The sequence below is a fragment of the Nocardioides islandensis genome, assembly GCF_015352455.1.
Classification (GTDB): domain Bacteria; phylum Actinomycetota; class Actinomycetes; order Propionibacteriales; family Nocardioidaceae; genus Nocardioides; species Nocardioides islandensis.
Genome location: NZ_JADKPN010000013.1, coordinates 1 through 57,671, shown reverse-complemented (window position 1 = coordinate 57,671; position 57,671 = coordinate 1). Strand labels below are relative to the sequence as shown.

The window sequence follows — 57,671 nt, the reverse complement described above, 5'->3', positions numbered from 1 at the left end:
GCCGGGGCCCCCGGGGTGGTGGCGTCCATCGCTCAGCACTCGATGGCACGCCAGGTCGCCTGGTCGATCACACCGCTGTTCGGCAGGCCCTGGCTCTTCTGGAAGATCCTGACGGCGGTGGCCATGCGCGCGGTGAACCTGCCGTCCACCGGACCGCGGTAGCCGTGCGTGCGCAGGCAGCTCTGGGCTGTGCGCACGTGCTGGCCGCTGTCCCCCTGGCGGACCACCGGGCGCGCGGTCGCGGCCGGCCCCGATCGCGCGGCGCGGTCGTCTCCCCAGCCGCCGCCGTCGTCCTGACCGCCGTCGCCGCCGTCGCCGTCGCCGCCGTCCCAGCCGCCGTCGTCCTGACCGCCGCCGCCGTCGCCGCCGTCGCCGCCGTCCCAGCCGCCGTCGTCCTGACCGCCGCCGCCGTCGCCGCCGTCGCCGCCGTCCCAGCCGCCGTCGTCCTGACCGCCGCCGCCGTCGCCGCCGCCGTCGCCGCCGTCCCAGCCGCCGTCGTCCTGACCGCCGCCGCCGTCGCCGCCGCCGTCCCAGCCGCCGTCCCAGCCGCCGTCGTCCTGACCGCCGCCACCACCGTCACCGCCGTCACCGCCGCCGCCGTCCCAGCCGCCGCCGTCCTGACCGCCGCCACCGCCGTCCCAGCCGCCGTCGTCCTGACCGCCGCCGGTGTCCCACGTACCGCTGGTCCCCACGTCCGGCGGGGAGGCCTCGAGGGCCCGCCAGGTGACGGGACCGACGATCCCGTCGGCGGTGATGCCCTTGGTCGTCTGGAACGTCCGCACCGCCTGGGCGGTCGCGGCCCCGAAGATGCCGTCCGCACCGAGTGGGTATCCGTGCACGGCCAGCCGTTGCTGCAGATAGACCACGTCCGGGCCACGGGATCCCTGCTGCAGCTGCGGCCTCGTGGCGCCGGTCGGTCCTGACGAGCCACTCGAGCTCGCGTCGAGTGAGAAGGGCCGTTGCGTCTGGTACGTCGACACGTCTCCGAGGGTGTAGAAGTTCGGCGTCTGATCGGCCGGCATCCGGGCCTGGATCGCGGTGTGGAAGGAGCGGTAGTCACCGGAGAACCGTCCCTGGTTCCACACCTGGAGCAGTGCCGTCGTGAAGGCGCCGTTGACGGTGCCGTCGAAGGACGTCTGGTTGTCCTGGCACCCGGACAGCAGGATCAGCGATGCCGCCAGGTCGGGATTCTTCGAGTTGCGGGTGAGCGTCTGGACCAGGCTGTAGACGCTCTTCTTCCGATCCGCGTCCAGCTTGGCGATCGAGTAGGGCATGAAGCGGGGCTTGGCCTCCTCGACCGTCACGCCGACCGGCCACAGGTCCTTGCCGACCTGGTTGGTGGCGACCGCGTGACGGGTGGCGAGGTTGATCACCTGACGGGCGACGGTGCCGCTGTGGCAGCTGTCACTGACCACCAGGATCCGGACCCCCGCCGCGAACTGCGAGTACACCTGGTTCAGCTCGTCGTCCGCGACCTGCCGGTCGTAGAGCACCCATGTCTCGTCCTGGCCGTCGTCCTCGTCGCCGTTGGTGTCGGGCACCTGGCCACCGTGGCCGGAGTAGCTGATGAGCGCGATGTCCCCGGGCTGGCAGGTGCGGCCGAGGTTGCCGATCGCGCTGAGCACCGCGTTGGACGTGGCCTCGCCGTCGATCATCCGCCGGGTCCGGAAGCCCGCGGTCGAGGCGAGCTGCATCATGGAGTTCGCGTCGTTGATGCAGCCACTGAGCGTCGAGTCCCAGCCGGGGTAGGCGTTGGGGTCGCAGTGGTTCAGGCCGATGTGCAGCGAGTAACCGGACATCACGGTCTCCTTCGAGGTTGTTGGCTGGGACGTTGTGCGCTCGTCACGCGTCGGGCGACGGGACGGTCACGGGGATCACCGCTCCTTGCCTGCGCAGGGCCCACTCGAGAGGAGCGCCTGAGGTGCGGGTGCCGTCGGCGGCGACGGCGGTGCTCACGAGCTGGAGGGTGGGGTCGGCGACGTACGCCGTGAGCGGCAGGAGGAAACGACGCGACTCCTGCTTGTGGGTCGCGGTGAGGACGACCGGATCCGTCTCGGAGTGGCCCTGGAACGTGGTGGCCACCTCCAACGCAACAGCGCTCCCGAGGTTGCCCGCCAGCACGACGACGATCTCGACCTCGAGGTCCTCCACGTACACCCGGACCTCGTCGAGGGTGTCGTGGCCGGCCTCGACGACGCTGACCACGTCGTACTCGCCATGGTCCGGGCGGGCCGCCGACACGGACACCGACTCCCCCGTTGCCAGGACCTTCCCGACCGCGATCTCGCTTCCGCCCGCGGCCCGGAGCGAGGTCACCGAGACCCGGGACCCGATCCGGTTGGTGAGCTCGACCCGGCCGTTGTCGCGGGTGAGAGACACCGGCCCACCGTCGTAGGGCCCGGTCACGTGCCGCAGGCTCAGCTCGAGCGTGCTGGACACCGTGACCCTGTCGGGCAGCGTCAACACCGCACCACCGATGAGCCCCGCCGTCTCCAGCATCGCCTTGACGACGAGGAAGTCGGAGACGTCGAGCGTCAGCATGATCGTGAAGCCCGTCGGCGTCGGCACGCACTGGACGTCACCGTGTCCCGGGACGGCCAGGCTCACCTGCTGGGTCAGTCCGGCCGCCCACGGCAGGTCGAGCGTCACCTCGGGGCTGCGAGCGTGCAGCTCGTCCACGATCGCCGTGCGCACGGCCGGCGGTACGTCGGCCTCCAGCGTCGCCGCCAGCACCGCCCGGAGTGCGGCTGTCTCGTCGTCCAGCACGGACGTCAGCAGCAGCTGTGGGTCGTACGCGCGGCCGCCGTCACCGCTCCCGAACCGCCCGGCGAGGTAGCGGTCCGGGACCAGTACGTAGTGCCCCGGCCGCGTCAGTGACCGCAGCACCTTGCCGTACCCTCGCGCCGCCGCCACCGTGATCGGCTCGTGCGTGCGGAACTCCGCCTGCCCGAGCTTGAGGACGTCCTGGCAGCCGACGCCAACGGGCTCCTCCCCCGCCACCACGCGGCGGTACAGGTTCCCGTGGTCGGCGCACGGCACCAATGCGGGCACCGAGCTGGCGGCGTTGAACCTGGTCCACTCGTACCGGCCCCTGTTCCAGGCCGCGATCAGGGCGACGTTGGCGTTGAGCCGGGGCTCGACCGTGATGCCGGCCTTGGCCAGCGCACCCACCTGCGAGGCGGCGATGCCGACGTTCCAACGGGGCTGCGGTTCGTTCGTGCCCGGCTCGCCCGGTGCCGCGCGGAGCGCCGGCGGCCTGAGCGCGGCCAGGACCTGCGCCTCGGGCTTCAGGACCACGGCGATCTTGTCCGGTTGGACGACGGGGAAGAACCCGCCCTTGTGGACCCAGCCGTGGTAGCCCGCGGTCACCACGACTCGCGCCGGTTCGGCCTGGAAACCGGGGGTCGACATGGCTCCGTAGGCCATCCGCGCCCACTGGTCTGCCAGCCGGAAGACGGCGACGAGTCGACCCGTGTCGGTGCCGTAGTCCGCGCTCGGGGACGCACTTTCGGCCAGGTGGAACTGGATCTGCGCGGTCCCGTTCTGGTCGCGGAACGGCACCCCGAGCTGGACCGTGAGGTCCTCGCTCGCCACCGGCTTCACCGTCGGGCTTCCCGCGGCCTCCCAGGCCGCTCGCACGTCGTCGGGCATCCGGGTCCCGATGGTCAGGGTGACCGTCGCCTCGAGACCCGCGCTGCCGTCCAGGCCGTGACCGGTGGGGGTCACGTCGAACAGGAACGGCGAGTCCGCCGGTGCCTGGTTCGCCTGGGGGGCGAGAAACGTCAGCTCGGGGACGTACCAGAAGGAGCCATCGACCCGGTCGGGCCAGTACGCCGGGTGCTCGGCCCCGACGACCGGGCCCGGCTGCTGCTGCTCGTCGGGCGTGAACACGGCCAGCGGCAGCGAGTTCGCGATGGCCACGTGCACATCTGGCCGCAGCGCGCTCGCCACCACGGGACGGTCCTGGCTCCCGCCCGCGGCAAGCACGAGGGGTTGGAGCCGACCGGCGGCCTGGACCATCAGGAGTCGGTCCGACGGACCGGCGCGGGCCGACAACCGGCGACTCGGGACGAGTCCGGTGAGCCGCCCCCCGGCCGTGGTGACCAGGCTGACGAACGACGCCGGGTCCGCGCCGGCCTCGGCCACGAGGTCGCCGAGCGTCTTCTCGGACACCAGCACTGCTCCCGGACCACCTGGCACCGTGACCATGGCCGTGATGCTCATGTCGCCAGGAGGCCGGTCCGTCAGGCGGTAGGTCTCCTCGCCGGGCGGAGGTGGCACGAGGCTCTCCTGGGGAACGAGCACGCCGACGGCCCGACGTACGACGACGTCCACGACGGCGGCGCGAGCGGCCTGCGACGTCGGCGTCTCCACGAGCCCGACGGCCCCGCTCTCCACCAGGTCGCCGAGGTGTCGCTCCAGCTCGACGCGGCGCACCTGCCGACTGTCCCCGAGTCGGTCGGACAGGAGCTCCCAGAGCCGGCCGAGCTGGATGCTGACCCTGCGGGTCACTCCTGGTCCGGGCGCGGTCATCGCCTCCATCCGCAGGGTGGGTCCGCCGCTGCGCTCGACCAGGCAGCGCAACAGCTCGCCGGCCTCGTCGTCCTGCCCCGTGAACGACAGGGACACCTGCCCGAACGGGCCCGTTGCAACGGCGCGGGCCGGACCGTTCGCCAGCAGGGCCGTGGCACGCGTGCGCGCCAGGACGATGTCCTGGGCCGTGGCCACCAGGTCGAGTGCCACGGTGGCATGCGTGACCAGGCTGCTGAGCCTGTCCGGGGGGGACGGCGCCCGGGCCAGGACGAACGACGCCGACACGACAGCACGGCCCGCTCCGTCCTTCCCGATCCCGAAGTCCAGGGACACGACGTACTCCGCTCAGAGCTGGTGGCCGAGGAAGGTGGCCGGCTGCGCCTCGCGCGCCCGGGGCCGTGCTCCCGACGACGCGGAAGGTCCCGACCGACTGCCGCCGGACGGACCGGCACCGGCCGTGCTGGGCGGCAGGGCCCGCAGACGAGCCACGCGTGGCTCCGGGATCGACCTGGACCGCGTCACGACGCCTTCGCCGTCCGGACGCGGAACCGTGATCACCAGCGGGCCGTTCCCCTGGGTCGCGGTCCAGGGCCCTTCCCATGCCCGCCCGGGCTCGAACAACGTGCCCTTGACGGTGACCATCACCTTGTAGCGGTAGTACGGCTTGAAGTTCGGGTCCCCGGTGAAGATGGTCCAGATCCGGTCCCGGTCGTAGTCGCCCTGGTTCCAGCGGAACCGCACCTGCGGGATCCCGAGTGACGTCCCGTCCTCCTTGGTCGCCTCGAAGATCGCCTCGACGACCTGGGTGTTGTCGGTCAGCACCACCCCGAGCTGCACGGGTCCGACGGCCAACTTCCCGGCCGCGTCGGCGCGGACCTCCAGGATCGTGTCGTTGAGCAAGGAGCCGTTGGGCTCGGCGTCGAGCTCGATGACGTTCTTCTGGATCTGCACGCGGCGGTAGGGGTCGACGACCTCGCTGGCCGGCTCGGCGAGGTGCACCTTGCGCTTGATGAAGGTCTGGTCGGGCTTCCACCCCTGGGGCGGGTTGGTGACCTCTCCCTCGGTCTTCTGCACGGCCGAGTACCTGTAGGTGCCGTCGTTGCCCTCGTCGCCGGCAAAGCTGTGGCCCTGCCAGTTCACGGAGCCATCCGTGCCCGGGTAGCCGATCTCGACCGACATGAACTGGACGTCGCCGTCCTCCCACGCCGCCACCGGACGCACGACCCGGTTCAGCTTCCGTGGCCAGTCGTCCAGGTTGACGGTGAGGAAGTACTTCTTCTCGGCCTCCGGATCGGCCTTGATCTCGTCGTACATGCCGGCGAGCGAGCTGGAGACCGTGTGGTCCTGCAGATACGCGAACTGCTGCGTCTCCTCGTAGTGCAGGTCGAGGTGCGTCTCGTCGCGGCGGTACTTCAGCGCCACGCCGACGCCCCAGAGCCCCCATCCGCTCGTGTCGGCCTTCGCCGCCTCCACCTGGGGCTGCGGCGGGTCGAAGATCATCTTCTGCGCCTGTTCCATGAACTTGTTGAAGACCAGGTCCGACTTCTGCTGGAGCCGCTGGGCGATGGCGTCCGCGCCGGGCAGCGTGGTGTCGACCTTGACGTCGGTGGTGATGGTGCCGTTGGTGCGCATGTTGTTGAACTCGGCCTGCAGGTCGACCTTGGCCCACAGGTAGCGACCGGACGCAGCCGCGGAGAAGTGCTCGAAGATCCGGTCCCAGTGCCCGTCGATGGTGATCTTGACGACCGGCGACCACACCTTGAGCTTGTAGTTCTGGATCACGACCAGCGGCGATGCCGTGCCGTGGAAGGCAGCCCAGAGGATCGACGCCGGGTAGACGCCGATGAGGGCGGAGAACGCGTGGGTCCCGGTCGGGTCGATGGAGCCTGCGCCCTGCCCTTGCATGTCCCAGTACCACGGGTCGAGGTTGGAGCTGGCCTGGGGAGCGGGTGCTCCTCCCGCCCCGGGGACGGCGGTGTCGCGCAGCACGCGAGGCGACCGGGCACCGCTGCGCGCGCTGGGGATCCCGAAGTACGCGGTCCTCGTGCCCATGCTCCGCGTTGCCGGCCGCATGACGGGAAAGCCGCGCGGCGTCGGAGAGACGTTCGAGACCGCGGTGTTGGACGCGGCGATGATCGCCGGCCGGAACATCGGGGTCTTGCGGGCGCCGCGGATCCCCCAGAAGACGTCGTCACTGTCGGCGAACTGCGCCGTGATCGACGACTCTGCCTGTTGACGAGTCGACTCGGGCAGGGCGCCGGTGGTCGAGAACGTCACCACGCCTCCGGCGACGTCGCCCCCTCCGCCGACGACGCCCTCGCCACCGGTGCCGGCGAAACGCACCAGGTTGAAGAGGTAGTCGCCCTTGTCCGGTCCTTCCTTGCGCGCCATCCGGACCTGGTTGGGCACGTAGTAGAAGACCGGAGCCTCGCCCTGGGCGATCAGCTCACGGTTGTTGACGTCGGGCAGGTACAGCACGGCGTACCCGTCCTTGACGATGGGTTGAGTCCCACCCGCATATGTCGGTCCCATTGCGTTGGCAGCCATCCGCTGACCTCCCCGTGTGCATGGCTCACGTCACCTGTGCACGACCATCGGAGCCAGCCCGCCGAGTGGCAATGGAGCCTCAGGGACCGACTTCGGACCACGGAGGACCAGACGCGGGCCAGGTCGTCGGTGCTGTTTCACCTGGATCCGGGTCGGTCGCGCAGCAGATGGGTCGCCGGTGACAGGGCGGCAGCGGGGGCGTACGTTCGACCCTGAAGGCGAGTCAGTCCGAGTTGGCACGGTGGTTCGTCAACTCGTTGCGCAACTCGTGTATCAACTCGGACCCTCGCTGACTCTCTCCGGAACAGGGAGGGTCCGGTGAGTCACGAACGGGGACAGGGCGACATGCCCGGATCGCAGCGCGCTCCGGGGACGACGCGTGTCTTCGTGGTGTCCCCGGTACGGATCTACCGCGAAGGCCTCACCCAGGTGCTGGCCACCCGGAGCGACCTGACGATCGTCGGATCCGCAGACTCCGTCGAGGACGCCCTTCCCACCGTCCGCCGTCGTGAGGTGGACGTCGTGCTGTACGACCTGCGCTGCCCCTCCGGCCTGGTGGGAATTCGTCGGCTGGCCGGATCACCCGAGGTCAGCGTCATTGCGCTCGGAGTGGAGGAGAGCCCCGACTGGGTGATCGCCTGCGCCGAGGCCGGCATCGCCGGCTATGTCACCGACAGCACCTCGCTCGACGGGTTGGTCGCCAGGATGGCCGATGCGGTCCACGGCGACTTCGACTGTCCCCCCAACATCGCGGCCGGCTTGCTCCGTCGCCTGGCCGTCATCGGCCCAGCTTCGCGTACGCCCACGGTCCAGTCGCGACTCACGACGCGTGAGCTCGAGGTCGCCACGCTGCTGCAGCAGGGCCTGTCCAACAAGCAGATCGCCCGTCGACTGACCATCCAGCTGCCTACGGTGAAGAACCACGTCCACAGCATCCTGCGCAAGCTCGATGCGCCCACGCGGCGCGAGGCGGCCGAGGTGCTGCGGACCGGCGGCGGAGGGCGTGAGCTGGGCGACCCTCGACCAAGCAGCAACGGCCATCCGCGTCTCTGATCCCCTGGGTCCACGTCGGATCTGGTCCTGGTCTCCCGAGACTGGTCCTCCACGTAGTCGTTCGTCGTCATCGGACTGCTCCGCCCCCAGGCCGGCATCCCGTGGACCTTGTCAGTGGCGGGCCGGGTTCGGACGATGAGCGGCGTGACGAGGGAGCCCGCGCCCGCGAAGGGGGTCGTACGGGTGCTGCTGGCCGACCTGCCGGACCTGCAGGCCGACGTGCTCGCCGCGCTCGTCGGCCAAGAGCCCGACATGGTGGTGGTGGGGCGCGTGGTGCGCAAGGACGGTCATCGCAGGTTCACGACCAGCCTGAGGAAGCTGGCACCGGACGTCGTCGTCCTGCCGCGGGCCGACGGCCCGGTCGCTGCCGACGTGATGGCCGGCCTGGCCGTCTCGCCAGAGGTCGGTGTGATCACCCTCGACGAGCGTTCGGGCATGATCGCCCGCGTCACGTTCTTGCCGGACGGGGACAGCTGGCCTGCTGGCGTGATCGACACGATCAGGACGGCCGCTCCTCCCTAGTCACGGGGCCGCTGCCGCGTGGGGTCGCGGCCGGTACGTCAGTGCCCGGTGACGCCCTACGCTTCCGCAGGTGGCGACGAGAGTGGATCCGGCCCGGGTGGCGGCGCTGAAGGAGCGCGAGGACGCTGCCTTCGTCGCGGCCCGACCGCGGAGCGCGGCGCTCTGGGCCGCGGGCCGGGGCGTGATGCCGAACGGCGTGCCCATGAGCTGGCTGCGCACGTCCTACGACCACCCGCCCCTCTTCATCGAGTCGGCGGCCGGGTCACGCCTGCGTGACGTCGACGGTCACGAGTACGCCGACTTCAACATCGCCGACATGTCCATGTTCACCGGCTACGGGCCGGCCCCGGTGGTGGAGGCAGTCAGCCGGCAGGTCGCCCTGGGATCGCAGTACCTGCTGCCGACCGACGACTCCATCTGGGTCGCCGGGGAGCTCGCGCGGCGCTACGGACTGCCGCTGTGGCAGTTCACCCTGGCGGCGACGAGCGCCAACACCGAGGTCATCCGGATCGCCCGGTCCGCGACCGGCCGCGAGAAGGTGCTGTTCTTCGACGGCAAGTACCACGGGCACTTCGACGACGTCCTGGTCCAGCTGGAGGACGGCCGCCTCGTGCCCGAGGAGGACGGTCTGCCGCGTGACGTCACCGCGCGAACGGTCATCGTGCCGTTCAACGACCTCGACGCCCTGGAGCGCGCGCTGGCGAGCCACGAGGTGGCGCTGGTGATCACCGAGCCGGCGCTCACCAACAACGTCGGCCTCCTGATGCCGGACGACCGGTTCCACGCAGGACTGCGCGAGGTGACCAGGCGGACGGGCACGCTGCTGGCCTACGACGAGACGCACACGCAGGTCGTGGGCCCCGGAGGACTCACCAGCAGGTGGGGGCTCGACCCGGACCTCGTCACGGTCGGCAAGTCGATCGCCGCCGGCATCCCGCTGGGCGCATACGGGATGACCCCGGACGTGGCGGCCGTGCTGGAGCGCCCGGCCGGTCGCGACGACGACAAGCCGCAGGTCGCGGTCGGCGGCACCCTGTTCGGCAACCCGCTCTCCATGGCCGCGGCTCGCGCAGCGATGGGCGAGGTGCTGACCGACGAGGCGTACGCCCACACCCGACGACTGGGAACGCGGCTGGCCGACGGGCTCGAGGAGGTCGTGGCCGCGGCCGGGCTGGCGTGGACCACGCACCGGTTCTGGCCCCGCAGCGGCTTGTCGTTCAGCCCGGCCCTCCCCCGCACCGCGACGGAGGCGATGGCGACCCTCGACGTGCCGCTGCGCCGGCTGGTGCGCGTGTACCTGGCCAACCGGGGCGTCTGGGACGCCATCGTCGGCGCGGGGCCCACCTGCTCGGTCGCCGCCACCGACGAGGACGTCGACAGGTACCTCGCAGCGTTCGGCGACCTGGTCGGCGAGCTGGTGTGACCGCTGCTGTCGTCCACCCGGCTGTCGTGCTCGTCCTAGGCTGACGCGGTGAGCGACGTGCTGGACGAGGGGCCGTTCTTCCACGGCACGAAGGCCGACCTGCGGGTCGGCGACCTCCTCACCGCGGGCTTCCGGTCGAACTACCGGCCCGAGATCGTGATGAACCACATCTACTTCACCGCGCTGCGCGACGGTGCCGGGCTGGCCGCGGAGCTCGCGGCGGGCGACGGTGCACCCCGTGTGTACGTCGTCGAGCCGGCCGGTGCGTTCGAGGACGACCCGAACGTGACCGACAAGAAGTTCCCGGGCAACCCCACGCGGTCCTACCGCAGCACGCAACCGCTCAGGGTCGTCGGCGAGGTGACCGACTGGACCCGGCTGACGCCCGAGGCGCTCCAGACCTGGCGGGACCGGCTGGCGGAGCTGCTCGCCGACGAGCGCGGCGAGATCATCAACTAGGAAGGGATGCCGAGGTCCGGCGAGGGACCTGGCAGACGCTGCCGTCCGATTGTCGGGCTGACAGGATTTGAACCTGCGACCCCTTGACCCCCAGTCAAGTGCGCTACCAAACTGCGCCACAGCCCGATGCCCACCAGCATCGCTGGCGGGCCTGGTGAACCCTACCGGACCGGTTCGGGGCTCCCGGAATCGGCACGGGCCGCCGGACGGCCCTACGGTGAGGGCATGACCGACGGTTCCGAGGCGGCCGAGGTCGAGGTCACGTTCGCCGACCTCGGACTCGACGCGCGCGTGCTCCAGGCGGTGCAGGACGTCGGGTACGAGACGCCGTCGCCCATCCAGGCCGCCACCATCCCCACGCTCCTCGAGGGCCGCGACGTGGTCGGGCTCGCGCAGACCGGCACCGGCAAGACCGCGGCGTTCGCGCTGCCGATCCTGTCCCGGCTCGACCTGAAGCAGAAGACGCCGCAGGCCCTGGTGCTGGCGCCGACCCGCGAGCTCGCACTCCAGGTGTGCGAGGCGTTCGAGCGGTACGCCACGCACGTCCCGGGTGTGCACGTGCTTCCCGTGTACGGCGGGCAGGGGTACGGCGTGCAGCTGAGCGCGCTGCGCCGCGGCGTGCACGTCGTGGTCGGCACGCCCGGCCGGATCATGGACCACCTCGCCCGCGGCACCCTGGACCTGAGCGAGCTCCGGTTCCTGGTGCTCGACGAGGCCGACGAGATGCTCAACATGGGCTTCGCCGAGGACGTCGAGACGATCCTGGCCGACACCCCTGTCGAGAAGAACGTCGCGCTGTTCTCGGCGACGATGCCGCCGCAGATCCGGCGGATCTCCAAGAAGTACCTGCGCGACCCGGTCGAGATCACGGTCAAGAACAAGACGGCGACGTCGGCGAACATCACCCAGCGCTACCTCATGGTGTCCTACCCGCAGAAGGTCGACGCACTGACGCGCATCCTGGAGGTCGAGAACTTCGAGGGGATGATCGTCTTCGTCCGCACCAAGAACGAGACCGAGACGCTGGCGGAGAAGCTGCGGGCCCGCGGTTTCTCCGCGACGGCCATCAACGGGGACATCGTCCAGGCCCAGCGCGAGCGGACCATCGGCGAGCTGCGGGACGGCAAGCTCGACATCCTCGTCGCCACCGACGTCGCCGCACGCGGCCTCGACGTCGACCGCATCAGCCACGTCGTCAACTACGACATCCCCACCGACCCCGAGTCCTACGTGCACCGCACCGGCCGTACGGGGCGCGCGGGGCGCAGCGGCGACGCCATCTCCTTCGTCACCCCGCGCGAACGGCACCTGCTCCGCTCGATCGAGCGCACGACCCGGCAGCCGCTCACCCAGATGGACCTGCCGAGCGTGGACGACGTCAACACCACGCGGCTCGCGCGCTTCGACGGCGCGATCACCGAGGCGCTGTCCAGTGAGCGGGTCGAGTTCTTCCGCGACGTGGTCTCCCACTACGTCCGCGAGCACAACGTCCCCGAGGTCGACGTGGCCGCGGCGCTGGCCGTCGTGCTCCAGGGTGACACTCCCCTGCTGCTCGAGCCGGAGCCGCAGCGGCCCGCACGGGGCGAGCGACCGCAACGGGCCGAGCGGGCAGACCGCACCGGCGAGCGGCCGGAGCCACGGACCTCCCGCCGGTACGACGAGGCGCCGCTGGCGACGTACCGCATCGCCGTCGGCAAGCGTCACAAGGTCGAGCCGCGCCAGATCGTCGGCGCACTCGCCAACGAGGGTGGCCTGAACCGCCGCGACTTCGGGCACATCAGCATCCGGCCGGACTTCTCGCTCGTGGAGCTGCCCGCCGAGCTGCCGCCGGGCACCGAGGAGCGACTGGCCGGCACGCGCATCTCCGGAAAGCTCATCGCGCTGCAGCGCGACAGCGGACCGCCCTCGGCGGCGCGGACGAAGAAGCCGCGCCACAAGGGCTGACGTCCCTCTTCCCAAGGACGCCGCCCGAGGAGCAGTCTGGACCGGTCGCCCCGTCAAGGGAGGAAGTCCATGACGTCAACCGTCAGCCGCTTCGAGGCCCGGCTCGCTCCCTGTGGCGCCACCCGCGACGGCGAGTCCTTCGTCAGCGAGGACCAGCAGGGCCTCGTGACCGAGGAGCTGCTCTTCGCGTGCGGCTGCCGCATCGCGAAGGAGGAGTTCCACGACGGGAGCGTCCACCGCATGGTGGTGAGCCATCAGGGAAAGGTGCTCACCGACGAGGAGCTGCGGGGTGAGTGAGGGCGCGACCACCGCCGCCCACGACGTACTCCTGGTGGGCGGCGGCGCAGCCGGACTCCGTGCGGCCATCGCGATCGCGGAGACCCGTCCCGACCTCGACGTGGCCGTCGTGTCCAAGGTCTACCCGATGCGCAGCCACACGGTGTCCGCCGAGGGCGGCGCGGCCGGCGTGATGGCCGACGACGACAGCATCGAGGAGCACATCTACGACACCATCTCGGGCAGCGACTGGTTGGGCGACCAGGACGCCATCGAGGCGTTCGTGAACGAGGCACCCCGCGAGCTGCTGCAGCTCGAGCACTGGGGCTGCCCGTGGAGCCGCCAGGACGACGGGCGCATCGCGGTGCGGGCCTTCGGCGGCATGAAGAAGATGCGCACCTGGTTCGCCGCCGACAAGACCGGGTTCCACATGCTGCACGCCCTGTTCCAGACCTCGCTCAAGTACCGCGCCGTCAAGCGGTACGACGAGTCGTTCGTGACGCGGCTCCTGGTCGACGAGGGCCGGGTCTACGGCGTCGTCTCCGTCGAGCTGGCCACCGGCCGGATCCGGGCGATCACCGCCAAGGCCGTCGTGCTCGCGACGGGCGGCTGCGGCAAGGTCTTCCCCTTCACGACCAACGCCAACATCAACACCGGCGACGGCATGGCGCTCGCCTACCGGGCGGGTGCGCCGCTCAAGGACATGGAGTTCGTCCAGTACCACCCGACCGGCCTGCCGTTCACCGGGATCCTGATCACGGAGGCCACGCGCGCCGAGGGCGGCTGGCTGCTCAACAAGGACGGCTACCGCTACCTGCAGGACTACGACCTCGGGACGCCCACGGACAAGCCGACGCTGCGCAGCATGGAGCTGGGCCCCCGTGATCGGCTGTCCCAGGCCTTCGTGCACGAGGTCGAGAAGGGGCGGACGACCGACTCGCCGTGGGGCCCGATCGTGCACCTCGACCTGCGTCACCTCGGCGCCAAGCTCATCGACACCAAGCTGCCGATGGTGCGCGAGCTCTGCCTCCAGTACGAACGGATCGACCCGGTCACCGACCTCATCCCCGTGCGACCGGTCGTCCACTACATGATGGGCGGGGTCCACACCGACATCGACGGGAGGGCCGGCCTGGACGGCCTGTACGCCGCCGGCGAGACGGCCTGCGTCAGCATCAACGGCGCCAACCGCCTGGGCTCCAACTCGCTCCCCGAGTGTCTGGTCTTCGGGGCCCGCGCGGGGCGAGCCGCCGCCGAGGACGCCGCCGCCGCTCCCGCGCCGCCCGCGGCCATCGCCGCCCAGGTGTCCGACGAGACGCGTCGCCTGGAGCACCTGCTCGCCCGCGACACCCCGCTCGACGACGGCGTGGCCAGGATCCGTGAGGAGCTGCAGACCACGATGGAGGACGCGGCCGGCATCTACCGGACCGGTCCGTCGCTGGAGAAGGGTGCCGACACGTTCCAGGCGCTCAGGGAGCGGGTGGGCGCCGTCGGGGTCCGGGACACCAGCCCGTCCTTCAACACCGAGCTGGTGGCCGCCCTCGAGCTCGAGAACCTCATCGACATCGGCGAGTGCATCCTGCGTTCCGGCCTGGCGCGTGAGGAGTCGCGCGGCGCGCACCAGCGCACCGACTTCCCCAAGCGCGACGACGAGCGGTTCCTCGTCCACCACACGGTCCGGCGCGACCACGACGGGAACCCGAGCGTCGACCGGCTGCCGGTGACCATCACCCGTTGGCCACCCGGCGAGCGGACCTACGGAAGGTAGAGATGGACGACTCGATCGCCATGCAGGTGACTCGCTACCGGCCCGACAAGAACAGCCAGCCGGTGCCGGTGGACTACGAGGTGCCGCTGCGCACGGAGTGGACCGTCCTCGACGGGCTCAACCACATCAAGGCCGAGCAGGACGAGACGCTGTCGTTCCGCTGGTCGTGCCGGATGGGGATCTGCGGCAGCTGCGGGATGAACGTCAACGGCGAGCCCCGGCTGACCTGCGCCACCTTCCTCTCCGACTACGCGCCCGGCCCGGTGCGCGTGGAGCCGCTGGCGAACTTCCCCGTCGTCAAGGACCTGATCGTCGACATCACCGACTTCATGGAGAAGCTGCCGCGGGTCAAGCCCTGGATCATCCGCGACGACGACGTCACCGAGATCGACGGCGAGTACATCCAGACGCCGGAGGAGCTCGAGGCCTACCAGCAGTTCAGCATGTGCATCAACTGCATGCTCTGCTACGCCGCGTGCCCGGTCTACGGCCTCGACCCCGACTTCGTCGGTCCGGCCGCGATCGCCCTGGCCGAGCGGTACGACCTGGACTCGCGGGACCGCGGCTCCCGCGAGCGGCTCGACGTGCTGATCGAGAAGGAAGGCGTGTGGGGCTGCACCTTCGTCGGGGAGTGCACGAGCGTGTGTCCCAAGCACGTCGACCCCGCGGGTGCGATCCAGCGCTACAAGCTCAAGGCCGCCCAGGAGAGCGTGAAGGCCTTCCTGCTCCCGAAGGCGCTCAGGCGATGAGCGCTCCCGTCACCCGCGTCCCGTCGTACCAGCGCCGGATCGGCGTCTTCTGGTGGGTGCACAAGCGGTCGTACTTCCTGTTCGTCATGCGCGAGCTGAGCAGCATCTTCGTCGCCTGGTTCGTGGTGTACCTGCTGATGTTCGTCGCCGCGGTGGCCGGCGGTCAGCAGCGGTACGACGAGTTCCTCGACCGTGCCACCAGCCCGCTGCTGCTGGTCGTGAACGCCGTGGGGCTCGCCTTCCTGGTGCTGCACACGGTCACCTGGTTCGCACTGACTCCGAAGGCGATGGTGCTGCGCCTGGGTGGGCGGCGGGTGCCTGGCACGGCGATGCTCGCGGCGCAGTACGTCGCGCTCGCCGTGGTCTCGGCCTTCATCTACTGGCTGGTGGTCAAGGCATGAAGTTCCGGGTGCTGCCGTTCGTGTGGCTGACCTTCAGCGGCGGCGGGGTGGTCGCCGCGGTGTTCCTGCCGGTCCTCGTGGTGCTGCTCGCGTTCGCCCTGCCGCTCGGCTGGGTGGACCCGAGCCACGCGCACCTCGAAGGTCTCGTCCAGTCCTGGTTCACGCGGATCGCCCTTTTCGCGCTGATCGTGCCGATGCTCGTCCACGCCGCGCACCGGTTCCGCTACACCGTCTACGACGGCCTGCAGGTCAAGCACAAGGTCCTCGTCGCGCTCGCCTGCTACGGAGGTGCCATGGTCCTCGCGATGGCGGCGTTCCTCGTGCTCACCACCGTGTAGCCGGACGGTCCTACCCGACCTCCCCGGAGTCCGGGTCGACCATCAGCGACGAGGTGTCGACGGCCTCGAACGCCGAGGCCGGGATCCGCTTGAGGTCCTCGACGAACGCCGAGGGCCAGTTCTTGTTCTGCTCGCCCTGGAAGTACCACGGCGACCCGTTGTCGGCGAGCACCAGGCCGTACTTCTTCATGGCCCGCAGCACGACCTTCGCCTTCGCCGAGAAACCCGTCAGCGGGAACGACGCCGCCAGCCGGAACCGCGCACCCATCGGCGGGTAGGCCTTCGACGACGTCGAGCCGGCGTCGTGGCGGGCGGGCCACAGGTGCCAGCTGCTCGTCGTGTCGGTCGTGAAGCGGATGGCGTGGTCGACGTTGCCGTTCTTGACCTCCTTCCAGCGCAGCAGGCCCGGCAGGATCGGCAGGCCGGCCGCGTCCGCGGAGGTCCACGAGTCGGGACGCAGGGCGTTCGAGGTCAGCTTCCAGACCGCGCCGGAGCCGGCGGTCCAGGTCGAGCCGGAGACGCGCGTGTTCCAGGTCTCGTAGAGCGTGCACGTCGAGCGGTCGACCACGATCGCGTGCATGTCGCCGCCGGAGTTGCGCCCGCCCTCGATGCGGGTGTCGTCGCCGAGCGGGTAGCGCACCTTGTCGCTCTCCGAGGCGTAGTCGAAGCGCACCTTCACCTTCGGGTGCGAGCCGTCGACGACGGTGACCGGGATGCCGTAGTTGGGGCCGTCGCCGTACGACGGCCCGAAGTCCGGGTGCAGGTCCCGGTCGGTCGACATGTGCGAGAGCCACTGGGCCGAGCGCGCATGCACGGGCAGGTGCGACACGTCGGCGTGCCACCAGTTGTCGGCCGGGAAGTCCGGGCAGTGGCCCACGCTGGTCGAGTCCCCGTTGGTCGAGGAGGGCGCCCTGGCGCCCGTCGCGAGACCAACCGCAGACGACGGGACCGCCGTGAGTAGCACGAACGCCAGCAGGACGCGGGTCGATCTCTGGGGGGCGCGCATCCCGTGAAGTTACCGCTTGCGCTTCTCCCGCGGACGCTGGTTGATCAGGATCGGCGTGCCGACGAAGCCGAACTGCTCGCGCAGCCGGCGCTCGATGTACCGCTCGTACGACGCGTCCAGCTTACCGCTGGTGAACAGGACGAACGTCGGCGGCGCGACCGACGACTGGGTGCCGAACAGGATCTTCGGCTGCTTGCCGCCGCGCACGGGGTGCGGGTGCTCGGAGACCAGCCGGCCGAGGAAGGTGTTGAGCGCGCCGGTCGGGATGCGCGTCTCCCAGCCCTCCAGGGCCTTGTCGAGGGCCGGCACCAGCCGGTCGACGTGCCAGCCGGTGCGCGCGGTCACGTTGATCCGCGGCGCCCACTGCACCTGCACCAGGTCGCGCTCGATCTCACGGTCGAGGTAGTAGCGGCGCTCCTCGTCGACGAGGTCCCACTTGTTGAAGGTGATCACCAGGGCCCGCCCGGCGTCCCGGATGGTCTGGATGATCCGCATGTCCTGCTCGGAGATCGACTGGCTGCCGTCGAGCACGAGGACGGCGACCTCCGCACGGTCGATCGCGGTCGACGTACGGAGGGAGGCGTAGTACTCGTGCCCCGACGCCTCCTTGACCCGCTTGCGGATGCCGGCGGTGTCGATGAACCGCCAGGTGCGCCCGTCGAGCTCGACCAGCTCGTCGACCGGGTCGACGGTGGTGCCGGCGACGTTGTCGACGACCGACCGCTCCTCCCCCGCGAGCTTGTTGAGCAGCGAGGACTTGCCGACGTTCGGCTTGCCCACGATGGCGATCCGGCGCGGCCCGGCCTCCTGCTCGAAGGTGTCCTCCGGCGCCTCGGGCAGCGCCTCGAGCACCGCGTCGAGCAGGTCGCCCGAACCGCGGCCGTGCAGCGCCGAGACGACGTGCGGCTCGCCGAGCCCGAGGTTCCACAGACCGAACGCCTCGGCCTCGGCGCGGGCGTCGTCGACCTTGTTGGCGGCCAGCACGACCGGCTTCCCCGCGCGGCGCAGCACGCGGACGACGGCCTCGTCGGCGTCGGTGATGCCGATGGTCGCGTCCACCACGAACAGCACCGCGTCGGCCAGGGTGACCGCGATCTCCGCCTGGGCCCGGATCCGCTCGGCGATCCCCTTGGCGTCCGGGTCCCAGCCGCCGGTGTCCACGACGGTGAACGTGCGGCCGTTCCAGACCGCGTCGTAGGAGATGCGGTCGCGGGTCACGCCCGGGACGTCCTCCACGACCGCCTCGCGGCGGCCGATGATGCGGTTGACGAGCGTGGACTTGCCGACGTTCGGGCGGCCGACGACGGCCAGGACCGGCCCCATCGAGATCTCGGTCATGACGTACCTCCGGCTGGTGGGACCGGCCCGGGCAGCTGCCGGCCGGTCAGGGAACGGGCCGCGTCGAGAGCGACCAGCATGTGCACGCGCAGGTCGAGCGCGGTGGCCTCGACCTGCTTCTTGGTCCGCGGCCAGGCGAGGGCCGCGGTGCGGTAGGGCGTGCCGTAGACCAGGTCGAGCCGCCCGCGGCGTGGCTGGTGGGCACCCAGGAACGTCAGTGGCACGACGGGCGCGCCGGAGACGAGGGCGAGGTACGCCGCGCCGCGCTGGTGCTCGGGGTACAGGCCGAGGACATGGCCGTCGGCGAGGACGCGCAGGCAGGTCTTCATCACCCCAGGGGCGGCAGAACCGTCGTCGGGCCCCACCGCGAGGACCGGGCGCGGCCCGAACAGTGCCACGAGCGGTCGGTCGTCGAGCTCGGCGTTGTTGGCCAGCACGATGACCGGGCCGTCGACGGGGACGTTGGCGGCGCCGTGCTCGCGTACCTCGACCCGGCGGCGTACGACGAACCGGCCGAACCAGCGACGGGGGTGGAGCTGCCACGTGGGCGGGTGCGGCACCCCCGAGATGTCGGGGAGCGCAGTCACGAAACGGTCTCCCGCGCTTCCACCAGGGAGACGACGAGGTCGATGACCTCGTCGAGGGTGTACGCCGTCCCGTCGATGTGCACGGCACCCTCGGCCATCACGAGCGGCGACGCGGCGCGGCTGGAGTCGATGCGGTCGCGGGCCAGGAGCGAGTCGCGGGTGGCCTCGACGTCGCGCGCGCCCGCTTCGGCGGCGCGGCGCTCCGCACGTGCGGCGGCGTCGGCGGTGAGGTAGACCTTCACGTCGGCGTCCGGGGCGACGACCGAGCCGATGTCGCGGCCCTCGACGACGATGCCGCCGTCCCCGATCGCCTCGCGCTGGAGCTCCACGAGGCGCGCGCGCACCTCGGGCACCGCGCTGACCGGGGAGACCGCGGCGTTGACCTCGTCGGATCGGATGGCCAGACCCACGTCGATGCCGTCGACCATGATCGTCGGGCCGAGCGGGTCGGTGCCGGACAGGATCTCGGGGCCGTCGACGCGGGCGGCGACGGCCGCGGCATCGTGGACGTCGACACCCTGGCGCAGCAGCCACCAGGTCATGGCGCGGTACATCGCGCCGGTGTCCAGGTACCTCAGCCCGAGACGGGCCGCGACCCCCCGCGACGTACTGGACTTGCCGGAGCCGGAGGGGCCGTCGATGGCGATGACCGGGCTCCTGCTCACCGGGCGAAGCCTACCGGTGGGTCACCCAACCCCGGGATTCGAGAGACGTCAGCAGGTGCTCCTCCATGTCGGGTGCGACGAGGAGCTCGACGAGTCCGGTGGGCCGTCCGGGGTCGTGGTCGATGCGGACGTCCTCGATGTTCACGCCGCTCGCCCCCGCGTCCGCGAACAGGCGCGCCAGCTCCCCGGGGTGGTCGGGCACGGACACGAACACCGACGCGGTCTGCCGGGCCGGGCCGCCGTGCTTGCCGGGGATGGCCGTCGTACCCGCGACGCCCTGCTCGAGGATCGCGGTCAGCTCCTTGCGCTTGCCCTTCGAGACCGCGGCGATCAGCTCGTCGAGCTGGTCACGTACCTCGCCCAGCAGGTGCACCACGGCCGGAGCGTTGCCGGTGACGATCTGCTGCCAGAGGTCAGGGTCGCCGGCCGCGACGCGCGTGACGTCGCGGACGCCCTGGCCGGAGAGCGCGAGGTGGCCGGGCGGCGCGTCCACGAGGCGGCCGGCGACCAGGCTGGCGAGGAGGTGCGGGAGGTGGGAGGTACGGGCGACCGCGCGGTCGTGCTCGTCGGGGCTCATCCGCACCGGTGTCGCGCCCGTCATCCGCACCAGCTCCAGCACCAGCTCGACGGCGTCGGCGGAGGAGTCCTGGTGCGGGGTGACGGCCCACGGCCGCCCGTCGAACAGCGCCGCGCTGGCCGCCAGCGGCCCGGAGCGCTCGCTGCCCGCCATCGGGTGCCCCCCGACGTACCGCGCCAGTCCTTGGCTCCCCCGTGCTCGCAGCTGTTCGAGCGGGCCGGTCTTGATGCTCCCGACATCGGTGACGACGGCCTGGGGGTGGTGGGTGAGCGCCCAGCGCAGCGTCTCGCCGATGACGTCGGGAGGTACGGCGACGACGACCAGCTGCGGCGGCGGCGCGATGTCCGGCGCGATCTGGCCCGCGCCGAGCCCGAGGGCCGTGCGCAGGTGCTCCGAGGACGTGTCGCGCAGCCAGACCGGGACGCCGAGCTTGGTGAGGGTGAGGCCGAGGGACGTGCCGAGCAGGCCGGCGCCGACCACCAGCACCGGGCCCTGGAGCCGCCCCTCAGCCACCGGTCTTCTCCTCGTCGGGGACCTCGCGGGTGCGGGTCAGGTCCTTGCGCAGGGCAGCCGCCCCGTGCAGGTAGACGTGGGTGACGTCGGCGCGCGGCAGGTCGGACTCGACGTGCGCCATCATCCGGACGACGCGCGGCATCGAGCCGGCGATCTCGAGCTCGCGGGCACACAGGAGCGGTACGTCGCCGAAGCCGAGCCGGCGGGCGGCGTACGCCGGGAACTCCGCCACCAGGTCCGACGTCGCGGTGAAGATGACCGAGATGAAGTCGTCGACGACGAGCCCGTTGGACGCCATGACGTCGAGGACCATCTCGGCGACCCGCTCCAGCATGTGGTCGCGGTCGTCGACCTCGAGCTGCGTGGCTCCGCGCACCGCTCGGACGGCCACCGGCGCACACTCCTCCCCACGACCACGAGGGGACGGTCGCTGGGGAAACGGTATCTGCCGTCCTCGTCGCCGCGCTCGGGAACCCGGAGCGTGGGCAGCCGGTGGGCGGTGGGTGAGTGTCGGTCTGGGCCGGTCGGCGGTGCGTGAGTGTCGGTTTCGGCGGGTGGGCGGTGCGTGAGTGTCGGTTTCGGGAACGCAGACCGACACTCACGCACCGCTCCCTGGCGTGACCGAGCGGGCAAGAGGTTTTCGGGATAGTCCGACGACGACGACCTCAGAGCGACGCGGAGTCGAGCAGGGTGCCGAGCTCGTCGCGGGTCAGGGCGCGCAGCTCGCCGGTACCGAGGCCGGTGAGGGCCACGGGGCCGATGGCGGTCCGGGTCAGCCGGCGTACCGGGTGGCCGACGTGGTCCAGCAGCCGCCGGACGATCCGGTTGCGGCCCTCGTGGATGACCAGCTCCACGATCGACCGCTCCCCCTGCACCGAGACCAGCCGCGCCGACGACACCGTGACCGGGCCGTCGTCGAGGGTGACCCCGTCGGTCAGCTGCCGGAGGGTGCCGCGTGTGACCCGGCCGTCGACCTCGGCGACGTACGTCTTGTCCACCTCGTACGACGGGTGGGCCAGGCGCTGGGCGAAGTCGCCGTCGTTGGTGAGCAGGATCAGCCCGTCGGTGTCGGTGTCCAGCCGGCCGACGTGGAAGAGCCGCTCGGGCCGGTCGGCGACCAGGTCCTGCAACGTCCGGCGGCCCTCGGGGTCCGACATCGTCGAGACCACGCCCCGCGGCTTGTTGAGCGCGAGGTAGACCTTCTCCGAGACCGGCGGCAGCCGCTTCCCGTCCACCCGGATCACCGCGGTCCGCGGGTCGACCTTGGTGCCGAGCCGGGTGACCACCTCGCCGTCCACGACGACCGAGCCGGCGAGCATCAGCTCCTCGCACTTGCGTCGCGAGGCGACGCCGGACTGGGCCAGCAGCTTCTGCAGCCGGATCAGGCCCTCGTCGTCGGTCTCGAAGGCCGTCGGACTGTCGGGGCCGCTCACCCGGCCATCATGCCGTGGCCGACTCCTCCATCAGCGAATCGGAGAGCTCGTCCACCAGGTCGTCCATCTCGGGGAGGTACGGCGCCAGCTCGGGCAGCTCGTCGAGCGAGGTCACGCCGATGCGCTCCAGGAAGTACCCGGTCGTCCGGTACAGGTGCGCGCCCGACGCGTGGTCGTGCCCGGCCTCCTCGACCAGGCCGCGGGTGACCAGCGTGCGCATCACGCCGTCGACGTTGACGCCGCGGATGGCCGAGACCCTGGCCCGGGACACGGGCTGCTTGTAGGCGACCACGGCCAGCGTCTCCAGGGCGGCCTGGGTGAGCCGCGCCTGCTGGCCGTCGAGGACGAAGCCCTCGACCACGGCCGCGTGCTCGTCGCGCGTGTAGTAGCGCCAGCCGCCGGCCACGTTGCGCAGCTCGAAGCCGCGGCCCTGCTCGTCGTACTCGGCCGCGAGCTGTCCCAGCGCCTCGGTGACGGCGTCGACGGGGTGCCCGACCGCGCTGGCCAGGGTCATCGGGTCCAGCGGCTGGTCGGCGATCATCAGCAGCGCCTCCAGCGACGGCTTCAGGTCGCCGACGGCCACCTCGAGGCGGTCCTGCTCGTCACTCATCGGTGGATGTCTCCTCGGGTACGTCGGGTGGCGGCTCGGGCGCGCCCTCGAACTCGTCGATGTGCAGGTCCTCGGTGTCCGTCGACTCGCCGGTCCACCGGACGGTCAGCTCGCCGAGCGGGGTGACCTGGTCGAAGGCGACCGCGCCCTCGCGGAACAGCTCCAGCAGCGCCAGGAACCGCGCCACGGTCGTCAGGGTGTCGGGCGAGTCGCCGCACAGTGCCCGGAAGGTCATCGTGCCGGTGCGCCGCAGCCGGTCCACCACGATGGCAGCCTGCTCGCGCACCGAGACCCGCGCGGCGTGGATGTGCTGCAGCGACAGCTCGGGCACCGGCTTCGGCTCGAGGGCCCTGGCGGCCAGCGCCGCGAACTGGTCGAGCCCGATGCCGATGAGCACCTCGGGCAGCAGCGTGGCGAACCGGTCCTCCAGGCCGACCGCCCGCGGGTGCCGGCGCGACTCCCCCGCCAGCCGCTTCTCCAGCACGCCGGCCACCTGCTTGAAGGCCTTGTACTGGAGCAGCCGCGCGAACAGCAGGTCCCGTGCCTCGAGCAGCGCGAGGTCCTCCTCGTCCTCGACGTCGCCCTGCGGCAGCAGCCGCGCGGCCTTGAGGTCGAGCAGCGTCGCCGCGACGAGCAGGAACGACGTCGTCTGCTCCAGGTCCCAGACGGGGCCGCCCGCCTTGACGTGGGCGATGAACTCGTCGGTCACCCGGGACAGCGACACCTCGGTGATGTCGAGCTTGTGCTTGGCGATCAGGCTCAGCAGCAGGTCGAACGGCCCCTCGAAGTTGTCCAGCGACACCTCGAACGCCGGAGCCGCCGTCTCGCCTGCCCCGGCCTCGACAGGCTCCACGAGAGCGGTCACGCGGCTATCGCTCCGTCAGGCGCTGCACGAGCATGCTGTCGAGGCCGTTCTCCTCGAGGTCGGCCAGCACCATCGCGACCGCCTCACGCACGATCCGGCCGCGGTCGACCGCGAGGCCGTGGTCGCGGCGCAGCGCCAGCCGGGCGTGCTCGAGGTCGAGCAGCTCGTCGGCCGAGACGTAGACCGTGATCTTCTCGTCGTGCCGGACCCGGCCGCTCGGCCGGCGCCGGGCACCTGGGTCCCCATCGGCGTCGGGCGCATCGGGGACGACCCGGACGTGCGCCTCCTCGGCCAGCTCCTCGGTGGTCGGATCGGTCGGCCGGAACAGGTCGTCCGCGGCCGGCAGGCTCACGCGTCGTGGCGAGGTTCGGGCCACCGAACGAGCACCTCCTTGGCGAGCTGCCGGTAGGCCTCGGCACCCGTGGAGGCCGAGGCGTACGACGTGATCGGCTCGCCGGCGACCGTCGAGTCGGAGAACTTCACGGTGCGGCGGATGACGGTGTGGAAGACCCGCTCGCCCCAGGCCTGGACCAGCCGGTCCATCACCTCGCGGCTGTGCAGGGTCCGTCCGTCGAACATGGTGCCGAGGACCCCGTCGATCTCCAGGCGGGGGTTCAGCCGCTCGCGGACCTTGTCGATCGTGGTCTTGAGCAGCGCGACGCCCCGCAGGGCGAAGTACTCGCACTCCAGCGGCACGATCACGCCGTGGGAGGCCGTCAGCGCGTTCACGGTGAGCAGGCCGAGCGACGGCTGGCAGTCGATGAGGATGACGTCGTACTTCTCCAGCGCCGGCGCCAGCACCCGCTGCAGGGTCTGCTCCCGGGCCACCTCGTGGACCAGCTGCACCTCCGCGGCGGACAGATCGATGTTCGACGGCAGCAGGTCCATCCCCGCGACGTTGGTGGGCACGACGACCTCGTCGAGCCGCACGTCCTTCTCCATCAGGAGGTTGTAGACGGTGAGCTCCATCTCGTGCGGGTTCAGACCCAGACCGACCGACAGCGAGCCCTGCGGGTCGAAGTCGACCAGCAGCACCTTCCGGCCGTACTCCGCCAGCGCCGCGCCCAGGTTGATCGTCGTCGTGGTCTTGCCGACGCCGCCCTTCTGGTTGGTCATCGACACCACGCGCGCCGGGCCGTGCTTCGTCAGCGGCTGCGGCTCCGGGAAGACCGGCATCGGCCGGCCGGTCGGGCCGATCTCGACCGGCGCGGCGGCCTCGACGGGCTCCTCCTCGAGGACCACAGCAGCGGCGGCGGCGGCCTCTTCTTCGCGGCGGGCGCGCTCGAACTGCTCCACCAGCGACTCGGTGGCCGGGTCGAGCTCGGTACGCGCGGGCGCGGCCTGCTCCTCCGGCGGCACAGGACGCTGGAAGGGCAGCGGGTCGGGCACGCTCTCGGACACAGGTCCTCCTGAGGGCATCGGGGGTATGGCCGGCGGCATCTCCGGAGCGCTGCTCCCCGACTGCTCTGCTCGGGGGTACCAGCCCCCAGGACCGCCTGCACTCACTCTGCGCTCCTCCTCCGGCCAGGGGTCAGCGACGCGCCGAGGACCCCGGAGATTTGTCGACACACCGACTTGTGCGTCGTACGACGGGCGCGACTCTAGGAGTGCCGGCGAGGCCCCACAACACGATCCGGGGTTACCCCCAGGGGCAGTCTGAATCTGTTGAGAGGCTGTGCAGAGAGCCCCGGTCAGGTGCACAGGTAGCGCGCCCCTGTGGAGGACGCGTGTGGACAACGCTCACCACCGGGTCCGCGGACAGGCGAGCTCCGCCGCCCATAGAACAGGGTCGGTCACGCCGGGGATGCGGTCCGGCGTGACCGACCCGTTCCGGTCGGTGGTGCGGCGTCAGCGGGCCGAGACGGCCTGCCGGGTGAGCGTCTCCAGGGCGAACTCGGTGACCCGCACCAGCGCCGCCTTGGCGGACTGCCGGTCGCGGGCGTCCACGGTCATGATCGGCACCTCGTGGGGCAGGGCGAGCGCCTCGCGGATCTCCTCCACGGGATACTTCTGGGTGCCCTCGAACTCGTTGACGCACACGATGAACGGGATGCCCTTGGCCTCGAAGTAGTCCAGCGGCGAGAACGCCTCGTTGAGGCGCTGGGTGTCGACCAGCACGATGGCGCCGATGGCGCCGCGGCACAGGTCGTCCCACATGAACCAGAACCGGCGCTGCCCGGGGGTGCCGAACAGGTAGAGCACCAGGTCCTCGGCCAGCGTGATGCGGCCGAAGTCCATCGCGACCGTCGTGGTCGCCTTGGTGGGGACGGCGTCGAGGTCGTCGACGCCTTCCGACTCGTTGGTGACGAGGGCCTCGGTGCGCAGCGGCTTGATCTCCGATACCGAACCCACCAGGGTCGTCTTGCCGACTCCGAAACCACCGGCCACGACGATCTTCGTCGAGGCTGTGGCGCGGCCGCCGGCGCTAGAACGCGCGAAGTCCACGGAGGGTCCTTTCGATCAGATCCAGTCGCTCGTCGTGCGACGAGCTGTCGTTCAAGGTGGCCTGTACCCCCACGTGGCCCTGCTCCACGAGGTCGCCCAGCAGCACGCGGACGACGCCGATCGGCATCTTCACGGCCGCCGAGACCTCCGCGACCGACTTGTTGTCGCAGACCTCGACGATGCGACCCTGCAGGTCGCTCCCCCACTCCCGCTCACGAGCGGACGGCTGCAGCCGCAGTGTCGCCTCCATCGGGAGCTCCACGGTGCTCTTCGTCCGCCCGGCCGTGATGGTGTACGGCCGGACGATGCGAGCCGCGGGCTCCTCGTCGGAGTACCGGCCCCACGGGTCCGGTTCGGTCAGGGACATGGCGTTGTGCCTCTCAGACGCCTGTGAGGTTCCGGGCCTGGGCCTGGATCATCCGGCCGACGCGCTCGACCAGAAGGGCCATCTCGTAGCCCACCTGCCCGATGTCAGCGCTGTCCTGGGTCAGCACGGCCAGGTGCGAGCCGTCGCCGACGCTCATCAGCAGCAGGAAGCCGCGCTCCATCTCGATGACGGTCTGCATGACCGAACCGCCCTCGAAGAGGCGGGCGGCGCCGACCGCGAGGCTGGCCAGCCCGGACGCCACGGCGGCGACCTGCTCGGCACGCTCACCGGGAAGGCGGGCGCTGGCGGCCATCAAGAGGCCGTCGGCCGACACCAGCACCGCGTGGGCGGCGCCGGGGGCGTCGTCGACGAACTTGGTGACCACCCAGTCGAGCTCGCGCTCGTCGTCGTTGGGCACGGGGGCTCCGAACCGGAGGCTCTCGGTCATGCGGGATCCACTTCCTGTGTGGTTGGGTTCGGCAGCGTCTCGCTGGTGGCCGCGGTACGGCGGCCGCGCGAGACACCGGCGGCGTGCGCCGCCAGGCGGGCCCGGATGGCTTCCGGGTCCCTCACGGTGTGCGTGGGCTGGGCGGACAGGCCACCGGGGATGAGCCGGTTGCCCGGGCGCCGCATGGGCAGTCCGGTCTCGGTACGACGCGTCGGCGGCGTGGCCTCGACACGGTCGGCGGCGTCCCAGCCGGCGTCGACCTCGGAGTCGGCCCACGGCCGCTCCCCGGTGTCGGCGGACAGCCAGTTGGACCGCAGGGACCGGAAGATCGGCGTCTCGTCGTCCTCCATCGAGGCCGGCGTCGGGGCGCCGCGGTCCAGGCCGGCGCCGTTGGCCAACCCCTGCGCGAGCAGCCCGGCCAGGGCGTTGCCCTCGTCGGGGACGGTGACGTGGCCGTTGCCGTTGCCGTTCCCATGGGCGCTGGCGAACTCGGCGACCTCCGGCGACTCGAACGGCACCGTCGGGTTCAGCGGCAGCGTCGCCAGCACCGGCGCGAGCTCGTCCTCGACGGGCTCGTCGGCGACGGGCTCGTCCGTCACGGGCTCCTCGGCCACCGGCTCCTCGACAACCTCGGCGGCCGGCTCCTCCACCGGCTCCTCGGCGGGCGCGTCGATGGGCTCCACCTCGGCGACCTGCTCGGTCTCGACGGGCTCCTCGACGGGCTCCTCGACGACCTCCTCGACGACCTCGGCCACCTGCTCCTCGACGGGCTCGTCCTCGGCCACCGGCTCGTCGACGGGCTCCTCGACGGGCACCTCGGCGACCTCAGCCACCTGCTCCTCGACGGGCTCCTCGACGGGCTCCTCGACGGGCTCCTCGACAGGCTCCTCGACAGGCTCCTCGACAGGGTCGGACGGGCCGAGGGCGATCGGCGCGCGCACCTCCTCCTCGTGCGCGTCGTCGCCCACCACGGTGAGCGTCGGCACCTCGGACCCGTCCGTCACAGCCGCGTGCTCGTCCTCGGCCAGCACCGCGTCGACGACGTCGTCGCCGTCCACGTGCATCTCGGCGACCGGCGACTCGATGGCGGGCACCTCGGCGTCCGGCTCGACCCGGTCGAAGAAGCCGCCGCCCATCGACTGCGGGGACCCCGCGCTGCCGGCGCCGGAGGCGCCGGGACGGCGCTGCGGCAGGCCGTAGGCGTTGATGGCCGCGGTGATCGGGTCGTACTCCTCGGGCTCCGGCTCGGGCTCCGGGGGCACGTCCGCGGTGGCCGGCTCGCCGAACGCGTAGACCTCGGCAGGCTCGCGGTCCTCGACGTCGGCGTACGACGGAGCGGCACCCAGCTCGATGACCTGCGCCCCACCGGTGGAACCGGCCTCGAGGCGCGCGGTGTCGCTGAGCACGCTGGTCGGCAGGAAGACCGTGGCCGTGATGCCCATCCGGTCGTTCTGGTCCAGGGAGACCTGGAGGCCGTGCCGCAGCGCGAGGCGGCTGACCACGAACAGGCCCATGCGACGTGCGGTGTCGGGCGTGACCTCGCCACCGGAGCGCAGCTTCTCGTTGAGCTCGCCGAGCGCGTCGTCGGCGATGCCCAGGCCGGCGTCGGTGACCTGCACGATCACGCCGCCACGGGTGAACGACGACGTCACGAGGACCGTCGAGCTCGGCGGGGAGTACGACAGGGCGTTGTCGACCAGCTCGGCGAGCAGGTGGACGACGTCCGCGGCGGCCTCGCCGGTGACCCGCTGCGCGGGCGCGGCGTCGAGCTGCACCCGGCGGTAGTCCTGGACACCCGCGATGGCGGCCTGGAGCACGTCGGTGAGCGACAGGTCCTCCTGCTCGGTCGCGCGGGTGGGCGCGCCCGACAGGATGACCAGGCTCTCCGCGTTGCGGCGCATCCGCGCGGCGAGGTGGTCGAGCCGGAAGAGGCTCTCCAGGCGCTGCGGGTCCTCCTCGTCGCTCTCCAGCGTCTCGATCAGGCCGAGCTGCTGGTTGATCAGCGAGGTGTTGCGGCGCGACAGGGTGACGAACATGTCGCCGACCTGGGTACGGAGGGCGGCCTCACCGGAGGCCAGCAGGACCGCCTGGCGGTGCAGGTCGTCCACGGCCCGGGCCAGCTGGCCGGTCTCCTCGTGCGTGGTGACGCCGATCGGCTCGATCTCACCCGGGTCCTCACCGGACCGGATGCGGCGGACCGCCTCGGGCAGCCGCTCGTGGGCGACCTCGAGGGCGCCGGCGCGCACGCGGCGGATGGGGTTCAGCAGCAGGCGGGAGACCATCAGGGCCAGGATCAGCGCGGCCAGCAGGGCCAGGCCGATGATGAGCGAGTCGACCCAGGTGAGGACCTTGGCGTTGCGGGTCTGGCTGGCCAGGTTCTTGTCGATCTGCGTCAGCAGGTCGTCGATGAGGACGTCGTACGCCTCGTAGCCGGTGTCGGTGACCTTCATGTTGCCGCCACGGGCGTTCACCAGCCGCTGGGCGTTGGCCTGGCGGATCGCGAGCACGCGGGAGTCGGTCTGGCCGAGGGAGATCGCGAGCCGGTCGATGGAGGCGAGCTCGACACCGAACTCGGAGTACAGCTCGACCGGGTTGGGCGGCGTCGTCTTGGCGTTGGCGACCTGGATCGCCTGGAGCGACAGCGAGAGCCGGCCGTCCAGGGCCTGGGCGAGCACCAGCAGCGACGGCTCGGGGTCGATCTGGTCGTCGACGATGGTGGAGATGACCTGGGTGACTCCGCGCTCGAGCTGGCGGACCTGCGAGGTCATCGAGGTGAGGCTGACGTAGGCCATGCCGTTGCGCATCTGCTCGCTGAGCGAGATCACGTCGTTGACCTGCCGCAGCTGGGTCGGCGTCAGCGCGGCCGCGTCGCGGGCCTCGACGAGCTTGGTGCCCGCGTCCACGACCTCCTTCTGGGCGGCGTCCAGCTTGTCGTTGTTGATGCCGTTGGCCCGGGCCACGACGGCGGCCCGCTCGGCGGCGGCGAGGTACTCGACCGCGGGGCCGAGGACCTTCACCTGCGAGGCGGTGGCGGCGTAGTTGTCGGCCTGCGCCATCTCGGTGCGCACGCGCAGGCCGCCGAAGACGGCGGCGAGCAGGAAGGGCACGGTGAGGACGAGGGCGACCTTGCGGCGCAGCGACCACTCGGAGACGTTCAGCGGCGAGGGCTTCTCGCCCGGCGCCCACACGTGCTTGTCGACCTTCGGCGACGGCCCGCCCGGCTTGCCCGAGCCGATCGTCACCTCGTCCGCGGCGCCCTTGGCGCCCCGCAGCAGCGCGAAGCGCCGGCCGCCCTGGCCCTGCTCCGGCGTACCCGCGCCGGACTTCTGGGCCGTGCGCTCGGCGCGCGCCCCGTCCTTCTGGGCCTGCTTCTGGGCCTGCTTCTGGGCCTGCTTGAGCTTCTTGGCCTGGTCGCGGCGGTCCCGCTCGGCGGCCTTGGCCGCCTTGCTGTCCCGCTTGCCCGAGGGAGCCGCGGTGCCGGCGGCCGACAGCACCGAGCGCTGCGCGTTCTGGCCGACCTGGCCGAACGACGTCTGGCCGCTCTTCTGGCTCTTCTGCACGACCTTCTGGGCAGCCTTGGGGGAGGCCGCATCGGTGCGACGCTTGGAGAACATCTGGCCCCCGGGGGTCTCAGGGCAAAGCTTCGGACAGCCACCGGAGGGGCCGGTGGCGACGGCACCTGGTATGGACCGTCGCTTTACGCTAGGGACTCGGGTGGCGTCCTGTTCACAGATCCGCGGAACTGACTCCAACGGGTGGTCTGAACTGGCCCCTTCGGGCTACCCGCCGGTTCGCCCATCGGACAGGCAGCGCAGTGCCGTCGCCGCCATCACCAGCTCGCCGGCGGCGTCCGTGGCGTCGAGGTCCACGGTCGCCTCGATCACCCAGTCGCGGTCGCCGGCGGGGTCGGCCAGCGTCTGACGTACCTTCCGCACCCGGGACGAGGTACCCTCCTCGGCGCCCGCCGGCTCACCTTTCCCGGGAGCGCCCAGCCAGAAGTACGACGGGCCGCGGGCGTCCGCGTCGGTCGCGATCGTGTCGTGCTGGGCGTAGTACTCCTCGAGCGCCTGGTCCCAGCGGCTGCGGGTCATCACCACCTCGCGCGCGGGCTCGACCGCGTCGGCCGCCGCACGCTCGAGTCGCATCAGCGCGTCGAGGTCGTCGCGCGCACAGGCCGCGACGCGGGCGAACATGGCGTTGCGCACCATCACCTCGAGCACCCGCTCCTGGGCCGACAGCGGGCGCGGTGGGGGCAGCGGCTCGTCGCCCGCGAACAGGCGGTGGGCCAGGGCGTCGTCCGGGTGGCTGAGCGCCTCCCACTCGTCGATGAGCGAGGAGTCGGTCTGCCGGATCGTCTCCCCCAGCCAGTCCACGATCGTCTCCAGCTCGGGGGTGCGGTGCACGTCGGGGACGGTCTGCCGGATGGTGCGGTAGGCGTCGCTGAGGTACCGCAGCACCAGCCCCTCGGAGCGGGCCAGCTCGTAGCGGCGGACGAAGTCGGTGAACCCCATCGCCTGCTCCCACATCTCGCGGAGCACGGACTTGGGGCCGAGGGCGTCCTCGGGGAGCCACGGGTGGGACTGGCGGTACATCGCGTACGTCGCCTCGAGCAGCTCGGCCAGCGGCTGCGGCCAGGTGACCTCCTCGAGGAGCGCCATCCGCTCCTCGTACTCAATCCCGTCGGCCTTCATCTCCGCGATCGCCTCGCCACGCGCCGCGTGCTGCTGGGCGAAGAGGATCTGACGCGGCGCCTCGAGGACCGACTCGACGACGCTGACGACGTCGAGGGTGTACGTCGGGGACTCCGGGTCGAGGACGTCGAACGCGGCCAGGGCGAAGTGCGCCAGCGGCTGGTTGAGGGCGAAGTCCTCGGGCAGGTCGACGGTCAGGACGTAGCGCCGGCCGTGCTGGTCCGGCTCGTCGAGCCGCGTGACGGTGCCCGAGCGCACCAGGGACCGGGTCAGCCGGAGCGCCCGCCGCGCGTGCCGGAGCTGCTGGCGGCGTGGCTCGTGGTTGTCCATCAGCAGCCGGCGCATCACCGGGAACGCGTCCTCGGGCCGGGACAGGACGTTGACCAGCATCGCGTTGTCGACCTTCATCCGCGAGGCCAGTCGCTCGGGCTCCCCCGCGACCAGCTTGTCGAAGGTCTGCTCGGTCCACACCACGGTGCCCTCGGGCGGCTTCTTCAGCTGCGCCTTGGAGCTCTTCTTGGCCTTCTGGTGCTCCCGGAGTGCGGCGTTCTTGGCGTCCGCCTTCGCCTTGGCCTTGGCGTTCTCGATGACGTGCTCGGGCGCCTGGACGACGACGTACCCGGACGTGTCGTACCCTGCCCGTCCGGCCCGCCCGGCGATCTGCAGGAACTCCCGCGTCCGCAGCACCCGCTGCCGGTTGCCGTCGAACTTGGCGAGCCCGGTGAAGAGCACCGTGCGGATCGGCACGTTGATGCCGACGCCGAGCGTGTCGGTGCCGCAGATGACGGTGAGCAGCCCGGCCTGCGCCAGGGTCTCCACCAGGCGCCGGTACTTCGGCAGCATCCCCGCGTGGTGCACCCCGATGCCGGCCTTCACCAGCTTCTGCAGGGTCTGCCCGAACCCCCGCCCGAACCGGAACGCCCCGATCTTGTCGGTGATCGCGTCCTTGCGCTCGCGGCCGGACCTCCCGTGCTGGTCGAGCTTGTCCAGGCCCCCACCCAGCAACCGGGTGGCGTGCTCGACCGCGGCCGCCTGCGTGAAGTGCACGACGTACGCCGGTGCCTGCCCGCTCGACACCAGCTCGGCCACGGTGTCGTCGAGCGACTCGAGCGACCAGCTGAAGCTCAGCGGCACCGGCCGCTCCGCGTCGGCGACGACCGCGGTCTCCAGGCCGGTACGCCGGGTGAGGTCGGCCGCGATCTCCGACATGTCGCCGAGGGTCGCCGACATCAGCAGGAACTGCGCCTGGGGCAGCTCCAGGAGCGGCACCTGCCAGGCCCAGCCGCGGTCGGGCTCGCCGTAGTAGTGGAACTCGTCCATCACGACCAGCCCGACGTCGGCGCGGGATCCTTCGCGCAGCGCGATGTTCGCCAGCACCTCGGCGGTGCAGGCGATGATCGGTGCGCCCGGGTTCACCGAGGCGTCGCCGGTCAGCATGCCGACGTCGTCGGCGCCGAACGCCTCGCAGAGCGCGAAGAACTTCTCGCTCACCAGCGCCTTGATCGGTGCGGTGTAGAAGGAGACGCGGTCGGTGGCCAGCGCGGCCAGGTGCGCGCCGGTCGCGACCAGCGACTTGCCCGACCCCGTCGGCGTCGCCAGCACCACGTGGTGACCCGAGAGCAGCTCGAGCAGCGCCTCGTCCTGGTGCGGGTAGAACGTCAGCCCCTGCTCCCCCGCCCACTCGGCGAGCGTGAGGTACAGGGTGTCGGCGTCGTGCTCCTCCGGGACGGTGAGGCGGGGCACGGGCATCGGGCCATTGTGTCCGGAGGCCCGCGCCGCTGGTCGAGGAGGTTGCCCTGGCAACCGTCACGAGACCCGGCGAGAGGCACGCCTCCGTCTCGCCGGGTCTCGTGACAGGACTTCGTCCTTCCTCGACCAGCGGCGCGGCGCGAGGCATGCTCGACGCATGAAGAGCACCATGCAGGACGCCCCGCTCAACATCTCCCGCCTGCTCGCCCACGCGGCCCGCGTGCACCCCGACGCCGAGGTCGTCACCGCCACCCCGGACGGCGTCCGGCGGCGTACGTTCGCCGAGGTCACCGAGCGGGCCGCCCGCCTGGCCGGCGCGCTGCGTGCGTGCGGCGTCGACGGCGACCAGCGGGTCGGCACGTTCATGTGGAACAACGCCGAGCACCTCGAGGTCTACCTCGCCGCGCCGTCGATGGGTGCCGTGCTGCACACGCTGAACATCCGGCTGTTCCCGGACCAGGTCACCTACGTCGCCAACCACGCCGAGGACAAGGTCGTCGTCGTGGACGCCAGCCTGCTGGCGCCGTTCACCCAGCTGCTGCCGACGTTCGAGACCGTCACCCACGTGCTCGTCGCCGGGCCCGAGGCCGCCGACGCGGACCTGTCCGAGCTCGAGGCCACGGGCCGGACGATCCTGAGGTACGAGGAGGCGCTGGCCGGTGCCGAGCCGGTCACCGAGTGGCCGCAGATCGTGGAGACCGACGCCGCGGCCATGTGCTACACGTCCGGCACCACCGGCAACCCCAAGGGCGTCGCGTACAGCCACCGCTCCATGTACCTGCACTCGATGGCCGTCGCGATGGGCGACGCGATGGGGCTGACGCCGTACGACCGGATCCTGCCGATCGTGCCGATGTTCCACGCCAACGCGTGGGGGCTGCCGTACGCCGCCATCATGGTCGGCGCCTCCCTCGTGATGCCCGACCGCTGGCTCCAGCCCGAGCCGCTGACCCGGCTGATCGCGTCCGAGCGCGTGTCCGTCTCCGGCGCCGTGCCGACAATCTGGAACGACATCCTCACCTACGCCGACGCGAACCCCGCCGACCTCTCGTCGATCCGGCTGGTGCCGTGCGGCGGCTCGGCGGTCCCGCTGGGCCTCCAGCAGGCGCTCGCGCAGCGCCACGGGGTGCAGATCCGCCAGGCATGGGGCATGACGGAGACGAGCCCGGTCGCGACCTGCGCCATGCCGCCGGTCGGCGTGGACCCCGAGAGCGAGGAGGGCTGGCGCTACCGCGCCTCGCAGGGCCGCCCGCTCGCCGGCGTGACCGCCCGCATCGTCGGCGACTCCGGCGAGGAGCTGCCGCGCGACGGCGTGGCCGTCGGCGAGGTCGAGGTGCAGGGTCCGTGGGTCACCGGTTCCTACTACAAGGACGACGATGCTGAGTCACAGGCGAAGTTCCGCGACGGCTGGCTGCGCACCGGCGACGTCGGCACGCTCGACCGCCAGGGGTACATCACGCTGACCGACCGCGCCAAGGACGTCATCAAGTCCGGCGGCGAGTGGATCTCGTCGGTCGACCTCGAGAACCACCTCATGTCCCACCCCGACGTCCTCGAGGCCGCCGTCGTGGCCATCCCCGACGAGAAGTGGGACGAGCGCCCGCTGGCCACCGTCGTCCTGCGCGAGGGCGCCACCGCCGACCTCGACTCCCTGCGCGACCACCTCGCCCAGAAGTTCGCCAAGTGGCAGCTCCCCGACGCCTGGGCCTTCATCGAGGCCGTCCCGCGCACCTCCGTCGGCAAGTTCGACAAGAAGGTCATCCGCAAGGAGTTCGCCGACGGCGCCCTCGACGTCAAGCGCCTCGACTGACGGCCGAGTTGGGCTGGGGTGCCAGTTTCAGCGCGATCGCGCGGAAATGGCAACGTCTGCCGCCCGAGATCTGCCATTTCCGCGCGATCGCGTGATTTCCGGCACCACAGACCCCACCTACCGTGCCCGAGGATGCGCCGTCGCGAACACCTCGCGCAGGTTGTCCACGGTGACGAGCGTGTAGACCTGGGTCGTGGTGACCGACGCGTGGCCGAGAAGCTCCTGGACGACGCGGACGTCGGCGCCGCCGTCGAGGAGGTGGGTGGCGAAGGAGTGGCGCAGGGTGTGCGGCGAGACGTCGGTGGTGACGCCGGCGCGCTCGGCGGCTCGCACCAGCACCGTCCAGGCGCTCTGCCGCGAGAGCCGGCCCCCACGCGCGTTGAGGAAGAGGGCGGGGGTGCCACGACCGGCCGCGACCAGGGTCGGCCGCGACGCGGTCAGGTAGTCGGCGACCGCGGCCGAGGCGTACGACCCGACCGGCACGATCCGCTCCTTGCCGCCCTTGCCCCGCAGCAGCACGGTCCGGTCGACGGTGTCGAGGTCGTCGACGTCGAGCCCGACGGCCTCGGAGATGCGCGCACCCGTCCCGTACAGCACCTCCAGCAGCGCCCGGTCCCGCATCGCCAGCGCCGTACCCGCCGAACCCGCGGCCGACAGGATCGCCTCCACGTCCGCCAGCGGCAGCGCCTTGGGGAGCCGCTTCGCCGGCGACGGGGGCTTGACCCCGGCAGCCGGGTCGGCGGCAGCGAGCCCGTCGGCCACCGCGAACTTGTGGAACCCGCGTACGGCGACCACCGTGCGCGCCGCAGAGGTCGAGCCCAGCGGCGGGTGGTCCGCGTCACCCTCGCGCAGCGCCACCAGGAAGTCGGTGACCGTCGCCTCGGTCACCTCGTCGAGCGACGAGATGTCCAGCGACCCGAGGTACCCGACGTACCGACGCAGGTCACGCCGGTACGACGTCAGGGTGTTGGCCGCCAGCCCGCGCTCGACCGTCAGGTGGTCGAGGTAGGTCCTGACGGCCGGCCCCGGCTCAGCCAAGCGCGCTCAGCCGATCGCTTCGGCCAGGTCGACGGCCTCGATGCCCACCGCCTCGCCCACCGGGCCGTTCGTGAGCTGCCCGGCGTGCGTGTTGAGCCCGAGAGCCAGCGACCGGTCGGCCCTGCAGGCGTCCTGCCAGCCCTTGTCGGCCAGCGCGACGGCGTACGGCATCGTCGCGTTGGTCAGGGCGTAGGTCGAGGTGTTCGGCACCGCGCCCGGCATGTTCGCGACGCAGTAGAAGATCGAGTTGTGGACCGGGTACGTCGGGTCGGCGTGCGTGGTCGCGTGGGTGTCCTCGAAGCAGCCGCCCTGGTCCACCGCGATGTCGACGAGCACCGAGCCCGGCTTCATCCGCGACACCAGGTCGTTCGAGACGAGCTTCGGCGCGGCCGCGCCCGGGATCAGCACCGCGCCGATCACCATGTCGGCCTCCATCACCTGCTGCTCGATCGCCAGTCGCGACGACGCCAGCCCGTGCACGCGGTTGTTGTAGCGCCAGAACGACATCCGCAGCTTGTCGAGGTCGGTGTCGAGCAGGGTCACGTCGGCGCCCATGCCGAGCGCGATGTTGGCGGCGTTCTGGCCGGAGACGCCGGCGCCGATGATCACGACCTTGGCGTTGGCGACACCGCCGACGCCGCCCATCAGCACGCCGCGGCCGCCCTGGGCCTTCATCAGCGAGTACGCGCCGACCTGGGGCGCGAGGCAGCCCGCGACCTCGGACATCGGGTACAGCAGCGGCAGCCCGCCGGACGGCAGCTGCACGGTCTCGTAGGCGATGCCGGTGACCTTGCGGTTGATCAGCTCCTCGGTGAGCGGCTTGTCGGCCGCCAGGTGCAGGTAGGTGAAGAGCGTGAGGCCCTCCCGCATCCGGCCGTACTCCTCGGCGACCGGCTCCTTGACCTTGAGCACCATGTCGATGCCGCCGTCGGTGCCCCAGGCGTCCTCCGCCGCCGGCACGATCGTGGCGCCCGCCCCGACGTACTCGTCGTCGCTGATGGAGGACCCGACCCCCGCGCTCGCCTGGATGAACACCTCGTGACCGTGGGCGACCAGCTCGTGCACGCCGATGGGCGTGATGGCCACGCGGTACTCGTGGTTCTTGACTTCCTTGGGGACTCCGACCTTCACCTGATCGCTCCTGGGTCGTCGGCCGTACGCCGTGCCCGGCGCCGGCAGCAGCACTGCGCTGTGCGGCCGGGTCCGACAATATCCACGCGGTCACCCGTGGTGTGACGCGGGCGACGCTGTGCGCGAGCCCTAGGATCCCCTCGTGGCGGACTATCTGCGGATCGGCGAGGTCGCCCAGGCCGTCGGCGTCAGCGTCGACACCCTGCGTCGCTGGGAGGCAGACGGCCGCGTCCAGTTCGAGCGGCGCGGCAACCAGCGGGTGCTGCGCGCCGACAAGCTGGCCGCCCTCACCGCGTCGGTCAGCGGCCCGGACCGCGTCTCCAGCGCCCGCAACCGCTTCCACGGCGTCGTCGTCGGCATCACCCGCGACCGGGTGATGGCCCAGGTCGAGATGGTGTGCGGTGAGTTCCGCGTGGTCTCCCTGATGAGCCGGGAGGCGGCCGACGAGCTCGGCCTCGAGGTCGGCAAGCACGCTACGGCGATCGTGAAGTCCACCAACGTCATCGTCGAGGTGTGAGACCCCTGCATAGGTACTACCTAGGCTTTGTGATTCGATGCGCGCATGGCCCGACGTCTCTCCCTGCTCGCCGCCGCCGCCGTGTTCCTCGCAGCCACCGCGACGGCGTGCGGTGACGACGGCAGCACCGGGCCGGGCTCCGCGGGTGGGACCACGTTGACCGTGTACGCCGCCGCGTCGTTGACCACGACCTTCCAGCAGATCGGCGAGGAGTTCGAGAAGGAGCACGACGGGGTCACGGTCGAGTTCTCCTTCGGCGGCTCCTCCGACCTGGTCGCGCAGATCCAGGAGGGAGCCCCGGCCGACGTGTTCGCCTCCGCGGACACCGCGAATATGGACAAGCTGACCGCCGCCGGCCTCCAGGCCGGCGACCCGCAGAGCTTCGCGTCCAACACCCTCGAGATCGCGGTACCTCCGGGAAACCCGGCCGGCATCGCGTCCTTCGCCGACCTGGCGAAGAGCGACGTGAACGTCGTCGTGTGCGCGCCGGAGGTGCCGTGCGGCTCCGCCACCCAGAAGGTCGAGGCGGCCACCGGCGTCGCGCTCTCCCCCGTCAGCGAGGAGCAGTCGGTGACCGACGTGCTCGCCAAGGTCACCTCCGGCGAGGCCGACGCCGGGGTCGTCTACGTCACCGACGTCGAGGCGGCCGGTGACGACGTGGAGGGCGTGACCTTCCCCGAGTCGTCGGAGGCCGTGAACACCTATCCCGTCGTCGCGTTGAAGGACGCCGCCGACGCCGACCTCGCGCAGCAGTTCGTGGACCTGGTGCTGGGTGACACCGGCCGGCGCATCCTGGAGGAGGCCGGCTTCGCCCAGCCGTAACAGCCGTCAGGCAGTCCGCAGCCAGCGACCGGTCGACGTACCCCGCTGGCTGTTCCTGCCCGCCCTGCTGGGCGCGCTGTTCGTCCTGCTCCCTCTCGTCGCCATCGTCGCCAAGGTCGACTGGGGCAGCTTCTTCTCCCTCGTCACGTCCGAGGGCTCGCGGGCGGCGTTCTGGCTGAGCCTGCGCACCTCCGCGGCCAGCACCCTCGCCTGCGTCGTCCTCGGGGTGCCGATGGCGCTGCTGCTGGCGCGGTGGGACTTCCCCGGTCTCGGCCTGCTCCGGTCGCTGGTGCTGATCCCCCTGGTCCTGCCTCCGGTCGTGGGCGGGCTGGCGCTGCTCTACACCTTCGGGCGCCGCGGTCTCCTGGGCGAGTCCCTCGACGCGCTCGGCATCCAGGTCGCGTTCTCGACCATCGCGGTGGTGATGGCCCAGACGTTCGTGGCGATGCCGTTCCTGGTGCTCAGCCTCGAGGGCGCGCTGCGCACGGCCGGCGACCGCTTCGAGGTCGTCGCCGCGTCGCTCGGCGCGCCACCCACCACCGTCTTCCGGCGGATCACCCTCCCGCTCGTGCTGCCCGGCCTGGTGTCCGGGGCCGTGCTGGCGTTCGCGCGCTCGCTCGGCGAGTTCGGGGCCACCATCACCTTCGCCGGCAGCCTCCAGGGCCGCACCCGCACGCTGCCCCTGGAGATCTACCTCCAGCGGGAGACCGACCCCGACGCCGCGGTCGCCCTCGCCCTCGTGCTGCTCGTCGTCGCCGTCCTCGTCATCGGGGTCGCGCGGCACGGACGGACGGCCCTGTGAGCGTCCGCTTCTCCGCGACGGTGCCCGACCGGCAGGTGCGGGTCGACCTCGAGGTGGCCGACGGCGAGACCCTCGCGGTGCTGGGTCCCAACGGGTCGGGCAAGTCCACGGTCCTCGGCGTGCTGGCGGGCCTGGTGCGCCCGCAGTCCGGCCGCATCACGCTCGACGACCGCGTCCTCACCGACGTCGGCCCCGGCGCCCCGGGCGTGCAGGTGGCACCGCACGACCGGCGGACCGCCCTCCTCGGCCAGGACGCCCTCCTCTTCCCCCACCTCGACGCGCTCGAGAACGTCGCCTTCGGTCCACGCAGCCGCGGCACCGACCGGCGTACGGCGCGCGCGGACGCCCAGCGCTGGCTCGACGAGCTGGGCGTCGGCGACCTCGCCGACCGTCGCCCCGGACAGCTGTCGGGCGGGCAGGCGCAACGGGTGGCGGTGGCCCGCGCACTCGCAGCCGAGCCCAGGCTGCTGCTGCTCGACGAGCCGATGGCCGCGCTCGACGTCGCCGTCCAGCCGGCGCTGCGCCAGGTGCTCCGCCGGGTGCTCCAGGAGCGCACCGCGATCGTCGTCACCCACGACCCCCTGGACGCGCTGCTGCTCGCCGACCGGGTCGTCGTGCTGGAGCAGGGGCGCGTGGTCGAGTCCGGGCCGAGCACGGACGTGCTGGCCCGGCCGCGGAGTGCGTTCGCCGGGCGGCTGGCCGGTCTCAACCTGCTGCGTGGCACCTGGCGCGACGGCGCCGTGCACGTGCGCGACGGGTGGGACGTCCACGGCCGTGTCGAGGGCACCGCGCCCGAGCCGGGTCATGACGCGATCGCCGCCTTCCGCCCCCAGGCCGTCGCGGTCTATCGAGACGCCGCACGCAAGACCCTCCTGGGGAGCCCACGCAACGCCTTCGACGTCCGCGTCACCGAGCTCGAGCCGCGTGCCGACCTGCTGCGCGTGCACGCCGGCGACCTGGCCGCCGACGTCACCGTCCAGGCGGCCGCCGAGCTGGAGCTGGTCGTCGGCACCCCGGTCACCTTCGTGGTCAAGGCCACCGAGGTCGCGTTGTACGGCCTGTGAACCCTTCTCCCGGCTGCGGGTAAGAACAGGCATGGACGACGGCGAGGCCATCGCGCGATCGGTCGACGACCCCGCGGAGTTCGGGGTCGTCTACGACCGGTACGCCGACGACGTGCACCGCTTCGTGCTGCGCCGTCTCGGCGCCGACCTGGCCGACGACGTCACGGCGGAGACCTTCGCCACCGCGCTGCGGTACCGGGCCAGGTACGACGCGACCCGGCCGAACGCCCGGCCGTGGCTGTTCGGCATCGCCGCCAACCTGGTCGGCAAGCACCGCCGGACCGAGGTACGCGGCCTGCGCGCCGTGGCGCGCCTCGGCGCCGACCCGATCGCCCGTACCTGGGCGCCGGACGGGGTCGAGGAGCGCGTGGTCGCGTCCTCCGCCGGCCCGGCGCTGGCCACCGCGCTGGCCAAGCTCGCGCCCGGGGACCGGCACGTGCTGCTCTTGGTCGCCTGGGCCGACCTCACCTACGCCGAGGTGGCCGAGGCGCTCGACCTACCAGTCGGCACCGTCCGGTCCCGCCTGCACCGCGCGCGACAGGCCGTCAGGCGCTCGCTCACCCACGACCCGACCAGCTCACCGCTGCCGAAGGAGGCACCGACATGGACGAGATGACCCTACTGCGCGAGTTCCGCAGCGACGCGCCCGCCGCCGCGCCGCCCGAGGTGCGCGAGCGGGTCCTCGGCTCCCGTCGTACCTCCCGTCGTCCGGCCCTCCGACTCGCGCTCGCCGCGGTCCTCGCCGTCACGGGGGGCGGGGTCGCGGCGACCGTGTTCCAGCCCGCAGCGCCCTCGGCCGCCGCGGTCCTGGGCCGGGTCGCGGCGACCGTCGCGGCCGCGCCCGACCTGACACCGCGACCGGACCAGTGGGTCTACGAGCGCGACCTCTTCCTGGACGCGGTGACCGGCAAGCCCGGCACCCACCCGGGCGAGTCGTGGTCCCGCTTCGACGGCGAGCGCGTCGCCGACCGGATGCCGAGCGGCCGGGTCAACGTCCAGGGCGTCGAGTACTGGCCGCTGGGCACGCCCCAGCAGTGGTACGACATGGTGGTCGCGCTCCCCGACGACCCGGCCGACGTCCTCGACCACCTGGCGGCGGACCCGCTCTACACGTCCACGGGCGACACCCGGGCCGACCGCGACTTCGACGAGGTGACGCAGGCCCTGACCGCCGAGACGTACCTCCCGCCGGCCGGCCGCGCGAGCCTGTTCCGCGCCCTGGCCACCATCCCCGGCGTCGGCATCGACGAGCACGCTGCGCCCGACCTGGTCGGCCGGCCGGTCCTGTCCGTCACCTTCACCGGTGACACCGACCTCGGCCGCGCGGGTGACCACTGGGAGCTGCTGCTCGACCCGGCGTCCTACGACGTGCTCGGCCTGCGCGGCACCGCGGGCTCGGACATCGACCTGGGCGAGGGGACGGTCAAGCACGCCGGCGAGGTCTGGTACGAGGTGGCCGTCCTGGACCACCGCGTCGTGGACCACGCGGGCGACCTGCACTAGCCGGCCGCGACGTCCTCCACCGCCCGGAGCACCCGCAGCACGTTGCGGCAGGTGAGCTTGCCGAGGTCCTCGGCCGACCAGCCGCGCTGGGCGAGGGCCTCGAGCAGCGCGGGGTACGTGCTGACGTCCTCCAGTCCGTCGGGCAGCGTCGTCACGCCGTCGTAGTCGCCACCGAGCCCGACGTGGTCGACGCCGGCCACCTCGCGCACGTGCTCGACGTGCTCGACGACGTCGGCCAGGGTCGCCGGCGGCGGCGGGTCGGTGCGCTGGAGCTCGGCGAGGTACGGCTCGAACCGCGCCAGCTCCTTGGGCTCGAAGCCCAGCGCACGGGCGCCGTCCTCGGCCGCGAACGCCCAGTCCCGGTTGTCCTGGTTCACGAACCTCGGCACGAACGACACCATGCAGACCCCACCGCCGGCGGCCATGGTGGTCAGCACGTCGTCGGGCACGTTGCGCGGGTGGTCGACGACCTCGTACGCCGAGGAGTGGGAGAACAGCACGGGAGCCGTCGCCACGGCGAGCGCGTCGCGCATGGTGTCGGCGCTGACGTGCGAGAGGTCGACCACCATCCCGATGCGGTTCATCTCGGCCACGACCTCGCGCCCGAAGTCGCTCAGCCCGCCGAGGACGCGCTCGTCGGTGGCCGAGTCGGCCCAGGGGACGTTCTCGTTGTGGGTCAGCGTCAGGTACCTCACCCCCAGCCGGTGGTACATGCGCAGCACCGCCAGCGAGCCGTCGATCTGGTGGCCGCCCTCGGCGCCCAGCAGCGAGGCGACGCGACCCGACGCCATCGCCGCCTCGGCCTCGTCGGCGGTGGTCGCCAACGCCAGCCGGTCGGCGTACCTCTCGACCATCCGGTACGCCGCGTCGACCTGCTCGAGCGTGGCGCGCACCGACTCGTGGCCCAGCGTCGACGGGACGAACACCGACCAGAACTGCGCGCCCACGCCGCCCTCGCGCAGCCGCGGCAGGTCGGTGTGGGTGCGGCCGTCCTGGCGGACCGCGATGTCGACCTCGTCGAAGTCGTAGCCGCAGAGCCGGCGCAGCGCCCAGAGCAGGTCGTTGTGCCCGTCGGCGACCGGGTGCTCGGCGAGCAGCGACGCGATGTCGACGTTCACAGAAGGTCCCGGCGCCGAAGAGCGTCGTACGCGAGCACGGCCACGGCGATCGGCGCCTCCGTGACCCGGCCGTCCAGCACCGCATCGACGATCTCGTCCACCGGCACCCAGAGCTTCTCCATGGCCGCTTCCTCGTGCTGCAGGGCGAAGTCGCCCCGGCCGCGCCTCGTCAGCCCGCGAGCCAGGAAGAACACGTGCCGCTCGGAGGTGATGCCGGCCGACGGGAGGAGCGCGAAGAGCTGTCGCCACTCGCTGGCCTCCAGCTCGACCTCCTCCCGCAGCTCGCGCTTCGCCGTCTCCAGTGGGTCCTCCCCGTCCGTGTCACGCAGCCCCGCCGGCAGCTCGAGGTGGGTGCCGAGCACGGGATGGCGGTACTGCCGCACGCACGCGACCCGCTCCTCGTCGTCGACGGCGAGCACGATGACGGCTCCCGGGTGCTCGAAGACCCAACGGTCGAAGGACTCGCCCCCGCCCGGAGCGGTGATGGTGTCCTGGCGCAGGGCGACGATCCAGTCGCCGCGGTAGAGGTCGGTGCTCCCCTGGACCGGCCAGGACTCCGAGGTGTCCGGGGGTAGGTCAGGCACGCCCCGAGGTTATCGGCCGCTACCGTGGCAGGCGTGACCGACACCGATACGGGACCGCTGTCCCTCACCCGCGCCGAGGCCGAGGAGCGCTTCGCCCTGCTCGAGGTCGACCGGTACGACGTGGCGTTCGACCTCCGCGGACTGCTCGAGGGCGACGTCCTCGAGGCGACGTCCACCGTCACCTTCCGCTGCGACGAGCCCGGCTCGAGCACGTTCATCGACTGCGTCGCCACGGTCACCAGGGCCACGCTCAACGGCGTCGAGCTCGACCCGTCCACGCAGGACCGCGGTCGGCTGCCCCTGCCCGACCTCCAGGCCGACAACGTCCTGGTCGTCACCTCGTCGCAGTCCGACACCGCGTCGGCCCACGGCATCAAGCGCACGGTGGACCCGAGCGACAAGCTCGTCTACGTCTGGACGACCTTCGAGCCGGACATGGCCCGCCGGGCCTTCGCGAACTTCGACCAGCCCGACCTCAAGGCGGTGCACGGCTTCACCGCCAGCGCCCCGGACACGTGGGTGGTCTGCAGCAACTCCCGGCACACCTCGATCGAGGACCTGGCCGACGGCGGGAAGCTCTGGACGTTCGCGGACACCCCGCGCCTCTCGACGTACGTCACGGTCGTCAACGCCGGCCCGTTCTACGAGCGACGCGAGAGCCGCGGCGGCTACGACCTCGGCCTCTTCTGCCGGCAGTCGCTCAGGCACCTCCTCGACCGCGATGCCGACGAGTTCTTCACGGTCACCGAGCAGGGCCTCGCCTGGTTCGGCGAGAAGTTCGGGGTCCCGTTCGGCCAGGAGAAGTACGACCAGGTGTTCGTGCCCGACATGGGCGGCGCGATGGAGAACTGGGGCTGCGTCACCTGGGGTGACGGCGTGCTGTTCCGCAGCGACCCGACCTACGACCAGCGGCGGCAGGCCGCCTCGATCAACCTGCACGAGATGGCGCACATGTGGTTCGGCGACCTGGTGACCATGAAGTGGTGGGACGACCTCTGGCTGAACGAGGCGTTCGCGTCCTGGGCGGCCACCTGGTCGCTGGTCGGCGCCACGAGGTACACCGACAGCTGGGCGGCGTTCCTGGCCACCGGCAAGCTCGAGGGCTACCGCGTCGACATGGGGCCGGCCAGCCACCCGATCCGCGGCGACGTGCCCGACGTCTCGCAGGCGATGGCCAACTTCGACGCGATCTCGTACCAGAAGGGCCAGTCGGTGCTGCGCCAGCTCAGCGCGTACGCCGGCGAGGACGCGTTCCTGGAGGGGCTGCGCGCCTACTTCCGCGACCACGCGTGGGGCAACACGCGCCTGGAGGACCTCACCGGCGCCGTCGGCGCGGCCAGCGGACAGGACCTGACCACGTGGGAGTCGCAGTGGCTCGACGAGTCCGGCACCGACACCCTCTCCCTGGACGGCGACGTGCTGCGCGCGGCCGGGCCGGGAGGCGGCCGGCCTCGCTCGCACCGGCTCGACATCGGCTGCTACGCCGAGGACGACGGCCGGTTGCGCCACGTGGGTGACGTCGAGGTGCGCACCGAGGGCGCCGAGACGCGGGTCGAGCTCCCGGACGCCGACCTGTTCGTGGTCAACGACCACGACCTGACCTTCGCAGCGGTCCGGACCGACAAGGCGAGCCTCGACGTGATGCTCCGCCGCGCCGGCGACCTGCCGGACCCCGTGTCCCGGGCGCTGGCCGTCGCCACCGCGTACGACATGCTCGTCAAGGGCGAGCTCTCCGGCGACGACGCCCTGACCTGCGTGCTGGGCGTCCTCGAGACCGAACGCCTCGAGGGCATCGTCGAGCCGTTCCTGCGGATGGCCGGCCTGATCGCCTCCTTCTACACACCGAGCGCCGACATCACCGCCCAGCGCACTCGGGTGGCCGACAGCGCGGCCCGGCTGGCCACCGAGCCCGACCTCGCCCAGGGAGCGCTCCTCGCGCTGGCCGCCAACGCCACCAAGCCCGAGCACTTCGCGCAGCTCGACGCCGCGGCCGAGCACAACATCGGCCTCGCCTGGCGGGTCGCCGCCACGCGCGCGGCCCAGGGCGACGACGACGCCGAAGCGGTCGAGCGGCTCCTGGAGCGCGACCCGGACCCGGACGCCGCGGTCAGTGCCCTGATCGTGCGCGCCTCCCGCAACCTCACCGAGGCCAAGGAGGAGGCCTGGCACGCCCTGTACGCCGAGCAGTCGGTGCCCGGCGGGGTGGTCATGGGCCAGATGATCCGGGCCTTCTGGCGTCCCGAGCAGCGCGACGTGCTGATGCCGTTCACCGAGCGGTACCTCCAGGAGGTCCCCAAGCTCGCCGGCGGCGGCATGCTCAAGGTCTTCGGACTGATCGGCGGCATGTTCCCGATGGTCGGCGACCAGCGGTTCCTCGACGACGCGACCGCGTTGGCCAAGGAGCCCGGGACCGACCCCACGGTCCGCGCTGCCCTGCTCGGCGGCGTGGACACGCTCGTGCGCAAGCTGCGCGCCCGCGGCGAGCTCTAGACCCTGCCCAGCGCCTCGCGGTTGGCGGCGATCTCCTCGGCGACGTAGGCGTCCTCGGCGCCGACCGGGTCGGCGGCCAGCTCCTCCATCAGAGCCAGCGCCTCGTCGTACTTCCCGAGCGTGCGCAGCGTGCGGCCCACGCACCACCGGGCGACGACCCAGGCCTGGCGGTCGTCGGCCTCCGCCCGGACCTCGACGGCGCGCTCGAACACGGTGAGCGCGCGCTCCGGCTCGCCGGAGTCGTGCAGGTCCCAGCCGAGGTTGTTGAGGATCGAGCCCAGCCAGCGGCGCACCTGCGGGTCCTCGGTCGCCTCGATCTCGGCCAGGGCTCGCTCGTCGACGGCCCGTGCGGCGGCCGGCCCCTCGGTGGCACCGGCGGCGATGGCCTGCATGTGCAGCGCGTCGAGCGCGAGGCCTCCCGCCCCGGCCTCGGTGGCCAGGCGGTGGGCTTCGGCGAAGTACGGCGCGGCGCCGGCCGGGTCCCCGGTCGAGTTGAGCACCCGGCCGCGCTCGATCGCGATCCGCGCCCGCGCATGGGCCGACGTCGGCCCGGCGGACTCGACCTCGTCCAGGATGCGGCCGGCCGCCTCGAAGTCCCCGGCGAGCCCTGTCGCGCGGGCCTGCTGGGTGCGCAGCACCGCGACGGCCTCCCCGAAGCGCCCCGCCGAGCCTGCGGCGTCGCCGAAGTCCCAGGTGTCCAGGACCAGCTGCTCGAGCGCCCGCGGGTCGGCCAGCCGATGGGTCAGCGGGTCAGCCATCCGCCGGCTCGCGGCGCAGCCCGGTCTCGTCGATCGGGAACCGTTCGGACCGCTGACGCTCCAGCGCCGCGCCGACCAGTCCGGCGAACAGCGGGTGCGGACGCGTCGGGCGGGACCTGAGCTCCGGGTGCGCCTGCGTCGAGACGTAGTAGGGGTGCACGTCGCGGGGCAGCTCGACGTACTCGACCAGGTCGAGGTCGGGGTTCGTGCCCGAGAAGACGATGCCCGCGGCCTGGAGCTGCTCGCGGTAGTGGTTGTTGACCTCGTAGCGGTGTCGGTGCCTCTCCTCGACCCGTGCCTGTCCGTAGGCCTCGCGGACGATCGAGCCGGCGGCCAGCTCCGCGGGATAGAGGCCCAGGCGCATCGTGCCGCCGAGGTCGCCGGCCCCGTCGACGTACGCCTTCTGCTCCTCCATGGTCGCGATGACCGGCTCGGGGCAGTCGGGGTCGAACTCGGTGGAGGCGGCCTTCTCGAGCCCGGCGACGTTGCGGGCGTACTCGATGACCATGCACTGCAGCCCCAGGCACAGGCCCAGCGTCGGGATGCCGTGGGTGCGGGCGTAGGTGAGGGCGCCGAGCTTGCCGTCGAGACCCCGCACGCCGAACCCGCCCGGCACGCAGACGCCGTCCACGTCGTGCAGCTGGCGGTGCGCGCCGGCCTGGTCGGCGCACTCGTCGGAGGGCACCCAGCGGATGTGCACCTTGGTCTCGTGGGCGAACCCGCCGGCGTTCAGGGCCTCGGCGACCGACAGGTAGGCGTCGTGGAGGTCGACGTACTTGCCGACCAGGGCGATGGTGACGTCGTCCTTGGGGTGGTGCACCTTGCGCAGCAGGTCGTCCCACGTCGTCCAGTCGACGTCGCGGAACGGCAGGTCCAGGCGGCGGACGAGGTAGGCGTCCAGGCCCTCGCGGTGCAGCACCTTCGGGATGTCGTAGATCGACGGCGCGTCCGCCGCGGTGACCACGGCTTCCTCGTCGACGTCGCACATCAGCGAGATCTTGCGCTTGATGCCCTCAGGGATCTCGCGGTCGGCGCGGCAGACGATCGCGTCGGGCTGGATGCCGATGCTGCGCAGCGCGGCCACCGAGTGCTGGGTCGGCTTGGTCTTCAGCTCCCCGGACGGGCCGATGTACGGGACGAGCGAGACGTGCAGGAAGAAGCAGTTGTCGCGGCCGATGTCGTGGCGGACCTGGCGCGCGGCCTCCAGGAACGGCAGGGACTCGATGTCCCCGACCGTGCCGCCGATCTCGGTGATCACCACGTCGACGTCCGGCGCGCCCATCGCCCGGATCCGGTCCTTGATCTCGTTGGTGATGTGCGGGATGACCTGGACGGTGTCGCCGAGGTAGTCGCCGCGGCGCTCCTTGGCGATCACGCTGGAGTACACCTGGCCGGTCGTGACGTTGGCGATCTGGCTCAGGTCGGTGTCCAGGAACCGCTCGTAGTGCCCGATGTCGAGGTCGGTCTCGGCCCCGTCGTTGGTCACGAAGACCTCGCCGTGCTGGAACGGGTTCATCGTCCCGGGATCCACGTTGAGGTACGGGTCGAGCTTCTGCATCGTCACGCGCAGACCGCGCGAACGGAGCAGGCGCCCGAGGGACGAGGCCGTAAGGCCCTTGCCCAGAGAGGAGGCGACGCCCCCGGTCACGAACACGTGCTTGGTGGGCGCTTGCTTCACGGACTTCAATCCTACCCGAGAGGTGCCGGCGCGTCCGAACCCGACGCACCGAAGGAGCCGCCCGGCGTGGCCAGGACGTGGATGAGGGCGAGGACGGCGGCCACCTGGCCGGACCCCGTGTCGGTCCCGTCGACCGTCGCGACCGGACGCGTCGGCGGTGCGCTGCGCAGGGTCGTGATGTCGGCGTCCTTGGTCGGACCGGCCACCACGACGCCCTTCGCGACCGCGGCCAGGCCGCTCACGAGACCGTTCATCACCGGCGCGTCGACCTCGCTGCCGGTCACCACGAGCACGAGCGGGGCCAGTCCCGGCTCGTCCTCCGGCAGGGCCAGCAGCCCCGCGCCGTGCAGGCTCGCCCGCAACGAGGAGACCTTGGCCGGGTCCATCCCGGTCTTCCGGCTGGCCGTCGAGACGGCCCGGCCGAGCAGCTGGCCGATGCGGTCGTACGTCGTGGCGTCGGCCGTCACCACGTCCGCGCCCAGCTGGGCGACCAGCTGGGTGCCGAGCGTGTCGACCAGTGCCTTGCGCGTCGGGTCGACGAGCGTGCGGCGCAGCCCGTAGGAGCCGATCACCTGGGTCCCGGCTTGGCGCACCTGCTCGGTCAGCGCGTCCACGACGTCGTCGTCGGCCCCGGGCAGCGTCAGCACGACGACGGCGTGGCCGTGCAGCCGGCCGGCGTACAGCCCCTGGCTGACGGTGCCGGCGAAGGCGTCGGCGTACGTCGCCCGGTCCTGCGCGGCGGTGTCGACCGTGGGCTGCGGCGGCTGGGCGGCGGCCTTCGGCGGCGACGTACCGAGGTCGCTCAGCGGGCCGGCGCCGAGGGCGATGCCGACGGCCACCGCCATCACCAGCACGACCAGAGGGATGAGCTGGCGGCGCAGCCGGGTCACGAGAACCGTCCCTGGAGGCTGTCGAACGCGTCGGCCAGCCAGTGCTGGGCGTCCACCGCCCACTCGTGGCCGACCGGTGTGCTGGCGATGGCGGCCGCGACGGCCACCAGGCACAGCAGCAGGGCCAGCAGCAGGTGCCGCGGCCGGATCTTGCCGGAGTACAGGGTCGGCACGGCCGCCGCGTCGACGAGACGCGGGCTGACCCGCAAGCGGGTGAGGTACGTGCTGGCGAGCCCGGCCCGGCCGCGGTCGAGGAACTCCTCGAGGCTCGCCTGGGTGCCGACCTCGACGATCACGCGGGCCTCCTCGGCGTCCGCGAGGAGCAGGGCGGCGTCCTGGGCGGTCGCGGTCGTCTCGAGGCGCAGGGGACTGGCGCCGAGGCGCTCCAGCCGCTCGGTGAAGGCGCGGGAGGCTCCCGGCTCGACGACGAGGACGACGTCGTGAGCCGCGCGCAGCACCTTGGTGGACGGCGGTTCCGCTCCCCCGGTGACGACCACGACGTGCGGCTTGTACCCGGCCTCGCGCAGCGCGTCGGCGCCGGCGTCCACGCCGACCAGTACCGGGCGCTGCTCGGTCAGGAACGCCCTCAGCCGCTTGCGGTGGGCGGCCAGCTGGCGCGGGTCGGCCACGACGACCACGGGCCGGCCGGTGAGGCGGGTCCGCAGCTCGGGCAGCCCGATCCCGTGCAGCAGCAGGTCCTGCTCGCGCCGCAGGAACTCGCTGCTGGTGTGGGTGAACGTCTGCAGCTGGGCGACCATGCCCTGGCGGGCGGCGTCCATCTCCCGCTCGATCGTCGGGGCGTCGAGGTCGCGGCCCACGGCGACGGCGCGCTCCCCCATGTGCACCGCCCCGTCGTGCACGCGGACGGTCGAGCCGTCCTTGATGAGGGCCAGCGAGTCGGTGCCGATGCGGTCGACCAGCACGATCCCGGCGTCCGCGAGCAGCTCGGGGCCGAGGTTCGGGTAGCGCCCGGAGATCAGCGCGCTGGCGTCCACGACGGCCGCCACGCGCGCGTCGGCCAGCGCCTGGGCGGTGGGCTTGTCGAGGTCGAGGACGTCGAGCACGGCGATGTCACCGGGTCGCAGCCGCGGCAGCAGCGTCGCGATCCGGCGGTCGACGCGGGCGGTGCCGTGGACGCCGGGCAGGACCTCGGCCGGGCGGCGGCGGGACGGGCGGGTGAAGGTGGTCATCCCCACCCATGCTGTCAACCGGAACCGGTCGGTCCCGGCAGGCGCTGCGGCGTGTCAGGCCAATCCGTCAGGCCGTCAGGCCGAACCGTCAGGCCAGGGCTCGGCCCGGTGCCGCCGTCTCGAGCAGCTCACGGGCGTGCGCCAGCGCGGTGTCCGAGTCGTCCATCCCCGCGAACATCCGCGACAGCTCCCGCTCCCGGGCCTCCGGGTCGAGCACGGTCAGCCCGGAGGTCGTCACCGAGCCGTCGCTGGACTTCTCCACGACCACGTGGCGATCGGCGTACGCCGCCACCTGCGGCAGGTGGGTCACCACGAGCACCTGGGCGTTCTTGGCCAGCTCGGCGAGCCGCCGGCCGACCTCGACGGCCGCGCGCCCGCCGACGCCCGCGTCCACCTCGTCGAACACGAACGTCGGCACCGGGCTGGTGCCCGCGAGGGCCACCTCGATCGCCAGCATCACCCGCGAGAGCTCGCCGCCGGACGCCCCCTTCGCGATCGGCCGGGCGGGTGACCCGGTGTTGGCCGCCAGCTGGAGCTCGACCTCGTCGACGCCGGAGGAGCCGAACCGCACCCACCGCGTGCCGACCTTCAGCGCCCCGGGGGCCTCCGCCCCGACCGCGTGCTGGCGGACCTCGATCGTCAGCCGGGCGTCGGGCATGGCCAGCAGGGTGAGCTCCTCGGAGACCTGCTCGCCGAGCGTCGTGGCGGCGGCGACCCGCGCCGTGGTGAGCTCGGCCGCGGTGGTCGCCAGGTCCGTGCGGAGGGACGCGACCTGCTCGCGCAGGCGCTCGATCCGGCCGTCGGTGTCGTCGAGGTCCAGCAACCGGGTCGCGGACTGCTCGGCCCAGACGAGCACCTCGGCGATGGTGTCGCCGTACTTGCGGGTCAGCGCCGTCAACGCAGCCCGCCGCTCCGACACCGAGGCCAGCCGCGTCGGGTCGGTCTCCAGCCGCGAGGCGTACGACGCGACGTCTGCGGCCAGGTCCGAGAGCAGGTAGGTCAGCTCGCCCAGCCGGTCGGCCAGCTCGGCGGCCTCCGGGTCGTGGTCGCGGACCGACTCGAGGGAGGTACGTGCCTCGGCCGCAGCCGCCAGCGCGTCGGGGTCACCGGACTCGCTCGACAACGCCTCGCGCGCCCGCTCCGCCGCGGCCCGCAGCGTGTCCGCGAACCCGAGCCGCGCCTCCTCGGCCGCCAGCTCGGCATCCTCGCCGGGCAGCGGCTCGATGGCCGCGATCTCGTCCAGCCCGAACCGCAGCAGGTCCGCCTCGCGGGCGCGCTCGCGCGCCGCGCTGGACACCTCGGCCAGCTCCGTCTCGGCTGCCAGCAGTCGCGCCCGCAGCTCGACGTACCTCGCCAGCGGCTCCGCCACGCGATCACCGGCGAAGCGGTCCAGCGCGTCGCGCTGTGCCCGGGGGGCGAGCAGCCGGTGCTGGTCTGCCTGGCCGTGCACGGCCACGAGGGGCTGGGTCAGCTCGGCGAGCACCGCCACGGGGACCGTGGCACCGCCGGCGTACGCCCGCGACCGCCCCTCCGCCGAAACGTTCCGCGCGAGGACGACGCGGTCCTCCTCGACCTCGCCGCCTGCCTCCTCCACGGCGGCGGCGAAGTCCGGCATCCCGTCGACCCGCACCACACCCTCGACCCGGGCCGCCTTGGCACCCGTGCGCACGGTGCCGGTGTCGGCGCGCCCGCCCAGCAGCAGCCCCAGGGCGGTGACCAGCATCGTCTTGCCGGCGCCGGTCTCGCCCGTGATCACGGTGAGGCCGGGGCCGAGCTCCAGGGTCGAGGACTCGATGACGCCCAGCGACCCGATCCGGATCTCCTCGAGCACCTCAGGCTCCCCGCCAGCCCTGCACGGGCAGCCCGAACTTCGCCACCAGCCGGTCGGTGAACGGCGCCGCGTGCAGCCGCACGAACCGCACCGGCCGCTCTCCGCGACGTACCTCGATCCGCGCTCCCGGCGGCAGGTCCACCGTGCGCCGCCCGTCGCACCAGAGGACGCCCGAGCCCCCGGTGCGCGTGAGCACCTCCACCGCCAGCGTCGACGAGGGCGCCACCACCAACGGTCGCGCGAACAGCGCGTGGGCGCTGATCGGCACCATCAGCAGCGCCTCCACCCCCGGCCAGACCACCGGGCCGCCCGCGGAGAAGTTGTACGCCGTCGAGCCGGTCGGCGTCGCGCACACCACCCCGTCGCACCCGAACCGCGACAGCGGCCGCCCGTCCACCTCGACCACCACCTCGAGCATCCGCTCGCGGGCCGCCTTCTCCACGCTCGCCTCGTTGAGCGCCCACGTGCTGGTGACCAGCTGGCCGTCGGTGAACACCGACACGTCGATCGTCAGCCGCTCCTCGGAGGTGTAGCGCCCCTCGACCACCGCGGTGATCGTGCTCTCGACGTCCTCCGGCTCGGACTCGGCCAGGAACCCGACGTGCCCGAGATTCACGCCCAGCAGCGGCGTGCCCCGCTCGTGGGTGATCTCGGCCGCACGCAGGATCGTGCCGTCGCCGCCGATGACGATGGCCAGCTCGCAGTCACAGGCCGCGTCGTCGTCCCCGCCCGCCACGATCTCGAGGTCGTCGGGGTCCAGCTCCAGGTCCGCCGCCTCCTCGGCCAGCGCACGCACCACGATCCCGTGGCTCGAGAGCGCCTTCACGAACGCCCGCGCCACGTCCCGCGCGTCCTCGCGGCCGGTGTGCGCCAGCAGCAGGACGCGCCGGACGACGGCGGGCTGGACACTCATGTCTCCACCTTCTCACCCGGCACCCCCGGGTCCGTGGCCTCCCACACCGTCCGGTGGATGACCTCCTCCCCGACCGTCGGCTCGCCCCGCTTCAGCCACAGGAAGAACTCCACGTTGCCCGACGGCCCCGGCAGCGGGCTGACCGTCACCGCACGCGCTCCCCAGCCGCGCGCGGCGGCCGCGTCGGCCACCGACCGGACCGCCTCCTCGCGGAGCTCGGGCTCGCGCACCACCCCGCCCTTGCCGACCCGTCCCTTGCCCACCTCGAACTGCGGCTTGACCATCACCGCGAGGTCCCCGTCCTCGGCGGTCACCCCGATGAGGGCGTCCAGCACCAGCTCCAGGCTGATGAACGACAGGTCGCCGACCACCAGGTCCACCGGCCCACCGATCGTCTCGGTCGTCATCTCGCGGATGTTCGTCCGGTCGTGCACCCGCACCCGGTCGTCGCTCTGCAGCGACCAGGCCAACTGGCCGTACCCCACGTCCACCGCCACCACCTCGCGCGCCCCGTGCCGCAGCAGCACGTCGGTGAACCCGCCCGTCGACGCCCCTGCGTCGAGGCAGCGGCGGCCCGCCACGACCAGCCCCGCCGGCTCGAACGCCTTCAGCGCCCCCGCCAGCTTGTGCCCACCGCGCGACACGTAGTCCGGCTTGTCCGGGTCCTCCCGCACCACGATGGCCACGTCCGTGGTGACCGCCGTCGCCGGCTTCCCGGCGACCGCTCCGGACACGCTCACCCGCCCGTCGCCGATCAGCTCCGCGGCGTGCTCGCGCGAGCGGGCCAGTCCGCGCCGGACCAGCTCCGCGTCCAGCCGCAGGCGACGGGGCACCTCAGCCCTCGGCTGTGCTCAGGCCGACTGACGATCCGGTTGGCCGTCCGGCTCGAGCGCCGCCCGCAGCTCCTCGTGCGCACTCTCGAAGACGCCCGCGTGCTCCGACACCGGCAAGTGGTGCAGCGCGTCCATCGACGCCAGCACCTCGTCGACCCGCGGGTCACCGGTCGTCAGCTCGTCGTCGCCCTGCTCCGAGAGCCCCTCGACACCCTGGTCCGCCGCGTCCGCGTCGTCGTTGTCGGCGGGGACGTCGGTGTACTCATCGGGGGCCTCGGTCATGCCCGCAGACTACCCGTCGGGCTGTGCCGAACCCGCTCCCGGCGGCTCCAGACCGCCCGTGTCCACGACCTCTCCCGACGAGTCCAGGTGTGCCCACGCGATCGCGGCCACCGCCCGCCACCAGTCGTCGGCACTCCCGTTGCCCTCGACCCCCAGCGAGCCGCTCTCGACGCGTACCCGCCACCCGCCGAGCTCCGCCGCGCCGTCGCTCAACCCGGGCGTCGGTTGGGCCTCCAGCAGCCCGGCCAGGTCCGCCGCGACGTACGTCGGCCGCCGGCCCGACGGCACCGCCACCAGCTCCGCCAGCCCGGTCACACCGGTCATCACCAGCAGGCTGTCGCAGCCGGCGTTCAGCGCCCCGTCGATATCGGTGTCCAGCCGGTCACCCACCATCAGCGGGTGCTCGCCACCGACCCGGCGGAACGTCTCGTCGAACAGCGGCCGCTCCGGCTTCCCGGCCACCACCGGGTCGACTCCCGAGAACTCGCGCAGCACACCCACCAGCACGCCGTGTCCCGGCGCCGTCCCGAACTGTGTCGGGATCGTGAGGTCGGTGTTGCTGGCCACCCACGGCAGGCCGTCGCGCACCCGCACCGCGGCGCGCATGATGTCGCGCCACAGCACCTTCGGCCCGTACCCGGACACCACCGCGACCGCCTCGCTCGCGCTCACCGCGACCGGCTCCAGCCCTTCGTCGCGCAGCGCCTCGTCGAGCCCGGGGCCCCCGAGCAGCGCCACCGCCGCGCCCTCGCCGAACCGGTCCCGCAGCAGCCGCGCCGCCGCCTGGGCCGAGGTCACCACGTCCTCGGTGCGCGCCTCCACCCCGAGCTCCCGCAGGTGAGCGGCCACGTCGTCGGCGGGCCGCGAGGCGTTGTTGGTGATGAACGCGATGCGCACCCCCGCCTTCCGGGCCCGCTCGAGGTGCTCGGCCGCCCCCGGCACCGCCTCGCCGCCGATGTACACGACCCCGTCGAGGTCCAGCATCGCGAGGTCGTAGGCCTCTGCCAGTGGCCGCTCCGAGGTCCCCAGCACGCGTCCATCCGGCACGGAAATGGTCCCCCTACGATGCTTCGATGGACGCGAGCCCGACGGTCATCCCGCCGTCGGTGGGCAGACCGTTGCGGTTGCTGCCGTTTCGCGGCTGGCGCCTGACGGCCGGCCGGATCGGGGATCCCGCCACCGCTCGCCTGTTCGCGCGACCCTATCGCGAGGTCTCCGAGCGCCTGGACGGCTGGGCAACGAGCGGACAGCTCCTCCGCGACTCCGAACCGGCCGTCTACGTCCACGAGTACACCGCTGACGGCATGACCGTCCGCGGCCTCGTCGGTGCCCTCGACATCGCCCACCGGGCGTCGACCCCGGCGGACCGGGCCGTCCTCCCCCACGAGGGGATCCACCCCGACCAGGTGCGCGACCTCGCCGAGCGGATGAGCACCTGGCAGCTCAACCCCGCGCCCATCCTCGTGGTGCACCGCGGTCCGGAGACCGCCCGGGCGCTGGTCGAACGCATCGTCCGGGGGCCACCGCTGCAGGAGGATGTCGACCGTGCCGACCAGCGGCACCGCCTCTGGGCGATCCGTGACGGCGCCGATCTCGATCTCCTCCACAGCAGCCTGTCCGAGGCGCAGGCGCTGATCGGGGACGGGCATCACCGGTACGCCGCCTATCTCCGGTTGCAGCAGGAGCACCCCGGCGGGCCGGCCGACCAGGGGCTGGCGATGCTGGTCGACCAGACCGACACCCCTCTGTTCCTCGGGGCCATCCACCGGGTGCTGTCGGGCACGTCCCTCGCGACCGTTCACACCGTCTTCTCCCGCTCGGCGACGTGCACGCAGGTCCCGATGGCCGATGCCTTCGCCGCCCTCGCCAGAGACACGCTGGTGGTCACCGACGGCCGGTCGTGGGCCACCGTGCACCTCCCGCTGCCGCCCGATCGTGCGGCCGTCGAGGTGCTCCACGACGAGCTGCTCGCTCCGCTCGCGCTCACCGATCGGAACATCGCCTACCACCACTCGGTCGAGCAGGCCCTCGCTCGGGTGCGGGCCGGCCGTGGCGTCGCCGTGCTCATGCCGGCGCTGGAGTTCGACACCGTGCTGCGGGTGGCGCAGGCAGGCCGCTTGTTGCCGGAGAAGGCGACGTCCTTCCAGCCGAAGCCCAGCGTCGGGGTGCTCATGCGCTCGCTTCGCGACGAGCCGCCGCCCGCTTGACCATGCGCCCTGCGGTCACCTCGACCTCGACGCGCGAGGCTGCGCCGCTGCCGCCCTGGAAAAAGCGCTTGCGCAGGGGCCCGCTCACCTCGACCACGTCGTCAGCGGCCCAGCCGGCCACGGAAGCTCGCACCCGGCCTCCCCACACCACGCAGTCGATGGCGTCGACGCTCTGCCTGCTCCGGCCGCCCGGTGGCCTCGGCACCACGAGCAGGAACGTCCACATCTCGTCGCCACTCGGCAGGGTCCGGGACTCGGGATCCCGCGACAGCCTCCCCTGCAGCCGCACCTCGTTCACCACCACCGTGGTGTCCTCGGTCTTGTCAGGCTCCTTGCCTGTCTTCATGTCGCATCACCTCCGGCCACCACGCTCCGGGGTCGCACCGACCTCCGCGGCCCGATCAGGCGAGCCCGGTGGAAAGGCGGTGCGGGAGACCTCCCTGTGCACGCAAAGTGGGCCCCCGGAAAGCCAGGAAATGCCCCTGCCATGCCCATAAATGCCGGAAGGGCCACCAGCATGCTGGTGGCCCTTCCTCAAAGGATGTTCGGCGGCGTCCTACTCTCCCACGCCCTCTCGGGGGCAGTACCATCGGCGCTGGCAGGCTTAACTTCCGGGTTCGGGATGGGTCCGGGTGTTTCCCTGTCGCTATGGCCGCCGTAACACTAGGACCCAGTCGCAGGATGTGTGCGGTCGTGGGTGGTCTGGTGTCACAACATTCAGTTGTGGGTTCAACACGGTTGTTTGGTGTTGGGTAGTGGACGCGAGACATCACCAGGTGTTGCACCTGTCAGCTGGATTGCTGCCTTTTGGTGTGCATGGTGGGTGTGGGACAAGCCCTCGGCCTATTAGTACCGGTCGGCTGTACATTGCTGTTGTAGACCTCCGGCCTATCAACCCCATAG

The 57,671-nt window shown here is 72.0% G+C and carries 53 protein-coding genes, 1 tRNA gene and 1 rRNA gene (1 of these 55 running past the window's edge); 19 read left to right on the top strand and 36 right to left on the bottom strand.

Annotated elements, in window-relative coordinates:
- The 4 genes in view from ISU07_RS18450 to ISU07_RS18435 are tightly spaced (at most 43 nt apart) and all read right to left on the bottom strand, a layout consistent with a single transcriptional unit that may run on beyond the window.
- Nucleotides 1-29: the beginning of a hypothetical protein gene (locus ISU07_RS18450; protein ID WP_194708306.1), read on the bottom strand. 769 nt of this gene lie to the left of the window's left edge; only the first 29 of its 798 coding nucleotides appear in the window; its start codon is at nt 27-29; its stop codon lies off the left edge, out of view.
- A 3-nt stretch (nt 30-32) separates the two neighbouring features.
- Nucleotides 33-1,799 (bottom strand): peptidoglycan-binding protein, encoded by a 1,767-nt coding sequence (locus ISU07_RS24545; protein WP_194708305.1) that lies wholly within the window; start codon nt 1,797-1,799, stop codon nt 33-35.
- 43 nt (nt 1,800-1,842) lie between these two features.
- Complete coding sequence (locus ISU07_RS18440) at nt 1,843-4,866, bottom strand: hypothetical protein (protein ID WP_194708304.1); 3,024 nt, start codon at nt 4,864-4,866, stop codon at nt 1,843-1,845.
- Between the two features lie 12 nt (nt 4,867-4,878).
- Nucleotides 4,879-7,080: a hypothetical protein gene (locus ISU07_RS18435; protein WP_194708303.1), complete on the bottom strand. Its 2,202-nt coding sequence runs from the start codon at nt 7,078-7,080 to the stop codon at nt 4,879-4,881.
- 345 nt (nt 7,081-7,425) lie between these two features.
- Between ISU07_RS18435 and ISU07_RS18430 the strand changes: the two genes are divergently transcribed.
- The 4 genes from ISU07_RS18430 (at nt 7,426) to arr (ending at nt 10,537) form a co-directional block, all read left to right on the top strand.
- Nucleotides 7,426-8,133: a LuxR C-terminal-related transcriptional regulator gene (locus ISU07_RS18430; RefSeq protein WP_194708302.1), complete on the top strand. Its 708-nt coding sequence runs from the start codon at nt 7,426-7,428 to the stop codon at nt 8,131-8,133.
- A gap of 144 nt (nt 8,134-8,277) precedes the next feature.
- Nucleotides 8,278-8,655: a hypothetical protein gene (locus tag ISU07_RS18425; protein WP_194708301.1), complete on the top strand. Its 378-nt coding sequence runs from the start codon at nt 8,278-8,280 to the stop codon at nt 8,653-8,655.
- Between the two features lie 70 nt (nt 8,656-8,725).
- Nucleotides 8,726-10,078, top strand: coding sequence for a transaminase (locus tag ISU07_RS18420; RefSeq protein WP_194708300.1), 1,353 nt, complete (start codon nt 8,726-8,728; stop codon nt 10,076-10,078).
- A 48-nt stretch (nt 10,079-10,126) separates the two neighbouring features.
- Nucleotides 10,127-10,537, top strand: a complete 411-nt coding sequence (arr, locus tag ISU07_RS18415) for an NAD(+)--rifampin ADP-ribosyltransferase (protein ID WP_194708299.1) — start codon at nt 10,127-10,129, stop codon at nt 10,535-10,537.
- Between the two features lie 52 nt (nt 10,538-10,589).
- Here arr and ISU07_RS18410 read toward each other — a convergent pair.
- Nucleotides 10,590-10,663, bottom strand: a tRNA-Pro gene (locus ISU07_RS18410).
- Between the two features lie 99 nt (nt 10,664-10,762).
- Here ISU07_RS18410 and ISU07_RS18405 point away from each other — a divergent pair.
- The 6 genes from ISU07_RS18405 (at nt 10,763) to ISU07_RS18380 (ending at nt 16,013) form a co-directional block, all read left to right on the top strand.
- Nucleotides 10,763-12,481, top strand: a complete 1,719-nt coding sequence (locus ISU07_RS18405; protein ID WP_194708298.1) for a DEAD/DEAH box helicase — start codon at nt 10,763-10,765, stop codon at nt 12,479-12,481.
- Between the two features lie 69 nt (nt 12,482-12,550).
- A complete protein-coding gene (locus ISU07_RS18400; RefSeq protein WP_194708297.1) occupies nt 12,551-12,778 on the top strand; it encodes a hypothetical protein in 228 nt (75 codons plus the stop codon).
- Nucleotides 12,771-14,525 carry a fumarate reductase (quinol) flavoprotein subunit gene (gene frdA / locus ISU07_RS18395; protein ID WP_194708296.1) on the top strand — a complete coding sequence of 585 codons (1,755 nt, stop codon included), beginning with the start codon at nt 12,771-12,773 and terminating at the stop codon, nt 14,523-14,525. Before ISU07_RS18400 ends, frdA begins: the two co-directional genes overlap by 8 nt.
- A gap of 2 nt (nt 14,526-14,527) precedes the next feature.
- Complete coding sequence (locus tag ISU07_RS18390; protein WP_194708295.1) at nt 14,528-15,274, top strand: succinate dehydrogenase/fumarate reductase iron-sulfur subunit; 747 nt, start codon at nt 14,528-14,530, stop codon at nt 15,272-15,274.
- Nucleotides 15,271-15,675: a fumarate reductase subunit C gene (locus tag ISU07_RS18385; protein WP_194708294.1), complete on the top strand. Its 405-nt coding sequence runs from the start codon at nt 15,271-15,273 to the stop codon at nt 15,673-15,675. The genes ISU07_RS18390 and ISU07_RS18385 overlap by 4 nt, the downstream gene beginning before the upstream one ends.
- A complete protein-coding gene (locus tag ISU07_RS18380; protein WP_194708293.1) occupies nt 15,672-16,013 on the top strand; it encodes a fumarate reductase subunit D in 342 nt (113 codons plus the stop codon). The genes ISU07_RS18385 and ISU07_RS18380 overlap by 4 nt, the downstream gene beginning before the upstream one ends.
- Nucleotides 16,014-16,023: 10 nt before the next feature.
- On the opposite strand, the gene ISU07_RS18375 is transcribed toward ISU07_RS18380, so the two are convergent.
- The 16 genes from ISU07_RS18375 to ISU07_RS18300 form a co-directional block, all read right to left on the bottom strand.
- Nucleotides 16,024-17,019 (bottom strand): hypothetical protein, encoded by a 996-nt coding sequence (locus ISU07_RS18375; protein ID WP_194708292.1) that lies wholly within the window; start codon nt 17,017-17,019, stop codon nt 16,024-16,026.
- Nucleotides 17,020-17,028: 9 nt separating this feature from the next.
- The gene (gene der / locus ISU07_RS18370; protein ID WP_194708291.1) at nt 17,029-18,357 is read right to left on the bottom strand and encodes a ribosome biogenesis GTPase Der; all 1,329 of its coding nucleotides are present in this window, start codon (nt 18,355-18,357) and stop codon (nt 17,029-17,031) included.
- The gene (locus ISU07_RS18365) at nt 18,354-18,944 is read right to left on the bottom strand and encodes a lysophospholipid acyltransferase family protein (RefSeq protein ID WP_194708290.1); all 591 of its coding nucleotides are present in this window, start codon (nt 18,942-18,944) and stop codon (nt 18,354-18,356) included. Before ISU07_RS18365 ends, der begins: the two co-directional genes overlap by 4 nt.
- Entirely contained in the window at nt 18,941-19,609 is a 669-nt protein-coding gene (gene cmk, locus ISU07_RS18360) for a (d)CMP kinase (RefSeq protein ID WP_194708289.1), read from the bottom strand. Before cmk ends, ISU07_RS18365 begins: the two co-directional genes overlap by 4 nt.
- Nucleotides 19,610-19,619: 10 nt before the next feature.
- Entirely contained in the window at nt 19,620-20,699 is a 1,080-nt protein-coding gene (locus ISU07_RS18355; protein ID WP_194708288.1) for a prephenate dehydrogenase, read from the bottom strand.
- Complete coding sequence (gene aroH / locus ISU07_RS18350) at nt 20,692-21,090, bottom strand: chorismate mutase (protein WP_194708287.1); 399 nt, start codon at nt 21,088-21,090, stop codon at nt 20,692-20,694. The genes ISU07_RS18355 and aroH overlap by 8 nt, the downstream gene beginning before the upstream one ends.
- A gap of 274 nt (nt 21,091-21,364) precedes the next feature.
- Nucleotides 21,365-22,132: a pseudouridine synthase gene (locus tag ISU07_RS18345; RefSeq protein ID WP_194708286.1), complete on the bottom strand. Its 768-nt coding sequence runs from the start codon at nt 22,130-22,132 to the stop codon at nt 21,365-21,367.
- A gap of 7 nt (nt 22,133-22,139) precedes the next feature.
- Complete coding sequence (scpB, locus tag ISU07_RS18340; RefSeq protein ID WP_194708285.1) at nt 22,140-22,742, bottom strand: SMC-Scp complex subunit ScpB; 603 nt, start codon at nt 22,740-22,742, stop codon at nt 22,140-22,142.
- Nucleotides 22,735-23,607 (bottom strand): segregation and condensation protein A, encoded by an 873-nt coding sequence (locus tag ISU07_RS18335; RefSeq protein WP_194708284.1) that lies wholly within the window; start codon nt 23,605-23,607, stop codon nt 22,735-22,737. Before ISU07_RS18335 ends, scpB begins: the two co-directional genes overlap by 8 nt.
- 4 nt (nt 23,608-23,611) lie before the next feature.
- The gene (locus tag ISU07_RS18330) at nt 23,612-23,959 is read right to left on the bottom strand and encodes a hypothetical protein (protein WP_323742698.1); all 348 of its coding nucleotides are present in this window, start codon (nt 23,957-23,959) and stop codon (nt 23,612-23,614) included.
- Nucleotides 23,956-24,783 carry a ParA family protein gene (locus tag ISU07_RS18325; RefSeq protein ID WP_194708380.1) on the bottom strand — a complete coding sequence of 276 codons (828 nt, stop codon included), beginning with the start codon at nt 24,781-24,783 and terminating at the stop codon, nt 23,956-23,958. The genes ISU07_RS18330 and ISU07_RS18325 overlap by 4 nt, the downstream gene beginning before the upstream one ends.
- 672 nt (nt 24,784-25,455) lie before the next feature.
- Complete coding sequence (locus tag ISU07_RS18320) at nt 25,456-25,995, bottom strand: GTP-binding protein (protein WP_456093964.1); 540 nt, start codon at nt 25,993-25,995, stop codon at nt 25,456-25,458.
- Between the two features lie 37 nt (nt 25,996-26,032).
- On the bottom strand, nt 26,033-26,419 hold the full coding sequence (locus ISU07_RS18315; RefSeq protein ID WP_194708282.1) for a DUF742 domain-containing protein: 387 nt from the start codon (nt 26,417-26,419) through the stop codon (nt 26,033-26,035).
- Between the two features lie 13 nt (nt 26,420-26,432).
- Nucleotides 26,433-26,867: a roadblock/LC7 domain-containing protein gene (locus ISU07_RS18310; protein WP_194708281.1), complete on the bottom strand. Its 435-nt coding sequence runs from the start codon at nt 26,865-26,867 to the stop codon at nt 26,433-26,435.
- On the bottom strand, nt 26,864-30,481 hold the full coding sequence (locus tag ISU07_RS18305) for a sensor histidine kinase (RefSeq protein WP_194708280.1): 3,618 nt from the start codon (nt 30,479-30,481) through the stop codon (nt 26,864-26,866). The genes ISU07_RS18310 and ISU07_RS18305 overlap by 4 nt, the downstream gene beginning before the upstream one ends.
- Before the next feature lie 165 nt (nt 30,482-30,646).
- Nucleotides 30,647-33,307, bottom strand: a complete 2,661-nt coding sequence (locus tag ISU07_RS18300; protein WP_194708279.1) for a DEAD/DEAH box helicase — start codon at nt 33,305-33,307, stop codon at nt 30,647-30,649.
- Nucleotides 33,308-33,464: 157 nt separating this feature from the next.
- Between ISU07_RS18300 and ISU07_RS18295 the strand changes: the two genes are divergently transcribed.
- The gene (locus ISU07_RS18295) at nt 33,465-35,117 is read left to right on the top strand and encodes a long-chain fatty acid--CoA ligase (RefSeq protein ID WP_194708278.1); all 1,653 of its coding nucleotides are present in this window, start codon (nt 33,465-33,467) and stop codon (nt 35,115-35,117) included.
- A gap of 117 nt (nt 35,118-35,234) precedes the next feature.
- Here the strand turns inward: ISU07_RS18295 and xerD are convergent, their stop codons facing one another.
- The gene (gene xerD, locus ISU07_RS18290) at nt 35,235-36,155 is read right to left on the bottom strand and encodes a site-specific tyrosine recombinase XerD (protein WP_194708277.1); all 921 of its coding nucleotides are present in this window, start codon (nt 36,153-36,155) and stop codon (nt 35,235-35,237) included.
- Nucleotides 36,156-36,161: 6 nt separating this feature from the next.
- Nucleotides 36,162-37,286 (bottom strand): alanine dehydrogenase, encoded by a 1,125-nt coding sequence (gene ald / locus ISU07_RS18285; protein ID WP_194708276.1) that lies wholly within the window; start codon nt 37,284-37,286, stop codon nt 36,162-36,164.
- 142 nt (nt 37,287-37,428) lie between these two features.
- Between ald and ISU07_RS18280 the strand changes: the two genes are divergently transcribed.
- From ISU07_RS18280 to ISU07_RS18255, 6 genes are read left to right on the top strand one after another with little or no spacing between them, the layout of a single operon-like run.
- The gene (locus ISU07_RS18280; protein WP_194708275.1) at nt 37,429-37,803 is read left to right on the top strand and encodes a TOBE domain-containing protein; all 375 of its coding nucleotides are present in this window, start codon (nt 37,429-37,431) and stop codon (nt 37,801-37,803) included.
- Nucleotides 37,804-37,848: 45 nt separating this feature from the next.
- Nucleotides 37,849-38,625, top strand: a complete 777-nt coding sequence (modA, locus tag ISU07_RS18275; RefSeq protein WP_194708274.1) for a molybdate ABC transporter substrate-binding protein — start codon at nt 37,849-37,851, stop codon at nt 38,623-38,625.
- Between the two features lie 49 nt (nt 38,626-38,674).
- The gene (locus ISU07_RS18270; protein WP_228522180.1) at nt 38,675-39,427 is read left to right on the top strand and encodes an ABC transporter permease; all 753 of its coding nucleotides are present in this window, start codon (nt 38,675-38,677) and stop codon (nt 39,425-39,427) included.
- Entirely contained in the window at nt 39,424-40,491 is a 1,068-nt protein-coding gene (locus ISU07_RS18265; protein WP_194708272.1) for a sulfate/molybdate ABC transporter ATP-binding protein, read from the top strand. The genes ISU07_RS18270 and ISU07_RS18265 overlap by 4 nt, the downstream gene beginning before the upstream one ends.
- Before the next feature lie 31 nt (nt 40,492-40,522).
- Nucleotides 40,523-41,107: an RNA polymerase sigma factor gene (locus tag ISU07_RS18260; protein ID WP_194708271.1), complete on the top strand. Its 585-nt coding sequence runs from the start codon at nt 40,523-40,525 to the stop codon at nt 41,105-41,107.
- Nucleotides 41,095-41,994, top strand: a complete 900-nt coding sequence (locus tag ISU07_RS18255) for a CU044_5270 family protein (RefSeq protein ID WP_194708270.1) — start codon at nt 41,095-41,097, stop codon at nt 41,992-41,994. The genes ISU07_RS18260 and ISU07_RS18255 overlap by 13 nt, the downstream gene beginning before the upstream one ends.
- Here ISU07_RS18255 and ISU07_RS18250 read toward each other — a convergent pair.
- On the bottom strand, nt 41,991-43,112 hold the full coding sequence (locus tag ISU07_RS18250) for a dipeptidase (protein WP_194708269.1): 1,122 nt from the start codon (nt 43,110-43,112) through the stop codon (nt 41,991-41,993). The genes ISU07_RS18255 and ISU07_RS18250 overlap by 4 nt on opposite strands.
- Nucleotides 43,109-43,696: an NUDIX domain-containing protein gene (locus ISU07_RS18245; protein WP_194708268.1), complete on the bottom strand. Its 588-nt coding sequence runs from the start codon at nt 43,694-43,696 to the stop codon at nt 43,109-43,111. The genes ISU07_RS18250 and ISU07_RS18245 overlap by 4 nt, the downstream gene beginning before the upstream one ends.
- Nucleotides 43,697-43,729: 33 nt before the next feature.
- Between ISU07_RS18245 and pepN the strand changes: the two genes are divergently transcribed.
- Nucleotides 43,730-46,186: an aminopeptidase N gene (pepN, locus tag ISU07_RS18240; RefSeq protein ID WP_194708267.1), complete on the top strand. Its 2,457-nt coding sequence runs from the start codon at nt 43,730-43,732 to the stop codon at nt 46,184-46,186.
- On the opposite strand, the gene ISU07_RS18235 is transcribed toward pepN, so the two are convergent.
- The 9 genes from ISU07_RS18235 to ISU07_RS18195 all read right to left on the bottom strand — a co-directional run bounded on the left by ISU07_RS18235 (nt 46,183) and on the right by ISU07_RS18195 (nt 55,593).
- Entirely contained in the window at nt 46,183-46,944 is a 762-nt protein-coding gene (locus ISU07_RS18235) for a tetratricopeptide repeat protein (RefSeq protein WP_194708266.1), read from the bottom strand. The two genes, pepN and ISU07_RS18235, sit on opposite strands and share 4 nt — an antisense overlap.
- A complete protein-coding gene (locus ISU07_RS18230) occupies nt 46,937-48,622 on the bottom strand; it encodes a CTP synthase (protein ID WP_194708265.1) in 1,686 nt (561 codons plus the stop codon). The genes ISU07_RS18235 and ISU07_RS18230 overlap by 8 nt, the downstream gene beginning before the upstream one ends.
- Before the next feature lie 11 nt (nt 48,623-48,633).
- Complete coding sequence (locus ISU07_RS18225) at nt 48,634-49,512, bottom strand: copper transporter (RefSeq protein WP_194708264.1); 879 nt, start codon at nt 49,510-49,512, stop codon at nt 48,634-48,636.
- Nucleotides 49,509-50,702, bottom strand: a complete 1,194-nt coding sequence (gene steA, locus ISU07_RS18220) for a putative cytokinetic ring protein SteA (RefSeq protein ID WP_194708263.1) — start codon at nt 50,700-50,702, stop codon at nt 49,509-49,511. The genes ISU07_RS18225 and steA overlap by 4 nt, the downstream gene beginning before the upstream one ends.
- A gap of 88 nt (nt 50,703-50,790) precedes the next feature.
- Entirely contained in the window at nt 50,791-52,533 is a 1,743-nt protein-coding gene (gene recN, locus ISU07_RS18215; protein WP_194708262.1) for a DNA repair protein RecN, read from the bottom strand.
- A gap of 1 nt (nt 52,534) precedes the next feature.
- Nucleotides 52,535-53,446, bottom strand: coding sequence for an NAD kinase (locus tag ISU07_RS18210; RefSeq protein WP_194708261.1), 912 nt, complete (start codon nt 53,444-53,446; stop codon nt 52,535-52,537).
- Complete coding sequence (locus ISU07_RS18205) at nt 53,443-54,279, bottom strand: TlyA family RNA methyltransferase (protein WP_194708260.1); 837 nt, start codon at nt 54,277-54,279, stop codon at nt 53,443-53,445. Before ISU07_RS18205 ends, ISU07_RS18210 begins: the two co-directional genes overlap by 4 nt.
- Before the next feature lie 18 nt (nt 54,280-54,297).
- Nucleotides 54,298-54,561, bottom strand: a complete 264-nt coding sequence (locus tag ISU07_RS18200) for a hypothetical protein (RefSeq protein WP_194708394.1) — start codon at nt 54,559-54,561, stop codon at nt 54,298-54,300.
- 9 nt (nt 54,562-54,570) lie between these two features.
- The gene (locus tag ISU07_RS18195; protein WP_323742697.1) at nt 54,571-55,593 is read right to left on the bottom strand and encodes an HAD-IIA family hydrolase; all 1,023 of its coding nucleotides are present in this window, start codon (nt 55,591-55,593) and stop codon (nt 54,571-54,573) included.
- A 41-nt stretch (nt 55,594-55,634) separates the two neighbouring features.
- Here ISU07_RS18195 and ISU07_RS18190 point away from each other — a divergent pair, with 41 nt between their 5' ends.
- The gene (locus tag ISU07_RS18190; RefSeq protein WP_194708259.1) at nt 55,635-56,768 is read left to right on the top strand and encodes a DUF1015 family protein; all 1,134 of its coding nucleotides are present in this window, start codon (nt 55,635-55,637) and stop codon (nt 56,766-56,768) included.
- Here the strand turns inward: ISU07_RS18190 and ISU07_RS18185 are convergent.
- Both ISU07_RS18185 and rrf read right to left on the bottom strand, forming a co-directional pair.
- The gene (locus tag ISU07_RS18185) at nt 56,731-57,114 is read right to left on the bottom strand and encodes a single-stranded DNA-binding protein (protein WP_194708258.1); all 384 of its coding nucleotides are present in this window, start codon (nt 57,112-57,114) and stop codon (nt 56,731-56,733) included. The two genes, ISU07_RS18190 and ISU07_RS18185, sit on opposite strands and share 38 nt — an antisense overlap.
- Before the next feature lie 197 nt (nt 57,115-57,311).
- A 5S ribosomal RNA gene (rrf, locus tag ISU07_RS18180) occupies nt 57,312-57,428 on the bottom strand.
- Nucleotides 57,429-57,671: the final 243 nt, after the last annotated feature.

Coding starts and splice junctions, on each gene's coding strand:
- ISU07_RS18305 (WP_194708280.1), bottom strand. CDS start 30,481: ATGTTCTCCAAGCGTCGCACCGATGCGGCCTCCCCCAAGGCTGCCCAG.
- ISU07_RS18375 (WP_194708292.1), bottom strand. CDS start 17,019: ATGCGCGCCCCCCAGAGATCGACCCGCGTCCTGCTGGCGTTCGTGCTA.
- ISU07_RS18390 (WP_194708295.1), top strand. CDS start 14,528: ATGGACGACTCGATCGCCATGCAGGTGACTCGCTACCGGCCCGACAAG.
- ISU07_RS24545 (WP_194708305.1), bottom strand. CDS start 1,799: ATGTCCGGTTACTCGCTGCACATCGGCCTGAACCACTGCGACCCCAAC.
- ISU07_RS18200 (WP_194708394.1), bottom strand. CDS start 54,561: ATGACCGAGGCCCCCGATGAGTACACCGACGTCCCCGCCGACAACGAC.
- ISU07_RS18295 (WP_194708278.1), top strand. CDS start 33,465: ATGAAGAGCACCATGCAGGACGCCCCGCTCAACATCTCCCGCCTGCTC.
- ISU07_RS18190 (WP_194708259.1), top strand. CDS start 55,635: ATGGACGCGAGCCCGACGGTCATCCCGCCGTCGGTGGGCAGACCGTTG.
- ISU07_RS18315 (WP_194708282.1), bottom strand. CDS start 26,419: ATGTCCCTGACCGAACCGGACCCGTGGGGCCGGTACTCCGACGAGGAG.
- der (WP_194708291.1), bottom strand. CDS start 18,357: ATGACCGAGATCTCGATGGGGCCGGTCCTGGCCGTCGTCGGCCGCCCG.
- ISU07_RS18385 (WP_194708294.1), top strand. CDS start 15,271: ATGAGCGCTCCCGTCACCCGCGTCCCGTCGTACCAGCGCCGGATCGGC.
- ISU07_RS18235 (WP_194708266.1), bottom strand. CDS start 46,944: ATGGCTGACCCGCTGACCCATCGGCTGGCCGACCCGCGGGCGCTCGAG.
- ISU07_RS18400 (WP_194708297.1), top strand. CDS start 12,551: ATGACGTCAACCGTCAGCCGCTTCGAGGCCCGGCTCGCTCCCTGTGGC.
- ISU07_RS18255 (WP_194708270.1), top strand. CDS start 41,095: ATGGACGAGATGACCCTACTGCGCGAGTTCCGCAGCGACGCGCCCGCC.
- ISU07_RS18435 (WP_194708303.1), bottom strand. CDS start 7,080: ATGGCTGCCAACGCAATGGGACCGACATATGCGGGTGGGACTCAACCC.
- ISU07_RS18310 (WP_194708281.1), bottom strand. CDS start 26,867: ATGACCGAGAGCCTCCGGTTCGGAGCCCCCGTGCCCAACGACGACGAG.
- ISU07_RS18405 (WP_194708298.1), top strand. CDS start 10,763: ATGACCGACGGTTCCGAGGCGGCCGAGGTCGAGGTCACGTTCGCCGAC.
- ISU07_RS18300 (WP_194708279.1), bottom strand. CDS start 33,307: ATGCCCGTGCCCCGCCTCACCGTCCCGGAGGAGCACGACGCCGACACC.
- modA (WP_194708274.1), top strand. CDS start 37,849: ATGGCCCGACGTCTCTCCCTGCTCGCCGCCGCCGCCGTGTTCCTCGCA.
- ISU07_RS18260 (WP_194708271.1), top strand. CDS start 40,523: ATGGACGACGGCGAGGCCATCGCGCGATCGGTCGACGACCCCGCGGAG.
- ISU07_RS18325 (WP_194708380.1), bottom strand. CDS start 24,783: ATGCCGGTCTTCCCGGAGCCGCAGCCGCTGACGAAGCACGGCCCGGCG.
- ISU07_RS18430 (WP_194708302.1), top strand. CDS start 7,426: ATGCCCGGATCGCAGCGCGCTCCGGGGACGACGCGTGTCTTCGTGGTG.
- scpB (WP_194708285.1), bottom strand. CDS start 22,742: ATGAGTGACGAGCAGGACCGCCTCGAGGTGGCCGTCGGCGACCTGAAG.
- steA (WP_194708263.1), bottom strand. CDS start 50,702: ATGACCACCTTCACCCGCCCGTCCCGCCGCCGCCCGGCCGAGGTCCTG.
- ISU07_RS18185 (WP_194708258.1), bottom strand. CDS start 57,114: ATGAAGACAGGCAAGGAGCCTGACAAGACCGAGGACACCACGGTGGTG.
- ISU07_RS18380 (WP_194708293.1), top strand. CDS start 15,672: ATGAAGTTCCGGGTGCTGCCGTTCGTGTGGCTGACCTTCAGCGGCGGC.
- ISU07_RS18210 (WP_194708261.1), bottom strand. CDS start 53,446: ATGAGTGTCCAGCCCGCCGTCGTCCGGCGCGTCCTGCTGCTGGCGCAC.